This is a genomic window from Pseudomonas sp. 13B_2.1_Bac1 (assembly GCF_025466155.1).
In the GTDB taxonomy this organism is placed as follows: domain Bacteria; phylum Pseudomonadota; class Gammaproteobacteria; order Pseudomonadales; family Pseudomonadaceae; genus Aquipseudomonas; species Aquipseudomonas aylmerensis.
This window is the reverse complement of record NZ_JANLOH010000057.1, coordinates 115,344-173,014: the sequence shown is the minus strand read 5'-3', so window position 1 is coordinate 173,014 and position 57,671 is coordinate 115,344. Positions and strand designations below refer to the sequence as shown.

The window sequence follows — 57,671 nt, the reverse complement described above, 5'->3', positions numbered from 1 at the left end:
CGGGCCATGCACTGGAAGCGGTGGTGCAGGCGGCGCGCCTGCTGGAGCAGGACTGGAACATCAGCGCACAGCTCTGGAGTTGCCCCAGCTACACACGCCTGGCCCGCGAGGCAGCGGCCGCTGAACGCTGGAATCGTCTGCATCCGGGCTCGCCCAAACGCAGCTGTCACTTGCGTGATTGCCTGGCGGGAAGTCGCGCACCGGTGGTTGCCGTCACCGGCTATCCGCAAGCGATCGTCGATCAGTTAAGGGCGCATGTGGATGCACGCTTCGTGGCGTTGGGCGCGGGGTCGGTGCAGGCGGCGGCGCCGAGTCAGTATTGGATAGTGGTATCGGCGCTGAGGGCGTTGGCGGATGAGGGGCGGATCGACGCGCTGCACGTACAGGCCGCGATGAACCGCTATGCATTGAAATGCGCTTGACGGCAGGCCGGCACCTACACGGTTTCTTCGTGGGGCTTCAGGTTTTGCGGCGACTGCGGGTCTGGACGCCCGCGTCCATCGCCAGCCCGGCAGTGCGTTCCAGTGCGTCGGCGAAGGCCTGGCGCTGCTCCGGCTCGATCTGCGACAGGAATAACTCGTCCACCGTGCTTTCGTAGATCGTCCACATTTTTTTGCGCAGCACCCGGCCGGCGTCGGTGATCGAGGCAAACGCCGCGCGGCCATCACCGTCGGAGCGCGAACGCAGCACCAGGCCGTCCTTTTCCAGGCGGTCCACCAGGCGAGTGAGGTTGTAGCGCTCGATGGCCAGCACGTCGGCCAATTCGTGCATGCGGCGGGTACCGTCGGGGCCGCTTTCCAGGCCCCACAGCGCGTCGTACCAGGCATAGGGCGGCAGGTCGGCCGCGGCCAGGCGGCGCTCGATTTCACGGATGACCGTCCTGTGGGCCCTGACAAAGCGGAACCAGACATCAGGCTCTTTCGACGACATGCAACACCATCCGGGGAATTTCAAGAAGGTTGCAATAGTAGCTCATCCCGCGCTAGATTCGGTCATGTAGTTGCAATTGCAATTACTTTTGACGGCACTCCCACAAGGAGACCGCCACTTGAAATCCGCCTACCCTGGAGCCTCCCATGACCCCGAACAACGCAGTCCGCCGCGATGACGATCCACAGGAAACCCGCGAGTGGCTGGAGTCCATCGAATCGGTGCTGTCCACCGAAGGCCGCCCGCGCGCCCACTACCTGATCGATCAATTGCTGGATTTCGACGTGGCGCGGCATGGCGACTTCTACGGGCGCGTTACCACGCCCTACGTCAACACCATCCCGGTGGACCGCCAGTTGCCCTACCCCGGCAACCTCGCCATTGAGCGACGCACCAATGCGTTTATCCGCTGGAACGCCATGGCCATGGTGTTGCGTGCAGGCAAACACTCAGGTGTGGGTGGGCATATCGCAACTTATGCGTCAGCCGCCGTGCTGTACGACGTAGGCTTTGACCACTTCTTCCGTGGCCGTACCGACACCTTCGACGGCGACCTCGTGTATATCCAGGGCCATTCCTCACCGGGCATCTACGGGCGCGCTTACCTCGAAGGCCGTATCAGCGAAGCCCAGCTGGACAATTTCCGCCGCGAGGCCGGTGGCGACGGTATTTCGTCCTACCCTCACCCGCGGCTGATGCCGGACTTCTGGCAATTCCCCACCGTGTCCATGGGCCTTGGGCCGATCACTTCGGCCTACCAGGCGCGCTTCATGCGCTACCTGGAACTGCGTGGCCTCAAGCAGCACCAGGGCCGCAAGGTGTGGGCATTCCTCGGTGATGGCGAAATGGACCAGCCGGAATCCCTGGCCGCCATCTCCCTGGCCGGTCGCGAGAAACTCGACAACCTGATCTTCGTGGTCAACTGCAACCTGCAGCGCCTCGACGGCCCCGTGCGTGGCAATGCCAAGGTGATCCAGGAGTTCGAAAGCCTGTACCGCGCCGCCGGCTGGAACGTGATCAAGGTGATCTGGGGCGGCGGCTGGGACGCGCTGCTGGAAAAAGACCAGAGCGGCCTGCTGCGCCAACGCATGATGGAATGCGTGGACGGCGACTATCAGAACTACAAGTCGCAGAACGGTGCCTACGTGCGCGAACACTTCTTCGGCAAATACCCGGAGTTGCTCGCACTGGTTGCGGATATGTCCGACGACGAAATCTGGAAACTCTCACGCGGCGGCCATGACCCGGACAAGGTCTACAACGCCTATGCGGCAGCCGTTCGCCACACGGGACGCCCGACGGTGATCCTGGCGAAAACCGTCAAGGGCTTCGGTATGGGCGAAGCCGGCGAAGGCCAGAACATCAACCACCAGCTGAAAAAAATGGGCGCAGACGCCGTCAAGGCTTTCCGTGACCGTTTCGACCTGGACGTGGCTGACGATCAACTCGACGCAATCCCCTACCTCAAGCCTGCCGCCGACAGCGAGGAAGCACGCTACTTCGCGGCACGGCGCCAGGCGTTGGGCGGCTACGTGCCAGCGCGGCACGCGGCGGTCCAAGCGTTGCAGATCCCCGAACTGAGCGCCTTCGCCACCCAACTCAAGGACACCGGTGACCGCGCGATCTCCACCACCATGGCTTTCGTGCGCATCCTCGGCACCCTGCTCAAGGACCCGCACCTGGGCAAGCTGGTCGTGCCCATCGTGCCGGACGAGTCACGGACCTTTGGCATGGAAAGCCTGTTCCGCCAGATCGGCATCCACTCGGCCGTCGGCCAGCTCTACACGCCACAGGACGCCGGGCAACTGAGCTACTACAAGGAGAGCAAGGACGGACAGATCATGCAGGAAGGCCTGAATGAATCCGGCGCTATTTCCTCATGGATCGCGGCGAGTACGTCCTACAGCAACCACGGCCTGATGACCGTGCCGTTCTATATTTTCTATTCGATGTTCGGCTTCCAGCGCGTCGGTGACCTGGCGTGGGCTGCTGGCGATGCACGGGCACGCGGCTTCCTGCTCGGCGCCACGGCCGGGCGCACCACGCTGATGGGTGAAGGCTTGCAGCATGACGATGGCCACAGCCACATCCTGTCCTCGGTGATTCCGTGCTGCGTGTCCTACGACCCGACCTTTGCCTACGAGCTGGCGGTGATTATTCGCGAAGGCATGCGGCGCATGTACGTCGAACAGGAGGACATTTACTACTACATCACCCTGCTCAACGAAAACTACCCGCACCCGGCGATGCCGGACGGAGTGGAAGACGGCATTCTAAAAGGCATGTACCGCCTCAGCGGTGACCCCAAAGCCCAGGTGCAACTGATGGGCAGTGGTTCGATCCTGCGCGAGGTCATCGCCGCCGCCGCCCTGCTCGCCGAGGATTTCGGCGTGCAGAGCGCCGTGTGGAGCGTGACCAGCCTCACCGAATTGCGCCGTGACGGGCACGCGGTTGAACGCTGGAACCTGCTGCATCCGGACAGTGAGCCGCGCGTGAGTTACGTCGAGCAATGCCTGCAAGCGCACACGGGGCCCGTGGTGGTCGCAACGGACTACATGAAGTTGTTCGCCGATCAGATCCGCCCGTTCGTACCCGCTCGACGCTTTGTCGCGCTGGGCACCGATGGCTTCGGACAATCGGACACCCGGGAAACGTTGCGCGCATTCTTTGAGGTGGACCGGCACTTCATCGCGCTGGCGGCCCTCAAGGCGCTGGCGGATGACGGCGTGATCGGTCGGGACAAGGTCAGTGAAGCGATCAAACGCTACGGGATCAACGTCGACAAGGTCGATCCCGTAGCCGTTTGAGTTACTGCGCGGGCGTCGGCAGAGGGGGAATCGCCTCTGTCGGCGGCGGCAGGTCGGGGGTAGTCGCTGCGGGTGCAGGTTCGGCCTGCGGCGCAATCGGTGCAGCCTCGGGAGCCGGCACCACCGGCTCAGAGGCCGCTGGCGCAGCCGGTTCTTCCTTCGGCGCCTCGACCTTTTCGGCGGCTGGCGGTGTCTTGGGTTCCGGCACTCCGAGGTCAGCCTTGGGCTTCTCGGGAATATGCTCGGCCTTCTTCACTTCCTGCGGCAGGAACACGTCCACCAGCGCAAAGTAACGGTCGTAGAACTTCGGCGCAGAGACTGTCTCGCTCGCGACCTTGACCATCGAGTCATCGGTGGAGCCAATTGGCATCGACACCGACCCCAACACTCCCACACCCAGGCTCGCGGAGTTGTTGACCTTCTTCAGCGCATAGCGATCCTGCAAGGCATTGGCGAACATCGTCGAGTGGTTGTTGCCTTTGCCATCATCGGCGCACACCACGTTGAAGCTGATCTGCAGATGGGTCTCACCGGTCTGCTGGAAGCTCTTGTTGCCGACCACCAGTTTCGGATCGTTGCTGGTGATGATGTAGCCCTGGCTCAGCAAGGCCCGGCGTGCGGCTTCGCAAGCCGCTACATCGGTGACCGGATAATCCCGGGAAAACGTACCGGAGTCGTCGAAATTCTCATGTTCATAAATAGCGGTCTTGGGTGACGAGCAGCCCGCGGCGCCCGCCAACACCAGCGCCAACCCGAGGCTACGCAAGTGAAATGATGTCGACATTGAAAATCCTGAGGAAAACAGTCCGGGCGGTATTGTGCAACAGAACGCGTGCTTGGCGCGCGCATTCCTGTCGGTAAAACGTCACAGGCCTACACGACAGCTGCCGTGGGAAAAAGCCCGGCGCACATATGATCAATAAACACGCGTAATTTCGCCGAGGCATGGCGACTTGATGGCCATAGCATCCAGAAACTGCCCCGGTGTTCGAGGTAGTCATCCAGCACCCGTTGTAAACGTCCCTGCGCCACGGCCTGGTTGACCATGTAGTCCGGCAGGCAGGCTATGCCCAGGCCCTCGTGCACCACATGGTTGAGCGACTCGATGGTGGTGCTGACCAACGGTGTACGCAAGGTCGGCTCTCCAGTGCCCGGCGCAAGGCGCAGCGGCCAGTGCTCGAGTTTACCGGTGGCGCAGAACTTGTGGCGCAGGCAAGCATGTTCGCTCAGGTGGTGGGGCTGCAGCGGCGTGCCATGCTGCTGGAAGTAAGCCGGGGTGCCCACCAGCACCAATTGGTAATGCCCCAGGTGGCGCGCCATCAAGCGCGAATCTTCCGGCTTGCCGGTGCGAATCACCGCATCGAACCCTTCCTCGATCACGTCCACCATGCGGTCGGAAAAATCCACATCCAGCTCTATGTCCGGATAAGCGCGCATGAAGTCGCTGAGCACCGGCATCAGCAGGCCCCGCACTTGCGGCACGCTGATGCGCAGCTTGCCGCGGGGCGTTGCGCTGACCTCGGTCAGCTCGCGCTCGGCGGCCTCCACCTCGGCAAGAATGCGCCGTGATCGCTCTAGAAACAGCGAGCCTTCGCTGGTCAAGGTGATACTGCGGGTGCTGCGATGAAACAGCCGCACGCCGAGGCGTTCCTCCATGCGTGCAATGCTTTTGCCCACCGCTGAAGAGGACACCCCCAGCACGCGACCGGCGGCGGTGAAACTGCGCGTTTCCGCCACCTGCACGAAAACCGAGAGGCTGCCCAAGCTGTCCATGATCACGCCCTTTTTGATTACGGACGCCTGAGTCCGATAAGTTCGGAACCTTAGCCTGTTTTTCCGACGTGCACAGCCCCCTACTCTGGCGCCTTGCCCTTTTGCATGGATAGAGTTTGATGACCGCACTCACCGATTCCCCACCCGTTACCCAGCGTGACGCACTGCCGCTCGGCGGTTTGCTCGCATTGGCCTCGGCAGGCTTTATCACCATCCTCACCGAAGCCATGCCCGCCGGGCTCCTGCCGCAGATGGGCGAAGGCCTCGGCGTGTCGCCCGCGCTGGTCGGCCAATTGGTCACGCTCTACGCCTTGGGCTCGTTGCTGGCGGCCATCCCGCTCACGCTGCTGACTCGCGGCTGGCGGCGACGGCCATTGCTGCTGATTGCCATCGGCGGCTTTGCCCTGGTCAACAGCGTGACCGCGCTCTCCAGCCATTACGGACTGACGCTGGTAGCGCGTTTTTTTGCCGGGGTCTTCGCCGGGCTGCTCTGGGCACTGCTGGCCGGTTATGCCAGCCGGATGGTTGCCCCGCACCTGCAAGGCCGAGCGATCGCGATCGCGATGCTCGGCGCACCGTTGGCCCTGTCCCTGGGCGTACCGGCCGGTACCCTGCTCGGCACGCTGGTCGGCTGGCGTCTGAGTTTTGCGATCATGACCGGGCTGACACTGGTGTTGCTGGTCTGGGCGCGCTGGCAGCTTCCGGACTTTGCCGGCCAACCCGCACAGCAGCGCCTGGGTCTGCGCCAGGTACTCAGGTTACCCGGCATTCGTCCGGTGCTGTGGGTGACCTTTACCTACGTGCTGGCCCACAACATTCTCTACACCTACATCGCCCCACTGTTGGTGCCGGCCGGGATTACCGCCGACGTCGACCGCGTGCTGCTGGTGTTTGGCTTGGCCGCATTGCTGAGCATCTGGCTGGCTGGGGTGCTGATTGACCAGTGGTTGCGCACACTGCTGCTGATCAGTTGTGCGCTGTTTGGCCTGCTCGCCGTGGCCCTGGCATTCTGGATCAACGTCCCCGCCGTCATCTATGTCGCAGTGGCCTTATGGGGCCTGGCGTTCGGCGGACTGCCGGCCTTGCTGCAGACCGCACTCGCGAAGTCAGCGGGAGCGTCGGCGGACGCTGCGCAATCGATGCTGGTGACCGTGTGGAACCTCGGCATAGCCGGCGGCGGCCTGGCCGGCGGCGTATTGCTGCAGGGCTGGGGCGTCTCGGCCTTTGCCTGGGCGGTGGTACTGCTGATGCTGCTGGCCCTGGCCGGCGCCTTAAAGGCTGCGCCCCAGCAACTGGCCCGGCCAACCCTCCAGGTTGAAGGTTGAGATTCGCGTATAGCCGCACGACTCATAAAAACCCACCAGGTCACCTGTGCCGCCGGCGTAGCAGTCCACCCGCAGGCGCGTGACACCGGCTGCGCGCGCCTGGTCATCGGCGAATGCCAACAGGCGCCGCCCCAGGCCGCGTACACGGGGGTCGCGCGCGGCGATCAACAATCGCACATACACCTCCGGCTCGGTCGCCGCTGGCACATAAGGCATCGGCTCGCCCAGCACCAGTGCAGCCAGGATCTGCCCCGTCGGGGCCTCTACCACCCAGGCACCCGGCAGTGCGCAGGCTTGCGACACTTGCGCGACTCGACGGGGCGAGGCCGACCAGGGCTCAGTGCCCCATTGATGGTTATTGCCCAGGCGTGCAAACCACTCAATCACCTCGTCAAACACCTGCAGCACCGCGGGAACATCCGCCTCAGTGGCGCGACGGATCACCCAGCCTTCCTGTTCCTGAATCAACACGCGTGAACCTCCTTGCTCGACGATTGCGAACCCCCAGTCTAGCGCACATAAAAAAGCCCCCGGTCATTGCTGGCCGGGGGCTTTCTTATTCAAACCGCCATCAGTACTTCTTGATGTCGGCCTTGGTTTCCAACTGCTTGCGGTACGCCGCGAAGTCCTGCTGGCCGACACGGGAAGCGAGGAAGCGGCGGTATTGCGCTTTTTCTTCGTCCGATGGGGCTGCGGCTTCATTGACGCCGTTCAAGCGCACGATCACCAGGCTACCGTCAGCCAGGGTCACGGTGGTAAAGGTCGGCTTGTCCTTGGCCGCAGGCTTGGGCATGCGGAACAGGGCTTGCAGCACGGCCGGGTCAATCGCTTCCTGGCTACGGGTAGCCGCTTCAGTGACTTTCCAGGCCTGACCATCGATCGGTTGGTTCAACGGGGTCTTGCCATCACGCAGGCTGGCGATCAACTCGTCGGCATGCGTCTTGGCAGCGGCGCTGGCGCGCTCCTTGATCATCTGTGCACGGATCGGCGCAGCAACGCTTTCCAGCGGCAGTTGCGCAGGTTTGCGGTGCTCTTTGGCACGCAGCACGATGATGGTTTCCGGGTCGAGTTCGATGGCGCTGCTGTTGGCACCTTCATCCAGGACTTCCGGGCTGAACGCAGCGGTGACCACGGCACGGTTGGCCGCAACGCCTTCGCCACCTTCACGGCCAAACGGCGCGGAGGTGTGCACGGTCAGCTTCAGGTCGGACGCTGGCTGGGCCAGGTCAGAGGCTTCGAATGCCGCATCTTCCAATTGCTTGGTCGCTTCGACAAAACGCTGCTCGACCTGCTGGGTCTTGAGCTCGCGGGTCAGCTTGTCCTTCAGGCTGGCGAACGTCGGTACTTGCGGTGCTTCAACGCCCAACAACTTGATCAAGTGCCAACCGAAGGTGCTGCGCACCGGCGCCGAGACCTGGTCCTTGTTCAACGCGTACAAGGCGGTTTCGAAGTCCGGGTCGTAGACGCCGGGGCCGGCAAAGCCGAGGTCGCCGCCATTGTTGGCCGAACCTGGATCCTGGGAGTACTCCTTTGCCAGGGCTTCGAACGACTCGCCCTTGGCCAGGCGCGCCTGGATTTCCTCGATCTTGGCCTTGGCTTGCGCGTCGGTGACCTTGTCGTTGACTTCAATCAGGATGTGCGCCGCACGACGCTGTTCAGCGAGGTTGGCGGTTTCTTTCTGATAGGCCGCCTGCAACTCCTCGTCCTTGACCGCAACCTGGTCGAAGAAGGACGACTTCTTCAACTCCAGATAGTCGATGACCACCTGGTCCGGGGTCATGAACTCCTTGGCGTGCTGGTCGTAGTAAGCCTTGACCTCGTCGTCGGTGAGTTTCACCGCGCCAGGGTTGGCCTTGATGTTGACGGTGGCGAAATCGCGGGTCTGCTTCTCCAGACGGGCAAAAGCGTTCACCTCGGCGTCGGTCACGAAACCGCTGCCGGCGATGCCTGCGCGAACCTGGCCGATGAGCATTTCCTGGGTCAGCATCTGACGGAACTGCAGTCGGCTATAGCCCAGTTGACGAATCACCTGGTCAAAGCGTTCGGCACTGAACTTGCCGTCCACCTGGAATTCCGGTGTCTGCAGGATGACCTGGTCCAGTGCTGCTTCAGAGAAGCCGAACTTGGAATCAGCCGCGCCTTGCAGCAGCAGCTTGCGATCGATCAGACCCTTGAGGGCGGCGTCGCGCAGCAGTTTTTCGTCGAGCAGCGAAGCATCGAAATCCTTGCCCAGCTGTTGCATCAGTTGGCGACGTTGCATGTCGACAGCCTGGCTCAGTTCGGTCTGGGTGATTTCTTCACCGTTGACCTTGGCCACGTCCTGCTTGGTGTTGGTCGAAGCCTGAAAAATAGCCTCGATACCGGTGAACGCCATCAAAGCGACGATGATCCCGATAATGGTCTTGGCAATCCAGCCTTGTGAATTGTCCCTGATATTTTGCAGCATGCGTCCCCCAGAAACGGTTGAACTTCAAAAATTGGCAACCGTGGAGCGTGGGTAGAGTCCGGATAGAAGAAAGGCGCATCCGAGGATGCGCCTTCTCGTAACTGGCGGAGCGGACGGGGGTTTGAACCCACACCCCCGGCGTGGCGACCCGATGGATACGTGGGTCAGCTGCCGCTCCGCTGCCAGGCCAGACCTGCGTCCGACCCGGGTAGGCAAAGGCTTGATCGAAGCTTAGTTAACGGCTTCTTTCAGGGCTTTACCGGCTTTGAAACCTGGTTTCTTGGCAGCAGCGATTTGCAGTGCTTTGCCAGTCTGTGGGTTACGGCCAGTGCGAGCTGGGCGGTCAGTCACAGAGAAAGTACCGAAGCCTACCAGTACTACGGAGTCGCCGGCCTTCAGAGCGCCAGTGACGGATTCGATTACTGCATCCAGCGCACGGCCAGCAGCAGCTTTCGGGATATCAGCGGATGCAGCGATAGCATCAATCAGTTCCGACTTGTTCACTCTAAGTCCCCTTATATATCTATTGAGTATGATTCTAAGTTTTTTGGTGAAAGCAAAAACCAGTGCTGAATGGCCTACAGACACTTAAGAGCCGCTTTATAACAAGGGCTCTAAAAAGCTGTCAAGGAAGCCCCCAGGCTTCAACACATTAATGCGTGCTAATTCTTTCCTTGGAATCAGACTCGCGCTTTTCGTCCTTAGCGACTATCTCCGGAGCCACATCCGGCAAGGGCTCCGGCGCGTATTGCAGCGCAATTTGCAGGACCTCGTCAATCCATTTAACCGGTTTAATCTGAAGATCCTGCTTGATGTTGTCAGGAATTTCCTTCAGATCGCGAACATTCTCTTCAGGAATGATCACGGTCTTGATTCCACCCCGGTGCGCAGCGAGTAATTTCTCTTTCAAACCACCGATAGCCAATACCTGGCCACGCAGGGTAATTTCCCCGGTCATGGCGACATCGGCGCGCACCGGAATACCGGTCAATGCCGACACCAGGGCCGTGCACATGCCTACGCCTGCGCTAGGGCCGTCTTTGGGCGTAGCCCCTTCCGGCATGTGGATGTGGGTGTCGTGCTTCTCGTGGAAGTCCAGGGGGATCCCCAGGCTCCTTGCGCGGCTGCGCACCACGGTCTGCGCGGCGGTAATCGATTCGACCATCACATCACCCAGCGAACCGGTCTTGATCAACTGGCCCTTGCCCGGGATCACTGCAGCTTCGATGGTCAGCAATTCGCCGCCCACCTGGGTCCACGCCAGGCCAGTCACCTGCCCTACCTGGTCCTGCTGCTCGGCCAGGCCGTAGCGGAATTTACGCACGCCCAGGAAGTGCTCCAGGGAGTCGGCCGTGACCTTCACCGAGAAGCGTTTTTCCAGCGCATGTTCCTTGACTGCCTTGCGGCAGATCTTCGCGATCTGGCGCTCAAGGCCGCGCACACCGGCCTCGCGAGTGTAGTAACGAACGATGTCGCGGATCGTCTCGACCTCGAATTCGATCTCGCCCTTCTTCAGGCCGTTGGCCGAAATCTGCTTGGGCGCGAGGTATTTGACGGCGATGTTGATCTTCTCGTCTTCGGTGTAACCCGGCAGACGAATCACCTCCATCCGGTCCAGCAGCGCTGGCGGGATATTCATCGAGTTGGAGGTGCACAGGAACATCACGTCGGAGAGGTCGTAGTCGACTTCCAGGTAATGGTCGTTGAAATTGTGGTTCTGCTCGGGGTCGAGCACTTCGAGCAATGCCGAGGCCGGATCGCCGCGCATGTCGCTGCCCATCTTGTCGATTTCATCGAGCAGGAACAGCGGGTTGCGCACGCCCACTTTCGTCATCTTTTGAATCAATCTTCCTGGCATCGAACCGATGTAGGTACGGCGATGACCACGGATTTCCGCTTCGTCACGCACGCCACCGAGGGCCATGCGCACGAATTTACGGTTGGTGGCATTGGCAATGGACTCGGCCAGGGAGGTTTTACCCACACCAGGCGGCCCTACCAGGCACAGCACCGGGCCACGAATCTTCTTCACGCGCTTTTGCACGGCGAGGTATTCGAGGATGCGCTCTTTGACTTCTTCGAGGCCGTAGTGGTCGGCATCCAGGATGTCCTCGGCGCGCGCCAGGTCCAGGCGTACCTTGGTCTGAGCCTTCCACGGCACTTGCACCAGCCAGTCGATGTAGGAGCGAACCACAGTGGCTTCGGCGGACATCGGCGACATTTGCTTGAGCTTGTTCAGCTCGGCATTGGCCTTGGTCAGCGCGTCTTTCGGCAGGCCGGCGGCATCGATACGCTTTTTCAGCTCTTCGATTTCGTTGTGGCCTTCCTCACTGTCGCCGAGCTCCTTCTGAATGGCCTTCATCTGCTCATTCAGGTAGTACTCGCGCTGGCTGCGCTCCATTTGTTTCTTCACGCGACCGCGGATGCGCTTCTCAACCTGCAGCAGGTCGATTTCGGCATCCAGCAGCGCCAGCACGTGTTCGACACGGGCCGGCAGGTCGATGATTTCGAGGATGTCCTGCTTCTGCTCGATCTTCAGCGCCATGTGCGCAGCCATGGTGTCGACCAGGCGGCTTGGCTCATCGATGCTGTTAAGCGAAGACAGCACTTCAGCCGGGACTTTCTTGCCCAGCTGCACATACTGCTCGAACTGCGAGAGCAGGCTGCGGACAAAGACTTCGGATTCGCGCTCAGGGGCTTCGACTTCGTCGATCAGCGCCACTTCGGCGCGCAGGTGGCCGTCCACCTCCATGAAGCGCTCGACCGCACCGCGCTGCTCGCCTTCGACCAGCACTTTGACGGTGCCATCGGGCAGTTTGAGCAGTTGCAGTACGGTGGCAATGGTACCGACGCGATACAGGGCATCTTCGCCTGGATCATCATCGGCAGGATTTCTCTGGGCCAACAGCAGGATCTGCTTGTCGCCCGTCATCGCGGCCTCGAGGGCTTCGATAGACTTCTCGCGCCCCACGAACAGCGGGATAACCATGTGCGGATAGACGACGACATCACGCAACGGCAGGAGAGGCAATTCGATGGTTGTCTTCATGATTTCGCCTCTATGACAGTTGAAAAGTAAGCTTGAAACCAAGATGGGGGCTGCGTGTAAAAAAAACAAGCTCAATGCTGGCAGTTACACGCAGTAAAAATCTTCATGAAAAACAAAGGGGCCCCTAAAGGCCCCTTGTTTGTACCGAAACTGCGAAACGCTTACGCGTCTGGCGCAGCCTTGGCAGCCGGCTCACTGTTTTCGTAGATATACAGTGGCTTGGACTTGCCTTCTATAACGCTTTCATCGATCACCACTTTACTCACCTCGGACTGCGAGGGGATTTCGTACATGGTGTCGAGCAACACGCCTTCGAGAATCGAGCGCAGGCCACGTGCACCGGTCTTGCGCTCCAGTGCCCGCTTGGCCACCGATTTGAGCGCGTCGGTACGGAACTCGAGGTCTACACCTTCCATTTCGAACAGCTTCGCGTATTGCTTGGTCAGGGCGTTCTTCGGCTCGGTGAGGATCTGAATCAGGGCAGCCTCATCCAGCTCGTCCAACGTGGCCAGGACCGGCAGACGGCCGACGAATTCCGGGATCAGACCGAACTTGACCAGATCGTCAGGCTCGACTTCACGCAGGGACTCGCCGACTTTCTTGCCTTCTTCCTTGCTGCGCACTTCTGCACTGAAACCGATACCGCCACGGGTGGAACGCTGCTGGATAACTTTCTCCAGACCCGAGAACGCACCGCCACAGATGAACAGGATGTTGCGCGTATCAACCTGAAGGAATTCCTGCTGCGGATGCTTGCGGCCGCCTTGTGGCGGTACGGAAGCGACCGTGCCTTCAATCAGTTTCAACAGGGCCTGCTGCACGCCTTCACCGGAAACATCCCGGGTGATCGACGGGTTGTCGGACTTGCGCGAGATCTTGTCGATTTCGTCGATGTAGACAATACCCATCTGGGCTTTCTCTACGTCGTAGTCACATTTCTGCAGCAGTTTCTGAATGATGTTCTCGACGTCCTCACCCACGTAGCCAGCCTCGGTGAGGGTGGTTGCGTCGGCGATGGTGAACGGAACGTTCAGCAGGCGAGCGAGGGTTTCTGCAAGCAGGGTCTTACCCGAGCCTGTAGGACCGATCAGCAAGATGTTGCTCTTGCCGAGTTCGACTTCGTCGCCTTTCTTGTCACGCTGGTTCAAGCGCTTGTAGTGGTTGTACACCGCTACGGCCAAAACCTTCTTTGCACGCTCTTGACCGATGACATACTGGTCAAGGATGCCGCTGATTTCTTTAGGCGAAGGCAATTTATGCGCGCTGCTTTCGGCCTGTGCTTCCTGCACCTCCTCACGGATGATGTCATTGCACAGGTCGACGCACTCGTCGCAGATAAAGACCGAGGGGCCGGCAATCAATTTGCGTACTTCATGCTGGCTTTTGCCACAGAAGGAGCAATAGAGCAGCTTGCCGTTGTCCTCGCCGTTGCGGGTGTCAGTCATTCGTTCGATCCAAATCCGATAGGCTTGCAACACAAGATGAAGGCTTATGCGGGCTTTTTCAAGCCCGCCGATGATCGGACATGCCGACCAGCCCTATTTTGAGCGGCTTATATTAAGCGGGGCGCTTTTCGATCACTGCGTCGATCAACCCGTAATCACGCGCGACTTCGGCGCTCATGAAGTTGTCGCGGTTGGTGTCGCGCTCGATTTCTTCCAGGGTGCGCCCGCTGTGCTTGGCCATCAGCGTGTTGAGACGCTCGCGGATGAAGAGGATTTCCTTGGCGTGGATTTCGATGTCCGACGCCTGGCCCTGGAAACCGCCCAGTGGCTGGTGAATCATCACGCGCGAGTTCGGCAGGCAGAAACGCTTGCCGTGGGCCCCTGCGGTGAGCAGGAACGCGCCCATGCTGCAGGCCTGGCCGATGCAAGTGGTCGATACATTCGGCTTGATGAACTGCATGGTGTCGTAGATCGACATGCCCGCCGTCACCGAACCGCCAGGTGAGTTGATGTAGAGATGGATGTCCTTGTCCGGGTTTTCCGCTTCAAGGAACAGCAGTTGCGCACAGATCAGGTTGGCCATGTAGTCCTCTACCGGGCCCACCAGAAAGATCACTCGCTCCTTGAGCAGGCGCGAGTAGATGTCGTAGGCGCGTTCGCCACGAGCGGACTGCTCGACAACCATCGGGACCAGGCCGCCTGCGGCCTGGATATCAGAGTTCTGCTGAATATAGGAATTACGGAACATGCTCTGCAGTTACTCCCAAATAGTCATGTCTTGAAAACGCATAAGCCAGCGCGAGGCTGGCTTATGGTTGAATTTCCAACGAGTTGGACAATCAGTCGGCTTGTGCTGCTTCCGCCGGTTTGACTGCTTCTTCGTAAGAGACCGCTTTGTCGGTCACCTTAGCCTTCTGCAGAACAGTATCCACAACTTGTTCTTCCAGCACAACCGAACGTACTTCGTTCAGCTGCTGGTCGTTCTTGTAGTACCAAGCCACGACCTGCTCAGGTTCCTGGTAGGCCGAAGCCATTTCCTGGATCATTTCACGAACGCGATCTTCGTCAGGCTTGAGGTCGAACTGCTTGACCACTTCAGCCACGATCAGGCCCAGCACGACGCGGCGCTTGGCTTGTTCTTCGAACAGCTCGGCCGGCAGTTGGTCAGGCTTGATGTTGCCACCGAACTGCTGCACAGCTTGCACGCGCAGGCGGTCCACTTCGTTGGACAGCAGGGCCTTAGGCACTTCGATCGGGTTGGCGGCCAGCAGACCGTCCATGACCTGGTTCTTAACCTTGGACTTGATGGCCTGGCGCAGCTCGCGCTCCATGTTCTTGCGAACTTCGGTGCGGAAGCCTTCGATGCCGGTTTCCTTGATACCGAATTGAGCGAAGAATTCTTCGTTCAGTTCTGGCAGCTTAGGCTCGGAAACGCTGTTGACGGTCACGGTGAACTCGGCGGCTTTGCCAGCCAGGTCCAGGTTCTGGTAGTCAGCCGGGAAAGTCAGGTTCAGAACGCGCTCTTCGCCCGCCTTCGCGCCAACCAGGCCGTCTTCGAAGCCAGGGATCATGCGGTTGGAACCCAGCACCAGCTGAGTACCCTTGGCGGAGCCGCCAGCGAACACTTCGCCGTCAACCTTGCCAACGAAATCGATGTTCAACTGGTCTTCGTTCTGGGCGGCACGGTCGACCACTTCGAAACGGGTGTTCTGCTTGCGCAGGATTTCCAGCATGTTGTCCAGGTCGGAATCAGCTACTTCAGCGCTCAGGCGCTCGATAGCGATACCTTCGAAACCTGCCACTTCAAACTCTGGGAACACTTCGAATACGGCAACGTATTCCAGGTCCTTGCCCGCTTCCAGGGACTTCGGCTCGATCGAAGGCGAGCCAGCCGGGTTCAGCTTTTGCTCGACAACTGCTTCATAGAAGGAAGCCTGGATCACGTCGCCTACCGCTTCCTGACGCGCATCAGCACCAAAACGGCGCTTGATTTCGCTCATTGGCACTTTGCCTGGACGGAAACCAGCGATCTTGGCCTTTTGGGCAGTCTGCTGCAGACGCTTGTTGACCGCAGTCTCGATACGCTCTGCCGGCACGGTGATGCTCAGGCGGCGCTCGAGAGCAGTAGTATTTTCAACAGAAACTTGCATGGATATTCCTCGTTGCACAGACGTTAGCCGGCCATTTCCGACCCCAATCAAGGGCATGCATTCTAGTGGGTCAAACTCAAGAAGTCACCCTACTGAGAATACGCCCGGAAACAGCCGGCAATTTATCGGTACGAAGGCACTGATGTACCTCGCCCCGGTGACAAATACAGCCCATCACGCCAGGGCTCTGCGCCGCCCCTTCTATATATAGAAGAAGTCGTCATCCATCTCCCTGACGGCCAACCCTCAAACAGGGCCAGCAGGCAGCGCGGCATCATCGAGACACATAAATACGACGAAACGCCTGCCCTTGCGACCCACTACCTGCAGCCGCCGAATATTCGAACCGCTAAAACCAAAAAAGGCGCCAGACTGTTAAATCTGGCGCCTTTCGAATATGGGGTGGACGAAGGGGATCGAACCCTCGACAACGGGAGTCACAATCCCGTGCTCTACCAACTGAGCTACGCCCACCATATTGCGTTAACAAAGAAACCAAACCACTTCTTTGTCGAGCCTTACCCACCTGACGGAGGGACAAAGCTTTTATTGGTGCGGATGAAGAGACTCGAACTCTTACGCCTCGCGGCGCTGGAACCTAAATCCAGTGTGTCTACCAATTCCACCACATCCGCGCTTGAAGCTCTTAAAGCAAAGGCGCCAGATGATTAATCTGGCGCCTTTCAAAATATGGGGTGGACGAAGGGGATCGAACCCTCGACAACGGGAGTCACAATCCCGTGCTCTACCAACTGAGCTACGCCCACCATATAGCGCTACTTGTGCCAAAGCTGCCTAATGGCGCACCCGGCAGGACTCGAACCTGCGACCATCCGCTTAGAAGGCGGATGCTCTATCCAGCTGAGCTACGGGCGCCTGATTAATCTGTACTCTTTAAGGATTACAAACTAAGTGCTTCCAGCCTTGCAGAACAACAATCCTGCTCGACCTTCTTAACCAGTGCTAGGCTGTGCCCGACAAGTGCGACGAATAGTATAGAGGGTCCTGAAACCCGTCAAATCTTTTTTGAAAAAAATTCATTTTATTTAAGGGGTTAGGCCAATTTGCAGACCAAGCGCCTTTGCCCTCACGGCTTGGCATGCGAGAATGCGCGCACTTTTCTTCCCCCTCTCGATGGTTAATCACGCGTAATGACTGCACAACTTATCGACGGCAAATCAATCGCCGCCAGCCTGCGCCAGCAGATCGCCAAACGAGTCACCGAGCGTAGCCAGCAAGGCCTGCGCACGCCTGGCCTCGCGGTGATCCTGGTCGGCAGCGATCCTGCCTCTCAGGTTTATGTCTCGCACAAGCGTAAAGACTGTGAAGAGGTCGGCTTTATCTCCAAGGCCTACGACCTGCCTGCCGACACCACCCAGCAGGCGCTCACCGACCTGATCGACGGTCTCAACGATGACCCGAGCATCGACGGCATCCTGCTGCAACTGCCGCTGCCTGAGCACCTGGACGCCTCCAAGCTGCTCGAGCGCATTCGCCCGGACAAGGACGTCGACGGTTTCCACCCGTATAACGTCGGCCGCCTGGCCCAGCGCATCCCGTTGCTGCGCCCGTGCACCCCCAAAGGCATCATGACCCTGCTGGAAAGCACCGGTGTCGACCTCTATGGTCTCGACGCCGTCATCGTCGGCGCCTCCAACATCGTTGGCCGCCCAATGGCGATGGAACTGCTGCTGGCCGGCTGCACCGTCACCGTCACCCACCGTTTCACCAAGGACCTTGCCGGCCACGTCGGCCGCGCGGACCTGGTCGTGGTCGCTGCCGGCAAGCCGGGCCTGGTCAAGGGCGAGTGGATCAAGGAAGGCGCGATCGTCATCGACGTCGGCATCAACCGCCAGGAAGACGGCAAGCTGGTCGGCGACGTAGTCTACGAGACTGCCCTGCCCCGCGCCGGCTGGATTACGCCGGTACCCGGCGGCGTTGGCCCGATGACCCGTGCCTGCCTGCTGGAAAACACCCTGTACGCGGCAGAGTCGCTGCACGACTAATAACCAGCCGTGCTGAAAAAGCCCTGTGTTATCGCAGGGCTTTTTATTGCCCGCAATAAAACCTGTTTTTTCTTTGTTTTTAAGTACTTTCGTCTGGTTTTAGAAGAACATTCGACAGTCTCTCGTCCATACTCCTAAAATGTAACGGCATTTGTCATATAACCCGTTCCAGAACGGTATTTCCTTACTTTTTTAGCGAGTTCATCCGCGTGAAAATTCGTCTTTCTATTGTCAGCCTATTGTTTGCGTTCACAGGCACCTTCGCGCACGCCGCCGAAACCACCCAGGCCCCGCGTGATACGTCCAAACTGCAAATTGCTTCCGGCAGCGCCATGCTGGTGGATCTGCAGACCAACAAGGTCATTTATTCCAGCAACCCCGACGTGGTGGTGCCCATCGCCTCGGTGAGCAAGCTGATGACCGGCCTGATCGTGCTTGAAGCCAAGCAGAACATGGATGAATACATCGACATCAACATCACCGACACCCCGGAGATGAAAGGTGTATTCTCGCGCGTGAAGATCGGCAGCCAGATGCCGCGCAAGGAAATGCTGCTGATTGCCCTGATGTCCTCGGAAAACCGCGCAGCCGCGAGCCTGGCGCATCACTATCCGGGCGGTTACGCGGCCTTTATTGCCGCCATGAACGCCAAGGCCAAGGCCCTGGGCATGACCAGCACCCACTACGTCGAGCCGACGGGCCTGTCGATTCATAACGTGTCGACCGCCCGCGACCTCAGCAAGCTGTTGGCGTATGCGCGTAAATTCCCGATGCTCAGCCAGCTGAGCACTACCAAGGAAAAGACCGTAGCGTTCCGCAAGCCCAACTACACCCTCGGTTTCTCCAACACCGACCACCTGATCAACCGCGCCAACTGGGACATCAAGCTGACCAAGACCGGCTTCACCAACCAGGCCGGCCACTGCCTTGTGCTGGTGACCAGCATGGGTAACCGCCCGGTATCGCTGGTGATCCTGGATGCCTTCGGCAAATTCACCCACTTCGCCGATGCCAGCCGTATCCGCAATTGGGTCGAGACCGGCAAGAGCGGCTCGGTGCCGGACGTGGCATTGCGCTACAAGGCGGACAAAAACCTCAAGAACCGTCCGAACGCGGCAGAAGCCAGTCGTTGACCGCACCTTGATGTGAGCGCTGGCTTGTGTGGGCTGGTTTGTGTGGGAGCTGGCTTGCCTGCGACAGCATCACCGCAGTGTCACTGCTCCCCCTCAGTGCCTGCATCGCGGGCACGCCCGACTCCCACGCAAGCCGGTTCTCACTGAATATCTGCGGTTACTTTTTTTCCGCCAGCACCTTGAGCGCCTGCGCCGCCGCCTGCTCCTGCCCGGCCTGGGCCGTGGCGTTGGCAGCATCTCGCCAGCGTTTAGCGTCGACATTCGCCGGTAACTGGCTTGGGCGCTGGGTGAGGATTGCCCAATGCCCGGCGCTGCTCCACTTCGATTCAAAATCGCTGAAGCTCATCAACAGCCGCCGGTCCATGCCTGAGCGCAGCAGTATCGTGCTCTTCTGCTGGTTGAACCCGACCACGACCACGTAGTGCGCGTCAGACCACAGCCCGCCGCCAATGCGCGCCATCACCGGGTAACCCGCCGCCACCTGCGCCAGCACCGCCGTCAGCTTGGCATCCAACGGGTACACCATCAGGCCGTACTCACGTGCCAGCACCTGCATGTTGCGTTCAAGGTCGGCTTCACCGCCCGGCAAGTGCAGCGGCTTATCCAGCAAGCCTGGTGTCATGACAATGCCTTGTTGCGACAGCATGCTGGCTAATGCCGTAGGACCGCTCTGATAAGCCTCGCTGCGAAATGTCGGCACGCCATTGAGTTCGACACGCTCGGGCAGGCCCGGCAATTTCGAGGGATGGCTGGAACAGGCCGCAAGCCCTATGGCAACAGCCAGCAACAAAGAGGTTTTAACGTTCGAGCGTAACCGCAATTTTTTACTCTCTTGATCAATGGCCGGTGAAGGCCCTGATCATAGGACGCTCTGCCACACGGGTATAGCCCACAGGCGCAGTAAAGGGTCAGTGATAGAGCAAAGAAGTTGGTTGGACACGACCATTGGTCAATAGCAGGCAACCGCCAGGTAGCTAGACTGTCCATTGAGAAGACTGTGTGTGCCCCCTGAGGGGCGAAAGGAGGCCCGAATGAGCCTTGCAACGACGATTTTCCTGTTGATCTGCGGTTGGCTGGCGGTAGCCGGCGCCATGTTGTGGGGGGTGCTGCGCATCACCCGTCGGCACCATCACCCCCACGTCAAACCCGCGGCGCCCGCCAAGCCTCACAAGGCCGCGGTGCGCCACGCCTAGCCAGGCATGCAGTTGAAGTCCTGAGTGGCGGCAACTTCCTTGCCGTGACCATCCTTGAGCGAGGCGCGCACGGTAGTGCCCAGACTCGACTCGACCAGGGTGTAATGCTCACCGGCCTTGAAGTTTTTATATTCGACACGCCCCTGGCAATCCTGCTGATTGTCGTCGCCTGGCTCCTCCTCGAATAACGTCACATCCAGCCGATGATCCCCCGGGGTCACCTCGAAGAAGCGTCCGTCACCCACACGCTTGCCGTCCACGCGCTCGGCCATCAGGTCGTTCGGCGCTTCCTCCTTCAAACCAATCCAGGCTTCGCTCGGGTCAGCCTTGGGGATCGGGCCGGCACACGCCGACAACAACAGTACGGCACCAAGTGCAGGAATCAACAACAGTGGTTTAAGTGACATGGCAGGGCTCCAAAGGACATCAGTAAAAATACGCGGCGAAAGGTGTCGCCTCCGATGGGCTACAAGCTTGGGGAGCCATCCTTTGTAGAACAAATGAATACATATGAAACGATCTTCAGCCCTTAACTAAATGTTCCTTCACCTGGCTGAAAGGTGCGTGTTAGGTGGGTCGGGCAAGACTGCCGGGGTTTGCAATCCTGCTCCTCTGGAGGTTCACGCATGCTCGGGCTGGTAAAGACCGCACTGCAAAAGCCGTACACGTTTATCGTGTTGGCCATATTCATCTGCATCATCGGGCCGATGGCGGCCCTGCGTACCCCCACTGATGTTTTCCCCGATATCGGCATCCCCGTGGTCGCCGTGGTGTGGCAGTACAACGGCCTGTCGCCGGACGCCATGGCGGGCCGGGTGATCTACACCTACGAACGCTCCCTGAGCACCACCGTCAACGACATCGAACACATCGAATCGCAATCGCTGCCCGGCATGGGCATCGTCAAGATTTTCTTCCAACCGGGCGTCGACATCCGCACGGCCAACGCGCAAGTGACGGCGGTTTCACAAACCGTGCTGAAGCAGATGCCACCGGGCATCACGCCGCCGCTGATCCTCAACTACAGCGCCTCCACGGTGCCGATCCTGCAAATGGCGTTCTCCAGCCCCAGCCTCTCGGAAGCCAAGATCCGCGACCTGGTGCAGAACAACATCCGCCTGCCCTTGAGCGCCCTGCCCGGCCTCGCCATGCCCACGCCAATGGGCGGCAAGCAACGCCAGATCACCCTCGACCTCGACCCCCAGGCGCTGGCCGCCAAAGGCTTGTCGGCACAGGACGTGGGCAATGCCCTGGCCCTGCAGAACCAGATCATCCCGGTGGGCACCGCCAAGCTCGGTCCCAACGAGTACACGATCCTGCTCAACAACAGTCCCAAGGCGATCGACGAGCTCAACGACCTGCCGATCAAGACTGTCGACGGCGCGCTGATCACCATCGGCCAAGTGGCCCATGTGCGTGACGGTTCGCCGCCGCAGACCAACATAGTGCGCGTCGACGGCCACCGTGCGGTGCTGATGCCGGCGTTGAAAAACGGCAGCATCTCGACCCTGTCGATCATCGACGGTATCCGCCAGATGCTGCCGCGCATCAACGAAACCCTGCCGCCGTCGCTGAAGACTTCGCTGCTCGGTGACGCCTCGGTATTCGTCAAGCAATCGGTAGGCAGCGTGGCCCAGGAAGGCATCATCGCCGCGCTGCTGACCAGTGCGATGATCCTGCTGTTTCTCGGCAGCTGGCGCTCGACGCTGATCATCGCCGCGTCGATTCCGCTGGCGGTGCTGTCGGCCATCGCGCTGCTGGCGGTCAGCGGGCAGACCCTCAACGTGATGACCCTCGGCGGGCTGGCGTTGGCCGTGGGGATCCTGGTGGACGATGCCACCGTGACCATCGAAAACATCAACTGGCACCTGGAGCAAGGCAAGGCGGTGAAGACCGCGATTCTCGACGGCGCCGCGCAGATCGTCGGCCCGGCGTTTGTCTCGCTGCTGTGCATCTGCATCGTGTTCGTGCCGATGTTCCTGCTGCAAGGCATCGCCGGCTACCTGTTCCGGCCAATGGCGCTGGCGGTGATCTTCGCCATGGCCAGTTCGTTCATCCTCTCGCGTACCCTGGTGCCGACCCTGGCGATGTTCCTGCTCAAGCCGCACGTGCCGGAGCAAGGCGCAGGGCATCATCCGGAAGACCAATTCATCAACCACCACGAAGGTGAGCAGCACCGCAAACCACGCAATCGCGCGCTGCAAGCGGTGTTGAATTTCCAGCAGGGATTCGAGCGTCACTTCTCGAATATCCGCGACACCTACCACGGCCTGCTGTTGTTGGCGCTGGGCAATCGCAAGCGCTTTATCGTCGGCTTCCTGGCCTGTGTGCTCGCCTCGTTCCTGTTGCTGCCAAGCCTCGGCCAGGACTTCTTCCCGGCCACCGACGCCGGCGCCCTGGCGCTGCATGTGCGCTTGCCTCTGGGCACGCGCATCGAAGAAAGCGCGGCGGCCTTCGACCGGATTGAAGCGCGGATTCGTGAAGTGATCCCCGCTGAGCAACTGGACACCATCGTCGACAACATCGGCATTCCGCTGAGCGGCATCGACATGGCCTACAGCAGCAGCGGCACCATCGGCCCGCAGGATGGTGATATCCAGGTCACCCTGAAAAAGGATCACGCGCCGACCGCCGACTTCGTGAAGAAACTGCGCGAAGCCTTGCCGCAAAGTTTCCCCGGCAGCCACTTCGCGTTCCTGCCGGCGGATATCAGCAGCCAGATTCTCAACTTCGGTGCGCCGGCGCCGCTGGACGTGAAGATCTCCGGGCGCAGCGATGAAGAAAACCGCGCCTACGCCGTGGAGCTTGAGCGTCGTCTGCAGCATGTACCGGGCATCGCCGACCTGCGCATCCAGCAGTCCACCGGTTACCCGTCGCTGCAGGTGAATGTTGATCGCATGCGGGCCAATGGCCTGGGCATCACCGAGCGCGACGTAACCAACAGCATGGTCGCCTCCCTCGCCGGCAGTTCGCAGACCGCGCCGACCTTCTGGCTGAACCCGGCCAATGGCGTGTCGTATTCGATCGTCGCCGCGACCCCGCAGTACCGTCTCGACAGCCTGCCGTCGCTGGAAGCCTTGCCGGTTACCGGTGCCGATGGCCAGTCGCAGATCCTCGGCGGCGTGGCGAGCATATCGCGCGTGCAAAGCCCTGCAGTGGTGACCCACTACAACATCGAACCGACCCTGGATTTGTACGCCAACGTCCAGGGCCGCGACCTCGGCGGTGTCGCCCGCGACGTGCAGAAAGTGTTGGATGACACCGCGTCCATGCGCCCCAAGGGAGCGGTGATCAGCCTGCACGGGCAGATCGACGCGCTGCATGAGGCCTTCAGCGGCCTGAGCTTCGGCCTGCTCGGCGCGGTGGTGCTGATCTACCTGCTGATCGTGGTCAACTTCCAGTCCTGGGCCGACCCGTTCGTGATCATCACCGCGTTGCCGGCGGCGCTGGCAGGGATCGTGTGGATGCTGTTCCTCAGTGGCACCTCGCTGTCGGTACCGGCCCTCACCGGCGCCATCCTGTGCATGGGCGTGGCCACCGCCAACTCGATCCTGGTGGTGAGTTTCTGCCGCGAACGCCTGGCCGAACATGGCGACGCCCTGAAGGCGGCCATGGAGGCCGGTTACACGCGCTTCAGGCCGGTGTGCATGACCGCCCTGGCGATGATCATCGGCATGTTGCCGCTGGCCATTTCCGAGGAGCAGAACGCCCCGCTCGGCCGGGCCGTGATCGGTGGCTTGATCTTCGCCACCATTGCCACTTTGTTGTTTGTTCCCGTGGTCTTCAGCCTGGTCCACGGTCGTCACTCTACTCGCGCAGCTGCTGGAGAAACCCCACATGTCGTCTGATCACAAACCCTCGCGCAAGCGTCTGATGCTCATGGGTGTCGGCGGCCTGACACTGGCCGCCCTGTTGGTCGCCAACGGCCTGCATGCCCGCACGATGCACGAACAATCGGTGACCGCGTGGACCGAAACCGCCGCCATCCCGCAAGTGATGGTGTTCCAGCCGCAGCAGAACGCGGCCGGTGACACCCTGCGCCTGCCCGCCCACCTCGACGCCTGGAGCAAGGCGCCGATCCACGCCCGGGTCAGCGGCTACTTGAAGGACTGGAAAGTCGACATCGGCAGCCAGGTCAAGGCCGGGCAAGTCCTCGCCGAAATCGACAGCCCCGACCTCGATCAGCAATTGGCCCAGACTCACGCCCGCCTGATCCAGGAACAAGCCAACGCACGCCTGGCAGAAACCACCGCCACGCGCTGGCGAAACCTGTTGGCGAGCCACTCGGTGTCGCGCCAGGAGGCCGATGAAAAATCCTCCAACGCCGCGGCGGCCAAAGCCAACGCCGAGGCGGCTGCGGCCGATTACGCTCGGCTGTCGGCCCTGGAAAGCTACAAGACCATCCGCGCGCCGTTTGCCGGCACCATCACCGCCCGCAATACCGATATCGGCCAATTGATCAAGGCCGATACCGACAGCGATCCGGAGCTGTTCAACATCGCCGACACCCACCAATTGCGCCTCTACGTGCCGGTGCCGCAGAACTACGCGGCGGTCATCCACCCCGGACTCGAAGCCGAACTGACGGTGCCCGAGCACCCTGGCGAGCACTTCAAGGCGCGCCTGATCGGTGACTCCACCGCCATCGACCGCCGCTCCGGCACGCTGCTCGCGCAGTTCGTCGCCGACAACCCCAACGGCGAATTGCTGCCCGGTGACTACGCCGAAGCGACCTTGCCGATTCCAGCGGATACCCATGGCGTGAGCATCCCGGCCAGCGCGCTGATCTTCCGCGCCCAAGGCACCCAGGTGGCGGTGCTGGACGCACAGAACCACGTGCACTTGCAGGACATCCATATCGGCCTCGACCTCGGCGAGCGCCTGGTGATCGATCAAGGCCTGAAACCCGCCGACCGTATCGTCGACAACCCGCCCGACGCCCTGAGCGAAGGCGACCCGGTGCAACTCGCCGATGCCTCCGGAGGTGCGCATGCGCCCAAGGCTTAAGCCCCTCGCGGCCCTGATACTGCTGGCGTTGCAAGGTTGCTCGATGGCGCCCACCTACACAGTGCCCACGGTGGACCTGCCGGCCGGCTACCGCGAACAGACCAGCGACGGCCCGTGGCACAGCGCGCAACCGTCCGATCAATTGGCCCCCGAATGGTGGAAGCTCTACAACGATGCACGCCTGGATGGCCTGCAACAGCAGCTGCTCAAGGCCAACCCGGACCTGGCGGCAGCGCTGGCGCACTTCGATGCTTCCCAGGCGTATGCCAGCCAATTGCATGCGGGGCTGTTCCCGCAGATCACCGCCAGTGCGCAGCCGTTGCGCCAGCGCCAATCCGACTCACGACCGCTGCGCGGCGACACGCAGCCCTCGGTGTACAACAGCAACACGGCAGGATTTTCCCTGAGCTACGACCTCGACCTGTGGGGCAAGATCCGCAACCAGGTCGCGGCCGGTGATGCCCAGGCGCAAGCCTCCGGCGATGACCTCGCGGTGGCGCGGCTGAGCCTGCAACATCAACTCGCGAGCCTGTATGTGCAGCTCAACGGGCTGGATGCACAGAGCCGGATTCTCAACAGCTCGCTGGAGGATTTCAGCCAGGCCCTGCAATTGACGCGCAGTCGTTATGAGGGGCAGATCGCCTCCGAGCTGGACCTGACCCGCGCGCAGAATCAACTGGCCGAAGCCAAGGCGCAACTGGATGAAGTGCGCGGGCAACGCAACCTCACCGAGCATGCCATCGGGGAGTTGGTGGGGGTGGCGGCCAGTAACTTCACGTTGCCGCCCAGCCAGCAGTTGATTGCCCTGCCGGGGATCCCGTCGCAGCTGCCGAGCCACCTGCTGCAACGGCGTCCGGATATCGCGGCGGCAGAACGCCGGGTGTTTGCCGCCAACGCGAATATCGGCGTGGCCAAGGCGGCGTGGTACCCGGATTTCAGTTTGACCGGGCTGATCGGCGGCCAGACGCAAGGGGTTGGCAACCTGCTGTCCGCTGGCAATCGGTATTGGGCGCTGGGGCCGCTGGTGAATCTGCCGATCTTTGATGGCGGACGCCTGAGCGCCAATGAACGCCAGGCCAAGGCCGAGTTTGAAGAGGCCTCGGCGCAGTACCGCAGCCATGTATTGAAAGCCGTGCGCGAGGTGGAGGACAACCTCGCGCAACTGCGGGATTTGCAGCAGGAAGCACAGGATGAGCAAGCAGCGGCAGATGCGGCGCAGCATACCCAGGCCCTGGCGATGAACAGCTATCAGGCGGGGGCGGTGAGCTACCTGGATGTGGTGACCGCGCAGACGGCGGCGTTGCAGGCACAGCGGACATTGCAGGCGGTGCAGACGCGGCAGTTACAGGCGAGCGTGGGATTGGTAACGGCGTTAGGCGGCGGCTGGCAACCCGACGCCTGAGCCCTGAGCGCTCCCCTGTGGTGAGCAGACCCGCCCTGTGTTGCCCGTGGTGAGCAGGCTTGCCCTGCGTTGGGCTGCGAAGCGGCCCCCAATCCAGACATGAGTTCTTTCAGGAAGAACCTCAGCGTCTTCACTGGGGCTGCTTCGCAGCCCAACGCAGGGCAAGCCTGCTCACCACAACAGCCGACTTCGAGTTCGGCGACGAAGATTGCGTCGTGCCCTGCTCCGCTGTTGCAGGCGAGTGTGGGGTTGGTGACGGTGTTAGGCGGCTGGCAATCCGGCGCCTGAGCCCTGATCGCTTCCCTGTGGTGAGCAGGCTTGCCCTGCGTTGGGCTGCGAAGCGGCCCCCAATCCGGACATGAGTTCTTTCAGCAAGAACCTCAGCGTCTTGACTGGGGCTGCTTCGCAACCCAACGCAGGGCAAGCCTGCTCACCACAACAGCCGACTTTCAGGCAGCGAGTCTGCCGCTGGCAATCGCCGCCGACGCCGCCACCATCGCCCGCAACAACACCGCACAGCCCGCCGCCAGGTCATCCGGCGCGGCGTTCTCGATTTCGTTGTGGCTGATCCCGCCTTCGCACGGTACGAAGATCATCCCCGCCGGGCCGAGTTCGGCGACGAAGATTGCGTCGTGCCCTGCCCCGCTGACGATGTCCATGTTCGACAGGCCCAGGCCATTAGCGGCGTCGCGCACAGCGTCCACGCAGCCCTTGTCGAAGTACAGCGGGGGGAAGTCGGCGGTGGGTTCCATCTCGAAACTCAGGCCGTGCTTGGCACAGGTCTCATCGATCACTTTACGCACCTGGGTAATCATCGAATCCAGGCGCGCCGGTTCCAGGTGACGAAAATCCAGGGTCATGCGCACTTCACCGGGAATGACATTGCGTGAGCCCGGATAGGCCTGCAGGCAACCGACGGTCCCGCAGGCATGCGGCTGATGCCCCAGCGCCGCCGCATTCACTGCCGCCACCACTGCCGCCGCGCCGACCAGGGCATCCTTGCGCAGGTGCATCGGCGTTGGCCCCGCATGCGCTTCGACACCGCGCAGTTTCAGGTCAAACCACTTTTGCCCGAGGGCGCCGAGCACCACGCCGATGGTCTTTTTCTCATCCTCGAGAATCGGCCCTTGTTCGATGTGCGCTTCGAAATACGCGCCGACCTTGTGGCCGCTGACCTCCCGCGTGCCGGCATAGCCAATCGCGTTCAGCGCATCGCCAACGCTGACGCCGTCCACGTCGACCTTGGCCAGGGTGTCCGCCAGGCTGAATTTCTCGGCGAACACCCCGGAGCCCATCATGCACGGCGGGAAGCGCGAGCCTTCCTCGTTGGTCCACACCACCACTTCAAGCGGCGCCTCGGTTTCCACCTTGAGATCGTTGAGGGTACGCAGCACTTCCACGCCCGCCAGCACGCCGAAGCAACCATCGAACTTGCCGCCGGTGGGTTGGGTATCGATATGGCTGCCGGTCATCACCGGTGGCAGGTTGGGATTGCGTCCGGGGCGGCGGGCGAAGATATTGCCGATACCGTCGATGGTCACCGTGCAGCCGGCATCTTCGCACCACTGCACGAAGAGGTCGCGGGCCTTGCGGTCGAGGTCGGTGAGGGCCAGGCGGCACACACCGCCCTTGGGGGTGGCGCCGAGCTTGGCCAGGTCCATCAGCGACTGCCACAAGCGATCGCGGTTGATGTGCTGATGGGTCGATTGCAGAACGTCGAGGGCAGCGTTCATGGGGATCTCCTCAGGCTGTATTTGTTATGAATAGACTCGATTCCAACCATGGAATGGGGTCAAACATGTGGAAGCGGGCCTCTCGCGAAGAGGCCGTGACAGTCGCCGCATATGTCGCCTGCAAGACCGCATTCGCGAGCACGCCCGCTGCCACATTTGGATTGCATTTCAACGCCTTTACAGTGGGGATTTGGCCGTAACCGGACTGATGCCACGCTTGGCATTCAGGCCGTAATACAGCAAACCGCCCAACGCCGAGCCGGTGAACCAGCCGTAGCTGTAGAACCAGCTGAATGCATCGCTGCCCAGCGACAGCAAGGTCAGCACCACCGGCACGCCGAAAGCGATAAAGCCACTCCAGTTCCACGCCGGGTACACGTCGTCGCGGTACAGGCCGGCCAGGTCCAGCTGCTGCCGCCGGGTGATGAAGTAGTCCACCACCATGATCCCGGCGATGGGGCCCAGCAGGCTCGAGTAGCCCAGCAGCCAGTTGGAATACACGGTTTCCAGGCTGACGTCGGAGACAATCAGGCCGAGCTTTTTCAGCAGTTCATGGCCCATCAGTGCCAACCCGACCAGCCCGGTGAGGATCACCGCCGTGGTGCGGTTGATCAGCTTGGGGGCGATGTTCTGGAAGTCGTTGGTGGGCGAGACGATGTTCGCCGCCGTGTTGGTGGACAGCGTGGCGATGATGATCAGCGCCATGGCGATGGCCACCCACACCGGGCTCTGGATATGGCCGATCAGGGTCACCGGGTCGGACACGCTGACGCCCACCAGTTTCACCGAGGCGGCGGTCATGATCACGCCGAGGGCGGCGAACAGGAACATGGTCAGCGGCAGGCCGAAAATCTGCCCGAGGATCTGGTCCTTCTGGCTCTTGGCATAGCGGCTGAAGTCGGGAATATTCAACGACAACGTGGCCCAGAAACCCACCATCGCAGTGAGGCCGGCCATGAAGTAACCGGTGAGGCTCGCCCCTTCAGGCCGCTTGGGTGGAATCGCCATCAGCTCGCTGATCGACACGTTCGGCATCGCCCACACCAGCAGGCCGATCCCCACCGCCACCAGCAACGGCGCCGACAGGGTTTCCAGGCGCTTGATCGACTCGGCGCCGCGCAGCACCACCCACAGGTTGAGGGTCCAGAAGATCATGAAGCCGATCACTTCACCGGTGCCGCCGAGGGATTTCCAACCCTCGAAAATCGAGCCGAGAAACAGGTGGATTGCCAGCCCGCCAAACATCGTCTGGATACCGAACCAACCGCAGGCCACCAGCGCGCGAATCAGACACGGCACATTGGAGCCGAGGATACCGAAGGACGACCGCAGCAGCACCGGGAACGGAATACCGTATTTGGTACCAGGGAACGCATTGAGGGTCAGCGGGACCAGCACCACGATATTGGCCAGCAGGATCGCCATCAGCGCCTCGCCCACCGACAAGCCGAAATACGCGGTGAGCACGCCGCCCAGGGTGTAGGTCGGCACGCAGATCGACATGCCCACCCACAGCGCGGTGATGTGCCACTTGTTCCAGGTGCGCTCATGCACCTTGGTCGGTGCCATGTCGTGGTTGTAGCGGGGGCTGTCGAGGACGTCGGGGCCGGCGTCGAGTTCGTACAGGCCGTTGCGTTCAATGACTTGCGATCTGTTCTGTTGCATGGCCGCTCCACGGTTTTTTCGAATTATTGTTGCTCGCCTGCACTTCAATGCAGGCGGCCGGAGTACCTCGTGAACAACATGACATCACGGGTCCGGCCAGCCGCCACTGCACTCAATAACCGTGCCGACAACCGTAACCGAACCCACACCGCTTATATAACGTGCTGATGTTAATCAGCTTTCCGATTGCGCCTTCGGTACTTGCCGCGTTACTCAGGCTAAATAACGTGGAAGTTGCCCGAACGATCAGGACTCAATCTGGTGCACCACAATTATTTTTATTTCCCACCGCCGTCAAGCGGCATATCTCAAGCGTCTGATTTGCAATAAGAAATGTTGCTCAATTTACGAACCTGTCAAGTGCGTCAAAATGGTGAGACGCCGCTACATTTTGGTGAATTTGATATTTTATCGTTATAAATCAGTTACTTATTTAAGTTATAAGCTTAAGAAAAATCTTCTTGCTCAATCGAAAAACTCGGGCTAGTTTCTATTCCTGTCACCGATGACAGGAATTAACCGACCATCGGCAAGCAGCATTACAACACTTAGAACTGGCACAAGCCGGTCAAGCCTGTGAGGAACTCGACATGTCGCTGTTGATCCGTGGCGCCACCGTAATTACCCATGATGAAAGTTATAGAGCCGACGTGTTATGCGCAGGCGGTCTAATCCGCGCTATTGGCACTGATCTGGATATTCCCGCCGGCACCGAGATACTCGATGGCAGCGGCCAATACTTGATGCCCGGCGGCATCGATCCCCACACCCATATGCAACTGCCCTTCATGGGCACCGTGGCCAGTGAAGACTTTTTCAGTGGCACGGCGGCGGGTCTGGCGGGGGGCACCACGTCGATCATCGACTTTGTGATTCCCAACCCGCAGCAGTCCTTGCTGGAAGCCTTTCACCAGTGGCGCGGCTGGGCAGAAAAGTCGGCGGCCGACTACGGTTTTCACGTCGCGATCACCTGGTGGAGCGAGCAGGTGCGCGAGGAAATGGCCGAGTTGGTCAGCCACCACGGCATCAACAGCTTCAAGCACTTCATGGCCTACAAGAACGCGATCATGGCGGCCGATGACACCCTGGTCGCCAGCTTCGAACGCTGCCTGGAACTCGGCGCGGTGCCCACCGTGCATGCGGAAAACGGCGAGCTGGTGTACCACCTGCAGCGCAAGCTGATGGCCCAGGGCATCACCGGTCCGGAAGCGCATCCGCTGTCGCGGCCGTCCCAGGTGGAAGGCGAGGCAGCCAGCCGCGCCATCCGCATCGCCGAGACCATCGGCACGCCGCTGTACCTGGTGCATGTGTCCACCCAGGAAGCGCTGGATGAAATCACCTACGCCCGTGGCAAGGGCCAGGCGGTGTACGGCGAAGTGCTCGCCGGCCACCTGCTGCTGGACGACAGCGTCTACCAGCACCCCGACTGGCAGACCGCCGCCGGCTACGTGATGAGCCCGCCCTTCCGCCCGCGCGGGCATCAGGAAGCCCTATGGCGCGGCCTGCAGTCGGGCAACCTGCACACCACCGCCACCGACCACTGCTGCTTCTGCGCCGAGCAGAAAGCGGCTGGCCGTGACGACTTCAGCAAGATCCCCAACGGCACCGCCGGTATCGAAGACCGCATGGCGCTGCTGTGGGACGAAGGGGTCAACACCGGGCGCCTGTCGATGCAGGATTTCGTCGCGCTGACCTCTACCAACACCGCAAAGATCTTCAACCTCTACCCGCGCAAAGGCGCGATCCGTGTAGGCGCCGATGCTGACCTGGTGCTGTGGGACCCGGAGGGCACCCGGACCATTTCGGCAAAGACCCATCACCAGCAGGTCGACTTCAACATCTTCGAAGGCAAGACCGTGCGCGGTGTGCCGAGCCACACCATCAGCCAGGGCAAGCTGGTCTGGGCCGATGGCGACCTGCGCGCCGAGCGCGGTGCCGGGCGCTATGTCGAGCGGCCGGCGTATCCGGCGGTGTTCGAGCAACTGAGCAAGCGGGCCGAGCGTTCCAGGCCCACTGCTGTGAAACGCTGAAAGCGGCCTTCGGCCGATCGCGGGCAAGCCCGGCTCCCACATTTCCTGAAGTGTGAACACATTCAAATGTGGGAGCTGGCTTGCCTGCGAAGAGGCCGGCACAGGCAACAAAAAAACGATTGCCCATCAGAGGCAGCACCTCAATAACCGTGAGGCCACTACCGTGATCCAGACCCTGACCCACCTCCCCCATCCTCATGAAGATGGGCCGACACTCGCCAGCCATTTCACCGACCTGGCGCCGCCGCTCAACGCCCGCCAGGCCCAGCTGGAAGCCTCGCGCTGCCTGTATTGCTACGACGCGCCGTGCGTGAATGCGTGTCCCAGCGAGATCGATATCCCGTCGTTCATCCGCAATATCCACACCGAAAACGTGCAAGGCGCGGCCCAGAAGATTCTCTCGGCGAATATCCTCGGCGGCAGCTGTGCGCGGGTCTGCCCCACGGAGATCCTGTGCCAGCAGGCCTGCGTGCGTAACAACGCCGAAGAGTGCGCCCCGGTGCTGATCGGCCTGCTGCAACGCTACGCCATCGACAATGCGCACTTCAGTGAACACCCGTTCCAGCGCGCCGCACCGACCGGCAAGCGCATCGCCGTGGTGGGCGCAGGGCCTGCCGGTCTGGCCTGCGCCCATCGCGCGGCGCTGCACGGCCATGACGTGGTGATTTTCGAAGCCCGCGAAAAAGCCGGCGGCTTGAATGAATACGGCATCGCCAAATACAAACTGGTGGATGACTTCGCCCAGCAGGAACTGGATTTCCTCCTGCAGATCGGCGGTATCGAAATTCGTCACGGCCAACGCCTGGGCGACAACCTGACCTTGAGCGAACTGCACCAGCAATTCGACTCGGTGTTCCTCGGCCTCGGCCTGGCGGCAAGCAAGCAGCTGGGCCTGCCGCATGAGGACGCCCCCGGGCTGCTCGCCGCCACCGACTACATCCGCGAACTGCGCCAGGCCGATGACCTCACTCAACTGCCACTGGCCGATCGTTGCATCGTGCTTGGCGCCGGCAATACCGCGATCGACATGGCCGTGCAAATGGCCCGCCTCGGTGCCCGCGATGTCAACCTGGTGTACCGCCGTGGCCTCACTGACATGGGCGCCACTCACCACGAGCAAGACATCGCCAAGGCCAATCAGGTACGCCTGCTGACCTGGGCGCAGCCCGAAGCCGTCTTGCTGGACGATCAGGGCCAGGTACGCGGCATGCGTTTTTTGCGCACGCGCATGGAAAACGGTCGACTGCAGCCTACCGGCGAAACCTTCGAGCTGGCCGCCGATGCCATCTTCAAGGCCATCGGCCAGGGCTTCGACAACGGTGCGCTGCAGGATCCACTGGCCCAGCAACTGCATCGCGTGGGCGAGCGGATCTTTGTCGATGAACAGCTGCAAACCAGCATTCCCGGGGTCTATGCCGGCGGCGACTGCGTCAGCCTCGGCCAGGACCTCACCGTGCAGGCGGTGCAACACGGCAAGCTGGCCGCCGAAGCCATGCACGCCCAACTCATGCTGAATGTGGAGGCTGCGTAATGGCCGATCTCTCGATTGTGTTCGCCGGTATCAAGGCCCCCAACCCATTCTGGCTGGCTTCCGCGCCGCCCACCGACAAGGCCTACAACGTGGTCCGCGCCTTCGAAGCGGGCTGGGGCGGCGTGGTGTGGAAGACCCTGGGTGAAGACCCGGCGGCGGTCAATGTGTCGTCACGCTACTCGGCGCACTTCGGCGCCAACCGCGAAGTGCTGGGTATCAACAATATCGAACTGATCACCGACCGCTCGCTGGAGATCAACCTGCGGGAAATCACCCAGGTGAAAAAGGACTGGCCCGACCGCGCGCTGATCGTGTCGCTGATGGTGCCGTGTGTTGAAGAGTCCTGGAAAAACATCCTGCCGCTGGTGGAAGCCACCGGATGCGACGGCATCGAGCTGAACTTCGGCTGCCCGCACGGCATGCCCGAACGCGGCATGGGCGCGGCGGTGGGCCAGGTGCCGGAGTATGTGGAACAGGTGACCCGCTGGTGCAAGACCTATTGCTCGCTGCCGGTGATCGTCAAACTCACGCCGAACATCACCGACATCCGTGTGGCGGCGCGTGCGGCGTATCGCGGGGGTGCGGACGCGGTGTCGCTGATCAACACCATCAATTCCATCACCAGCGTCGACCTGGAGCGCATGGTCGCGCTGCCGGTGGTCGGCACCCAGAGCACCCACGGCGGCTACTGCGGTTCAGCCGTGAAGCCGATTGCGCTGAACATGGTCGCCGAAATCGCCCGCGACCCGCAGACCCAGGGCCTGCCGATCTGCGGCATTGGCGGCATCGGCAACTGGCGCGATGCAGCAGAATTTGTCGCCCTCGGCTGCGGCGCGGTGCAGGTGTGCACAGCGGCGATGCTGCACGGGTTCCGCATTGTTGAAGAGATGAAGGATGGGCTGTCGCGGTGGATGGACAGTCAGGGTTACCAGAGCCTGCAGGAGTTTTCCGGGCGAGCGGTGGGCAACACCACGGACTGGAAGTACCTGGACATCAACTATCAGGTCATCGCCAAGATCGACCAGGCCGCCTGTATCGGCTGCGGGCGTTGCCATATTGCCTGTGAGGACACTTCGCACCAGGCCATCGCGAGCTTGAAGTTGGCCGATGGCACGCACCAATACGAGGTGATCGACGATGAGTGCGTGGGCTGCAACCTGTGCCAGATCACCTGCCCGGTGGCGGACTGCATCGAGATGGTGCCGATCGAGACGGGCAAGCCGTTCCTGAATTGGACGCAGGATCCGCGCAACCCCTACCGGGAGGCGGTGTAGCCCTTTATATGATCGTTCCCACGCTCCGCGTGGGAATGCCTCACTGGACGCTCTGCGTCCGCGCTTGGAACGCGCAGCGTAGGAACGAGCATCACGGCTCCAACCCGATCCCACGCAAAATCACACTGGTCACCGTCTGAATCGCCTTTTCGAACTGCATGTCCGACAGCGGCTGGTGATCATTCAGAATCTTCACCTGATGATCGAAGTCGGCGTAGTGCTGGGTCGACGCCCAGATCATGTACAGCAGGCTCGACGGTTCCACTGGCAGGATGCGTTTGTCCTCCACCCATTGGCGAATTTTCGCTTCCTTCATCTTGGCCCAGTCGTACAGGCTTTCATCCAGCGCCTCACCCAGTGTCGGCGCGCCGTGGATGATTTCGTTGGCCCAGACTTTCGAGCCATACGGCCGCGTGCGCGAGCGTTGCATCTTGGCGCGGATGTAGCTGCTGAGCACGACGCGAGGATCATCGAAGGTCTCGAAGCTCAGTGCATCCTGCTTCCACACTTCCAACAGGTCGAACAGCACCGCGCTGTACAGCTCGCTTTTGGTGGTGAAGTAGTAATGCAGGTTGGAGCGCGGCAGTTGCACTTCTTCGGCGATGTCGGCCATGGCGGTGCTGCCATAGCCCTTTTCGGCGAAGATTTTCTCCGCCGCCAGCAGGATTTTTTCGACGTTGACCCGACGAATTCCACTCTTGTGATTGCCCATAAGGGCTCCCTGACAACAACTTGGCTTAAAGACTACCATCGGCTCTAGATCGCGGCGACAGGCCACAATGAAACTTCTTACGCGAAGCTTTCGCGCATAAATAGGATTGGTTAGGATCGCGATCCCTATGAAGGATCATTGCCATGAGTATTCGACCTCGCCTGGCCACCGACGACCCCGTGCTGGGCGCACTGTGGGAGCGTTCGGTGCGGGCTACCCATGACTTCCTCCCCGAGGATGACATCCAGCGTTTGCTGCCGCTGGTGCGCGACACTTACCTGCCGATGCCGGCACTCGACACGTGGGTGTTCGAGGATGACGCCGGCATCGCCGGCTTCATCGCCACAGGCGGACACAATGTGGAGATGTTGTTTATCGACCCCGACCGCCGTGGCCAGGGCATCGGCCGCCAACTGCTGGACCACGCCCGCGCCCGTCACGATACCCTCACGGTGGACGTGAACGAACAGAATCCGCAGGCCGTGGGCTTCTACCTGCACTATGGTTTCATCCAGGTCGCGCGCTCGCCGCTGGATGGCGAAGGCAAGCCCTTTCCCTTGCTGCACATGGCTCTACCGACTCCTCAACCCTGAAGGTACTGAACAATGCTGATCAAGAACACGTTGACCGCCGTCGCCCTGCTCGCCTCGCTGCTGGGCGCCTCGGCGGCGTTCGCGCATGCCCACCTCAAGAGTGCGACGCCAGCGGCTGACAGCACCGTTGCCGCGCCTGCCGACCTGCGCCTGAGCTTCAGCGAAGGTGTCGAAGCCACGTTTACCAAAGTCTCCCTGAGCAAGGACGGCACCGAAGTCGCGATCAAGGGCCTGGAAACTCCCGACGCCGACAAGAAGACCCTGGTAGTCACCCCTGCCGCCCCGCTGGCAGCCGGCAATTACAAAGTGGTGTGGAATGCCGTGTCGGTCGACACCCATAAGAGCAACGGTGAATACAGCTTCAAGGTCGGCCAATAACCCATGGCAACGCTGCTGGTGCTGTGCCGTTTTTTGCATTTCATCGTCGTGCTGCTGATGTTCGGGGCCTGTGCATTCAGGCCCTGGCTATTAGGCTCTGGAGCGCAACCGACACTGGACCGGCAACTATTGCGCATCACACGCGCCCTCGCCTGGCTGGGCCTGGGCTCCGGCGTGGCGTGGTTGCTGTTGATCACCGCGAGCATGGCCGGCAGTTGGCAGGCAGCTCTGCAACCGGCCACCGTGCAATTGGTGCTGGGCAAGACCTTCTTTGGCCAGGTGTGGATCTGGCACCTGTTGCTGAACCTGTTGCTGGTGATTGCGCTGCTCAAACCCTGGCCCGCCCTGCGCCTGCCGTTGACCGCCCTGCTGCTGGCGACCCTCGCCCCGGTCGGCCATGGCGCCATGCTCGATGGGCTCAGCGGCCAATTGCTGATCCTCAACCAGGTGGTGCATCTGGTCTGCGTGGGCGCCTGGCTCGGTGGATTGTTGCTGCTGGTGTTGATCCTCAGGCAACCGCAACGGCCCAGCCTGGAACCGATCCTCAGGCGTTTCAGCGGCGTCGGTTATGGCCTGGTCGCCGGTTTGCTGGTGACGGGCTTGATCAACGTGCGCGTGCTCACCGGGCAACTGTGGCCCACGCCGTTGTTCAATGGCTTCGCGCTGATCCTGTTGATCAAGGTGATGCTGGTCCTGGGCATGTTGGCGCTGGCCTTGCTGAACCGATTGCGCCTTGATCGCGGCGAACAGCACCTGGGCAGCTTGAAAGCCAGCGTGATGCTGGAATGGTTACTGGGTGTTTCAGCAGTAGCCGCCGTTTCCCTGCTGGGCACCCTTCCGCCAATGGTCATGGCCAACTGAATCCAGGGCGGGCTCGTGTCTTACTCGATCAAATGTGGGGGCTTGCCCGGGGTATGGCCGGGCCTTGCGCGGCCGGTGTGGGCTCCGCATTCCCCAAGGAGGGAGCGGGCTTGCCCGCGAAAGCGCTGGTTCAGTCGATATTTCCGGTGACTGATACACCGCCTTCGCGGGCAAGCCCGCTCCCACATTTTTTGATCGGTGTGGGGCTCGGGGTGTGGTTGCGCGGTTGAAATCGCCAAGCCTTGCGCCGCATCCCCCCTGTGGGAGCGGGCTTGCTCGCGAAAGCGCTGGTTCAGTCGATATTTCCGGTGACTGATACACCGCCTTCGCGGGCAAGCCCGCTCCCACATTTTTGATCGGTGTGAAGCCTGGGGTTTGGTTGCGCGGTTGAAATCGCCAAGCCTTGCGCCGTAAGCATGGACGACCCATTCCCCAATGTGGGAGCGGGCTTGCCCGCGAAAGCGCTGGTTCAGTCGATAATTCCGGTGACTGATACACCGCCTTCGCGGGCTTGCCCGCGAAAGCGCTGGTTCAGTCGATATTTCCGGTGACTGATACACCGCCTTCGCGAGCAAGCCCGCTCCCACATTTTTTGATCGGTGTGGGGCTCGGGGTTTGGTTGCGCGATTGAAATCGCCAAGCCTTGCGCCGCAAGCATGGACGACCTATTCCCCAATGTGGGAGCGGGCTTGCCCGCGAAAGCGCTGGTTCAGTCGCTATTTCCGGTGACTGACACACCTCCTCCGCGAGCAAGCCCTCTCCCACCCGGCCAGTGTACGTCTCGGCATAATCACGCAGTCATCGTATAACTTCTGCTTGACACCCCTCGAAAACCTCGCAAATATTCGCTCCAATGTTGTACGACGACGTACGACAAATAATAAAAACAACAAAAAGGGAGCTTCACTGTGAGTCAATTCGCCCGCAATTCCTCCGCGCGTATCGGCCTGATCGGTCTTGGCAGCCTGGCATTGACCCTGCCCCTCGGTGCCCAGGCAGAAGGTTTTCTCGACGACGCCAAGGCCACGCTCAACCTGCGCAACGCCTACTTCAACCGCAACTTCACCAACCCGACCAACCCCCAGGCCAAGGCCGAAGAGTGGACGCAGAACTTCATTCTCGACGCCAAGTCCGGCTACACCCAGGGCGCTGTCGGCTTCGGGATCGACGTGCTGGGCCTGTACTCGCAGAAGCTCGATGGCGGTAAAGGCACCGCCGGCACCCAACTGTTGCCAACGCACGACGATGGCCGCCCCGCCGACAACTTCGGGCGCCTGGGCGTAGCGCTGAAAACCAAGCTGTCGAAGACCGAATTGAAAGTCGGCGAATGGATGCCGGTGCTGCCGATCCTGCGCTCCGACGACGGCCGCTCGCTGCCCCAGACCTTTCGTGGCGGCCAGGTCACCTCGAATGAAATAGCCGGCCTGACTCTCTACGGCGGGCAATTTCGCGGCAACAGCCCGCGCAACGACGCGAGCATGGAAGACATGTTCATGAACGGCAAAGCGGCGTTCACCTCGGACCGCTTCAACTTCGGCGGCGGCGAATACACCTTCAATGACAAACGCACCCAGGTCGGGGTTTGGTACGCCGAACTCAGCGATATCTACCAGCAGCAGTACATCAACCTGACCCACAGCCAGCCGGTCGGCGACTGGACCCTGGGCGCCAACCTCGGCTTCTTCAACGGCAAGGAAGACGGCAGCGCCCTCGCCGGCGACCTCGACAACAAGACCGCCTTCGCCCTGCTCTCGGCCAAGTACCTGGGCAACACCTTCTACGTGGGCCTGCAGAAGCTCACCGGCGACAGTGTGTGGATGAAGGTCAACGGCACCAGCGGCGGCACCCTGGCCAACGACAGCTACAACGCGAGCTACGACAACGTGAAGGAAAAATCCTGGCAGGTGCGCCATGATTTCAACTTCGTGGTCCTCGGCAGTCCCGGGCTGACCATGATGAACCGCTACATCAGCGGCAGTAACGTGCACACCGGGGCGATCACCGACGGCAAGGAATGGGGCCGCGAATCGGAACTGGCCTACACCGTGCAAAGCGGCGCGCTGAAGGACCTGAATCTGCGGTGGCGCAATGCGACCATGCGTCGGGACTTCAGCAACAACGAGTTCGATGAAAACCGGATCTTCATCAGCTACCCGATCTCCCTGTTGTAACCCGCGGATACACTTTAGGTAGGCGCGCGCTTGCCGGCGATGGCAGCTCAATATTCACCACCGACCGTGGGGCCACCCTCGCTGGCAAGCCAGCACCGGCAAGGAAGGCGTGTGTTGACAAGCCAGGGAATCAATCACGATACTTCCACCTAGTCATACGACAACCTACAACAACAATGGAACCCCCATGACCACGACCACCTCCACACCCGTTCCATTCAACCGCCTGCTGCTCACCGGTGCCGCCGGCGGCCTGGGCAAAGTCTTGCGCGAACGCCTGCGTCCGTACGCCAAGGTGCTGCGCCTGTCGGACATCGCCGAGATGGCTCCGGCCGCGGATGCTAGCGAAGAAGTGCAACCTTGTGACCTCTCCGACAAACAAGCGGTGCACCACCTGGTGGAAGGCGTCGATGCCATCCTGCATTTTGGCGGGGTGTCGGTAGAGCGCTCGTTCGAGGAAGTGCTCGGGGCGAATATCAGCGGGATTTTCCATGTCTACGAAGCCGCGCGTCGCCACGGCGTGAAGCGCGTGATCTTCGCCAGTTCCAACCATGTGATCGGCTTCTACAAGCAGGGCGAAAAAATCGACGCACATTCCCCGCGTCGCCCGGACAGCTACTACGGCTTGTCCAAGTCCTACGGCGAAGACATGGCCAGTTTCTACTTCGACCGCTACGGCATCGAGACCGTGAGCATCCGCATCGGCTCCTCGTTTCCGGAACCGCAGAACCGCCGAATGATGCACACCTGGCTGAGTTTCGATGACCTGACCCAACTCCTCGAACGCGCGCTGTATACACCGAATGTCGGCCACACCGTGGTCTACGGCATGTCGGATAACCTCGACACCTGGTGGGACAATCGCTACGCCGCGCACCTGAGTTTCGCTCCCAAGGACAACTCCGAAGTGTTTCGCGCCCAGGTCGAAGCCCAGCCACCGGTAGCCGCCGATGACCCGGCCAAGGTCTACCAGGGCGGCGCGTTCTGCGCGGCGGGGCCGTTCGGTGACTGACGCCAGACCAACCCAAGGGAATGAGTGGCCATGACTGCAGAATTGATTGTCGACGCCCGCAGTGCCGTGGGCGAATGCCCGGTGTGGGTGCCTGAAGAAAACGCCCTGTACTGGGTGGATATCCCCAATGGCGGCCTGCAGCGCTGGAGCGCCGCGACCGGGCATATCGCCGCGTGGAAAGCCCCGCAGGCACTCGCCTGCATCGCGCGCACCAGCGCCGGCAACTGGGTCGCCGGCCTGCAAAGCGGCTTCTTCCAGCTCACCCCGCACAACGACGGCAGCCTCGACACCACGCCCCTGGCCGGTGTCGAGCACCCGCGTGCGGACATGCGCCTCAACGATGGCCGCTGTGATCGCCAGGGCCGCTTCTGGGCCGGCAGCATGGTGCTGGACATGAGCCTGAACGCGGCCGAGGGCATCCTCTACCGCTTCGCCACCGGCAGCGCACCGCAGGCGCTGCTGGATGGGTTCATCACCCTCAACGGCCTGGCCTTCAGCCCCGATGGCCGCACGATGTACGCCTCGGACTCGCACCCGCTGGTGCAGCAGATCTGGGCCTTCGACTACGACACCGAGACCGGCACGCCGTCCAATCGCCGCGTATTCGTCGACATGCACCAGCACCCCGGCCGCCCCGACGGCGCGGCAGTGGATGCCGAGGGCTGCTACTGGATCTGCGCCAACGACGCCGGGCTGGTTCACCGCTTTACCCCCGACGGTCGCCTGGACCGCTCCCTGAGCGTGCCGGTGAAAAAACCCACCATGTGCGCCTTCGGCGGCAGTCGCCTGGACACCCTGTTCGTCACCTCGATCCGCGACGACCAGAGTGAGCAGTCACTGTCAGGCGGCGTGTTCGCCCTCAACCCCGGCGTTACCGGATTGCCGGAGCCCACCTTCATCCTATAGCTGCATTGCTGTGCCTTGAATACAACAATAACAAGACGGAGACACACCCCATGGACTTCAAACGCACTTTGCTCGTCGCTGCACTTCCCCTGACGTTCCTCTTCACCGGCGCGGCCCACGCGCTGGAAATCAAATTCGCCGACATCCACCCCGCCGGCTACCCCACCGTGGTTGCCGAAGAAAACATGGGCAAGGCCCTGACCAAGGAAAGCAACGGCGAACTGACCTTCAAGTACTTTCCGGGCGGCGTCCTGGGTTCCGAGAAGGAAGTGGTCGAACAGGCCCAGGTCGGGGCGATCCAGATGACCCGCGTCAGCCTCGGCATCGTCGGCCCGGTGGTGCCGGACGTGAACGTGTTCAACCTGCCGTTCGTGTTCCGCGACCAGGCGCACATGCGCAAGGTCATCGATGGCGAGATTGGCGACGAAATCCTTGCCAAGATCACCGACTCCGAATTCGGCCTGGTGGCCCTGGCCTGGATGGACGGCGGCACGCGCAACCTCTACACCAAGAAACCGGTGCGCAAGATCGAAGACCTCAAGGGCATGAAGATTCGCGTGCAGGGCAACCCGCTGTTCATCGACGCCTTCAATGAAATGGGGGCCAACGGCATCGCCATGGACACCGGCGAGATTTTCAGTGCCCTGCAGACCGGGGTGATCGACGGCGCGGAAAACAACCCGCCGACCCTGCTGGAACACAACCACTACCAGAACGCCAAGTACTACACCCTCACCGAACACCTGATTTTGCCCGAGCCCATCGTGATGTCGAAAATCACCTGGAACAAGCTCACCCCCGCGCAGCAGGTCATGGTGAAAAACGCCGCCAAGGTCGCCCAGGCCGACGAGCGCGTGCTGTGGGACAAGAAGTCCGCCAGCAGTGAGGAGAAACTCAAGGCCGCCGGCGTCGAGTTCATCACCGTCGACAAAAAACCGTTCTATGACGCGACCGCTCCCGTGCGCGCCAAGTACGGCCAGGCGTACGCCGACATCATCAAGCGCATCGACGCCGTCGAGTAATCACCCTCCTCCTCCAGCAAGGCCAGGCGCGGTCGGCATCGACGCGCCCGGTTACGGTGAACGCCATGAAGAATTTGCTGCTGCGCATCAACGATCGCCTCTACATGACCTGCATCTGGGTCGCCGGCCTCTCGGTACTGGGAGTGGCATTGATCATTCCCTGGGGCATTTTCGCCCGCTACATCCTCGGCACCGGCTCCAGCTGGCCGGAACCCACCGCCATCCTGTTGATGCTGGTGTTCACCTTCATCGGCGCCGCTGCCAGCTACCGCGCCGGCGCGCACATGTCGGTGGCGATGATCACCGACCGCCTGCCGCCGCGCCAACGCCAGGTAGTCGGCATCGTCTCGCAACTGTTGATGGCGACGATCTGCCTGTTCATGACGATCTGGGGCAGCAAGCTGTGCCTGTCCACCTGGAACCAGTTCATGAGCGCCATCCCGACCCTGCGCGTGGGCATCACCTATATGCCGATCCCGATTGGCGGGCTGCTGACCCTGGTGTTCGTGCTGGAAAAACTCCTGTTGGGCGACCAGAGCCAGCGGCGCGTGGTGCGCTTTGACCTGGTAGAAGAAAGCGAAGGGGCAGTTTGATATGGATGCGTTGATTCTGTTGGGCAGCTTTATCGCCTTGATCCTGATCGGCATGCCGGTGGCCTACGCCCTCGGGCTGTCGGCGCTGATTGGCGCGTGGTGGATCGACATTCCGTTCCAGGCCCTGATGATCCAGGTGGCGGGCGGGGTGAATAAATTCTCGCTGATGGCGATCCCTTTCTTCGTCCTGGCCGGGGCGATCATGGCCGAGGGCGGCATGTCGCGGCGGCTGGTGGCGTTTGCCGGTGTGCTGGTGGGATTTGTGCGCGGTGGCCTGTCGCTGGTGAACATCATGGCCTCGACGTTCTTCGGCGCGATCTCCGGTTCGTCGGTGGCCGACACGGCCTCGGTCGGCTCGGTGCTGATCCCGGAAATGGAGCGCCGTGGCTATCCACGCGAATTCGCCACCGCGGTGACCATCAGCGGCTCGGTACAAGCGCTGCTGACCCCGCCCAGCCATAACTCGGTGCTCTACTCGCTGGCCGCCGGCGGCACCGTTTCCATCGCCTCGCTGTTCATGGCCGGCGTGGTCCCGGGCTTGCTGATGAGCGCGTGCCTGATGGTGCTGTGCCTGATCTTCGCGAAGAAACGCGATTACCCCAAGGGCGAAGTCATTCCCTTGAAGCAGGCATTGAAAATCTGCGCCGATGCACTGTGGGGCCTGATGGCCATGGTGATCATCCTCGGCGGCATCCTCTCGGGTATTTTCACTGCCACCGAGTCCGCCGCAATCGCGGTGCTGTGGGCGTTCTTCGTGACCATGTTCATCTACCGCGACTACAAATGGAGCGAGCTACCGAAGCTGATGCACCGTACGGTGCGCACCATTTCCATCGTGATGATCCTGATCGCCTTCGCCGCCAGCTTCGGCTACATCATGACCCTGATGCAGATCCCGGCGAAGATCACCACGATGTTCCTGACCCTGTCGGACAACCGCTACGTGATCCTGATGTGCATCAACATGATGCTGCTGTTGCTCGGCACGGTGATGGACATGGCGCCGCTGATCCTGATCCTCACGCCGATCCTGTTGCCGGTGATCCTCGGCATCGGTGTCGACCCGGTGCACTTTGGCATGATCATGCTGGTCAACCTCGGCATCGGCCTGATCACCCCGCCGGTGGGTGCGGTGCTGTTCGTGGGTGCGGCGGTGGGCAAGGTCAGCATCGAGAAAACCGTGAAGGCGCTGCTGCCGTTCTATGCCGTACTGTTCCTGGTGTTGATGGCGGTGACCTACATTCCGGCGTTGTCGCTGTGGCTGCCAAGCGTGGTGCTATAACGCTCTGCGTAGGAATACAGCCTGTGACGCCCACCCCAGCAGGCGCCGGCAAGCCAGCGCCTGCAGGCAGCTTTCATTTCAAGGTGAACCTGTGATGCTGGAACTCAGAGATGACCTGACCGTGCTGACCCTGGCGCCCGCCGTGGGGGGCAGCATCGTCAACTGGAGCGTGCGCGCCAGCGGGCAGCCGCTGCTGCGGCATAGCGATGAGCAGGCGATCGCTACCGGGTTGCCGGGCAAGCTGGGGTGCTATCCGTTGGCGCCCTGGTCCAATCGGATTGCCGAAGGCGGTTTCGACACCCCGGATGGCTGGCTGGCGCTGACACCGAACAGCCCGCTCGACCCGCTGCCGATTCATGGTTCGGCCTGGCAGCAGGTGTGGCAGGTGGTCAGCCAGTCGGCGGATGAGGTGGTGCTGGCGGTGGAGTGCGACACACCGTTTGCCTATCGCGCCGAGCAGCGGTTTCGCCTGAGTGGCGGCGAGTTGAGGATCGAACTGCGCGTCACGCATCTGGCCGACAAGGCCGCGTGGCATGGGTTGGGCTTGCATCCCTACTTACCGCGCCGGCCGGCCACGCGCTTGCAGGCCAACGCCGAGCAGGTGTGGATGAGTGATGCATCCAAGCTGCCGACGGGGCTCGCTCCGCTGCCGGCGGACTGGGATTTCCGCCAGCTCAAGGCGCTGCCGGAGCGCCTGGTGGACAATGGCTTTTGCCAGTGGGACGGGCAGTGCCGGATCGAGCAGCCGGAGCTGGGCTATGCGCTGGAATGCCGAGCCACCGGCGCCGACTACTTCCTGCTGTTCTGCCCACCGGGGCTGGGATTTTTCTGCATCGAACCGGTGAGCCATCCGGTAAATGCGCATCACCTGCCGGGACGGCCCGGGTTGAAACTGTTGGAACAAGGCCAATCGACTCAACTCGATTTCAGCCTGAAATACCTTCCCCTGTAGGCGCCCGGCTTGCCGGCTCCTACAGGGTGGCTGGGGTGGTCAGGGCGGGCTGTTTTTCAGGCGCCCTGCCGTGTCGATACTCACCACCACCGACAACCCCGGCCGTAGCCGCTCGCTCTCGGCCTGATCCGGGTCCACGGTAATCCGCACCGGTACACGCTGGGCGATCTTCACGAAGTTGCCGGTGGCGTTGTCCGCCTGCAACAGGCTGAACTCCGAGCCGGTCGCCGGGGAAATATGCTGCACCGTGCCGCGAAACTTACGGTGGTTGAGCGCATCCACGGTGAAGGTCACCGGCTGGCCGACCTGCACATTGTCCATCTGGGTTTCTTTCATATTGGCGATCACCCACAACTGGTGGGGCACCAGCGCCATCAACTGCGCGCCGGAATTGACGAAGGCGCCTAGGCGCACGCCAATCTGCCCCAGCTGGCCGTCACGCGGCGCGGTGATGCGGGTGTTGGACAAATCAATCCGCGCCAGCTCCACGGCCGCCTCGGCACTGGCCACCGCCGCCTCCAGGGAGCCGCGATTGACGATCACCGTCTGCAGGTCCTGCCGCGCGATCTCCAGGCTGGCCTGGGCCTGGGCCACGGCGGCGATGGTCTGCGCATTCGCGGCACGGGTCACGTCCAGCTCGCGCTTGGACACCGAACCGTCGCTGATCAGTTCTTCATTGCGGCGCAAGTCGGCGGTGCTCTTGCGCGCCTGGGCCTGGCTGTCCACCAAGGCGGCCTGGCGCAGCTTGATGGTGGCTTCGGCACTGTTGCGTTGCTGCACCACATTGGCCAGCGAAGCCTTCTGCACCGCCAGTTGCGCCAGCGCCTGGTCGAGGCGCTGCTTGTAGATGCGGTCATCGAGGCGCACCAGCAGGTCGCCCGCCTTGACGTACTGGAAGTCCTGCACCGGCACTTCGAACACATAACCGCTGAGCTGCGGGCCGATGATCGTCACCTGGCCGCGCACCAGGGCGTTCTCGGTGGTTTCCACGGCGCTGCTGAACGGCGGCAATTGCCAGGCATACAACACGATCAGTACGCCGACGATGGCAATCGCGGCGAAGCCCAGCGACGAGATGATGCGCACCCGCAGCGAGCGCGGCTCAGTCACGCTCGCGCCGGGCGGCGCGGTGCCTTCCGGGGTGGAGGCAATGGCATTGGTGGTCGTGGTAGTGGTCGTTTCGGTCATGAAGTGGCGCCGCTGGGTTGAACGGAAGGGGCTGCTGCCTTGGTGGTGCTCATCAGCCACAGACTGCGGATAAAGATCCAGATCATGGTGAGGATAGCGATGATCGCGATCAGCATGAACACATCGTTGTAAGCCATCACATTCGCCTCACGCGTGGCCGCCGTGGCCAGGCTGCGAATGCCCATGAGGTTGCGCAATTCCGGGTCGGCGATCACCCCGCCGTAGGCCGAGCCACCGCTCTGCACCCGCGCAGCCACACGCGGGTCGAGCAGGGTCAGGTGCTCGACGATCATGCTCGAGTGAAACTTCTCGCGCACGATCTGGAAGGTGCCGAGCAACGCTGCGCCAATCAGGCCGCCGAGGTTCTGGCAGATCCCGAACATCACCGAGAAACTCACCAGGTTGCGCGGGTTGGTCAGCACGTTGCGGGTGCCCAGCACCATGGTCGGGCCCAGGAAGAACGTGCCGCCAAAGCCTAGCAGGAACTGGCTGATGTACATGTTCTGCGGCCGGGTCAGGTTGCTGGAGAAACTGTCCATCACCGACCCCACGGCCATCAGCGCCAGCGAAATGATCAGCGGCATCAGCAGGTGCGCCGGGTTGATCGTCAGCGCACTGACCACCAGCCCGGCAATCGCCCCGGCCAGCATCACCACGTACAGGGTGTGCATCTGCTCGTAGCTCATGTTCAACATCTGCATGAACCCCACGGCGCCGGTGGACTGCTCCGACAGCACCATGCGAATCAACACCACGGCCAGCGCCAGGCGGATCATCACCCCACTGCCGAGCCAACGGGTCATCAGCAACGGGTTGGCGCGATTATGTTCGATCGCCAGGCCGGCCATGATCAGCACCAGCGAACAGGCCGAGGCGACGCCGATCCACGGTGCTTCCAGCCACCAGTCGATGCGCCCCAGCGACAACACGGCGCAGAGCAAGGCGACCCCGGTGGCGAGGATGCCGAAGGTCAGGAAGTCGAGTTTTTCAAAGGTCTTGAAGCGGTCGCCAGGCGGCAACTTGAGCAGGAACACGCACCCCAGGCAGATCAGGGCCATGCCCAGTTCGAACAGGTACAGGCCACGCCACTCGGCGATTTGCAGCAAATCCTCGGAGAACAGCCGCGCCAACGGCAGCGCCAGTTGCGCGGTGCCCAACCCCAGCACCAGGGCTTTCATCCGCCATTTGGCCGGGAACGCCTGGATCATGTAGTACAACCCCAGCGAACTGAGCGCCGCGCCGACCATCCCGTGCGCCGCCCGCACCGCGATGGCCGAGCTGAGGTCATTGACGAACAAATGGCCGAAGGTCACCAGCGCATACAGTACCAGGAACACCTCGGTGAACGCGCGCAGGCCGAACTGCTGGCGAAACTTCACCAGCAGCAGGTTCATGCACACGTTGGTCATCACATAGGCGGCGGGCAGCCAGGCCATTTCCGCCGTTGTCGCGCCCAGGGCACCTTGCAGGTATTGCAGGTTGGCGATGACCAGCGCATTGCCGAGCCCGCCGGTAATCGCCACCAGCACGCCGACCAGCGCAAACAGCCAGCGTTTGTGCGTGGGGTGCAGCGGCGTCGACGGCGAGCCAGGCAGGCTCGGTCGCTCGTGGGGCTGCCAGGTGTGGGGGGTGTATTTGTCCATTCGGTGACCTAGATGACCCGGCGGGGGACGCCGGTAAAACCATTACTCAGGGAGTAGTAAACCTGAGCGGAGTTCATCTTGCCATCTCGAGGGTGCAATTGATCCCGGCAGCGCGCCCGCCAGACAAATGCAGGCGCAGATTCCAGCTCAGATCCAGCCGAGCCAACTCCAGTACGTGGCGGCGAAGATCAGCATGAGGCCATAGCCGAGCAGCGTCACCAGAATCCCCACCTTGGCAAACTGGCGCGCCGTGAACGTGCCGGTCCCCAGGCACACCATGTTCTGCGGCGCATTGATCGGCAGGATAAACCCGTAGCTCATCACAAACCCGAGCAGCATGGTCATCCCCAGGCGGCTGAACTCACCCGGCAAGGTCTGCAACACCGCGATCAGGATCGGCAACAACGCCGAGGTCAAGGCCGTGGCACTGGCAAAGCCCAGGTGGATCACAATCAGGAAGGCCCCGAGGATGGCAAATACGCCCAGCGGCCCGAGCTGATCCAACCCGGTGTGCGTCACCACCTGCGCGCCCAGCCACTGCCCGGCCTGGGTGGTCAGCAGCGCCGTACCGAGGCTGATGCCGACACCAAACACAATCACCGTGCCCCACGGAATACGCGACTGCACATCCTTCCAGGTCATCACGCCCAGCCCCGGCAACAGCAGGAACACCAGGCCTGCGTAGGTGGTCGAGGTGGTGTCGAAACTGTGCAACCGGCCCTCGGTGGCCCACGCCAGCAACAGCAGCACCGAGACACTCAACAGGCGCTTCTGCGGCCCGGTCATCGGCCCGATGTCCACCAGCGACTGCGCCACGGCCTCCTGGCCGCCGGGGATGCTGTCGGTTTCCGGCGGCAGCAACTTGAGCACCAAAAACAGCAGCACCGCCGACATGATCACCGCCCACGGCGCGCCGGCGATCAGCCAGTCGAGCCACGACACGCGCTGGCCGAGCATCTTGTCCATGAAGCCGACCGTCAGCAGGTTCTGTGCCGCGGCGGTCTGGATGCCGACGTTCCAGATGCTGGTGCCCTGCGCGACCACGATCATGATCCCGGCGGCAATGTTCGAACGCTTGTCGACGCCAAAGGCGGCAATCACGCCCATCATGATCGGCACCACGCAGGCACTGCGCGCGGTGGCGCTGGGCACCACCAGGCTGAGCAAAATGGTCACCGCAATCGCCCCCAACAGGATGCGCCGGGTACTGGTGCCGATGCGGCTGAGGGTGACCAGCGCGATACGCCGATCCAGGCCGGTGTGGGTCATCGCTGCGGCAATGAACAGCGCCCCCGCCACCAGCGCCAGCGCCGGGTTGGAGAAGCCGGTCAGCGCCATGCTGATCGCCGGGCTGGAGCCGATCAGGTGCGCAGGGTCCTGCAGCGACGGCGCGGTGCCGAGCAAAAACGCCATCAGCGAAGTGATCATGATCGCGCTGGCTTCATAGGACACCGCCTCGGTGATCCACACCACCACGGCAAAGGCGAGGATCGCCAGCATCCGGTGCCCGGCCACCGGCAAGTCCGCCGGCAGCGGCAACAGCAGCACGCCGACCATCACCAGCACGGCGACCACCAGGCCCAGGGGCAACTTGAAGGATGCAGCGGTTGTTGCGGGGGCGTTCATGCGGTACTCCGTAGGCCTTCCATTCAGGCCGGGAGCATGGCGCATAAGGTCGCAGGGTGTGTTGACGGGTATCAACGCGCCGGGCGTCAGGCGAGTAATTGGCTCAATACCGCGCGCAACTTGCCGGGCTTGACCGGTTTGTTCAGCAGCGGCGCTTCCAGGCGGCGCAGCGCGCGTCGGCACTGGTCGGTGCGATCGGCGGTGATGATCACCGCCGGGATCTTCTGCTCGAAGTGCTCACGCAGATGCTTGACCACCGTACAGCCGACCACCCCATGGTCAAGGTGATAGTCGGCCAGGATCAACTCCGGCGCCCTGCCCTGCAGCGCCAGCAAAGCGCCCGCCTGATCAGTTGCGGTGACCACCTCGCAGCCCCACTGGCCGAGCAGCGCGCGCATGCTTTCGAGGATGCTCACTTCGTTGTCGATCACCAGCAAGCGCCGCCCCGGCAGCGGATTACCGGTGGTAGGCGCGACGGGCAATTGGCTGATCGCCAGTGGCATTTCGTCGCTCAGCGGCACCTCGATACTGAACATCGAACCGCGCCCCGGCCAGGACCGCACCGCCACCGGGTAGCCGAGAATATCGGCGATACGCTCGACAATCGCCAGGCCCAGCCCTACCCCCTTGCGGTCCGACGCACGACCGACGTCGAGCTGGTTGAATTCCAGAAAGATCGAACCCAACCGATCCGCCGCAATCCCGCGCCCGGTGTCCCACACCTCCAGGCGCAGGCGATCACCGCGCCGGCGCGCGCCAAGGAGGATGCAGCCCTCATCGGTATAGCGGCAGGCATTGCTGAGGAAGTTGCGCAAAATCCGCGTCAACAGCCGCAAGTCGGTACGGATCGCGTACCCGCCGGTACGCGCGCGCAGGTTGAGGCCGGCCGCCTGGGCCACCGACTGGAACTCCGAGACCAGCGGCGCAAACAATTCATCCAGGCGATACAGCGCCACGTCCGGCTTGACCGCTGCCTGGTCGAGCCGCGAGATATCCAGCAGGTCGGTGAGCAAGTCCTCGGCGCCCTCCAGGGCCTGGTGGGTGCGTTCCACCAGTACCTGCTCGACGCTCGGCAAGTTGCGCTCGCGCAAGGTCGAGATCAGCAGCCGCGCGGCGTTCAGCGGTTGCAGCAGGTCATGGCTGGCGGCGGCGAGGTATTTGTCCTTGCTGCGATTGGCGGCCTGGGCGGCGTCACGGGCGTCGCGCAGGTCCTGTTCGATCTGCTCGCGCTGGGCGATCTGCTGTTGCAGGTTGAGGTTGGCCTCCAGCAGCTCGTCGGTGCGCGCGGCGACCCGTTGCTCCAGTTCGTCGTTGAGGCGGATGTAGCGATTGCGCTCGGCCTCCAGCTCGTCGAGCCGCGCGGTGAGTTCCGGGTAATGGCTCTTGCGCGCCGACTGGTCGCCCAGCCCCAGCAGCCCGGCCAGGGCGCGCTGTTGCGCGTCAGAGAGCTTCGCCATAGACGACCTCGACATCACGCTGGCTGGACTCGCGCGGGTTGGTGAGGATGCACGGGTCATGCATCGCATGCTGGGACAGAAACGGGATGTCGGCCACGCGCACGCCGTGCAGGCCGAGCGTCTCGTTGAAACCGATCGCGTGCTTGAGCGCAATCAGGTGCTCTACCAGCCGCGCGCAGATCTGCCGATGGTTGAGGCCACGGCAGTCGATGCCGAAGGTCTCGGCAATCACCTTGAACCGCTCCGGCGCCGAGCTGTAGTTGAACGCAACGACGTGCTCTACCAATACCGCGTTGCATAGGCCGTGGGGCAAGTCGAGGAAGCCGCCCAGGCTGTGGGACATGGCGTGCACCGCCCCGAGGATCGCATTCGAAAACGCCAGCCCGGCCTGCATGCTGCCGAGCATGATTTTCTCGCGCAGGGCAATATCGCCGGGGTTGGCGATCATCTGCACCAGGTTGCCGTTGATCAGGCGCATGGCCTCGAGCGCGTGAGGGTCGGTAAGCGGGCCATGCCCGGTGGACACGAACGCCTCGATGGCATGCACCAGCGCGTCGATGCCGGTACAGGCGGACAGGAACGGGTCCATGCTCGCGGTGGTTTCCGGGTCGATCAGCGACACGTCCGGCACCACCGCCTTGCTGACGATGGAGAACTTCATGCGTTCCTGTTGGTTGGAGATGATCACGAACTGCGACACGTCCGCCGAGGTGCCGGCCGTGGTCGGGATCAGGATCAAGGGCGGGCTGGGCACGCGAATGGTGTCCACGCCTTCGAACTCGAGGATGCTGCGCCCATGGGCGACCACAATGCCGATGGCCTTGCCGCAGTCCATCGGGCTGCCGCCGCCGATGGCCACGATCACGTCGCAATGATTTTCGCGGTACACCTCGGCGCCGAGCATCACTTCTTCGACGCGCGGGTTGGGCGATACGGCGGTGTACAGGCAGTAGTCGATACCGAGGGCTTGCAGGCTGGCTTCGACATCGGCGACCCAGCCGGCGGCAATCACGCCGGGGTCGCTGACCACCAGCACCTTGCGCGCGCCGAAGGTCTTGGCGTAATTGCCGACGTTATGCCGGCAGCCGGCGCCGAAGATGATTTCAGGCGAGACGAATTTACGCAGGAGGCTCAGGTTTGGGCTCATTGGAAAGCCTGTTGTTATTATTTTTGGGAGGTGCGCTTCACACTAACCCATTCGGGAGCGAATGCAATCAGACCAAAGGGTCATTCCCCATACGACCATCGCGCTGGTGCGAACGCCAACATAGACGTCGTCTTCGTAAACCGCCCCACATCCGGAACATAAAAATCGAAACGTGTTGTAGTGCAGCCCCCTCTTCCGATCCAGATACTGCCCCTGAAACTACAGGTTCCGTTCTCCAATGTAGCGAGGCTCACGCACCTCCTCCAGCGTGTTGCCCCATGGCATAAAGGAGACAGCTCTATTTGAATTAACAATATTTTAATAAAAGCTGTCGCCGTTATTCTTCCCCTTGGTCTTCTTTGGCTAGCGTTTTTCAATACAGCCTACGCCAGAATTTCCACTGTAGTTTGGCCCTCAAACGTTCGAACGACGGTGCGATATATATCAGTCCAAGTATCCTCTGCCGGCCTTTTGAGACGATGTTTTGCGCCAAACACGTAAACGGTATCGCCAAGAGAGATTTTTTCTTTGATGTGCTGTGCTGAAAGTAAAACTGAAAATTGATGTAAAAAAACCATAGGTTGACCCTGATGGTACAACCATGCCGGCTCCCCCACCCATACGGGGCTCTCTTTTAAACAGAGAAATTCATTTTCCAACCGTTCCGCTAGCCATTTCTTTTTATTCTTTGGCGCGCCCTGCTCAACGTATTCATCGTAAAGCCGTTGGGCGAAATCCTCGGCTCCATCGGCGTCCATCGAGGCGGATTTCTTTTCAGCAACAGCCATAGCCGCGCCCCAGAAAACGTGAAAATCAGTCAACTCACTCATGTTCTCTCCTCTGAGTATTAGTTTTCGGGTGGCTTGGAACATATCGTTGAGCGGGTCATGAGCGATTCTCACTCTCTGTTCTGGCTGTCGATCATTCGGCGGAGACGGTGGTAGCGGTAAAGCTTAGTCTTTGCCGGGGGCATCGAATTACCCAGCTAAATTACGCGATTGGGTTGTAGAAGGGCGCCAGAACGAAAAATCAACATACGTGGAATCAAATAAAAATTCAGGTATTTTTTTGGCCTTTCTTTGAAAGCTCTTTCTTTTCCGATGGAATAAGCCGCATCAAAATGTTGAAAAGCCTCGTCCTCCTCGTAAAGTTCGAGACAAACCATACCCAAATCCATCAATGGCCCGGTATTCCGTTGGGAACTTCTGCCAGCGAGTGCAGCTTGAGCCCAATACTTAGATTTTTGAAATCACCGTTATCAAAGTAGAAGTTGTAAAGCGAGCCCGCAATCCATCCGGTCAATAGCTTCCAGCCCAATTTGGGCTCTGGGAGTAGCTCCCACGCTTGAATATAAGCAGCAAGCGCCTGAGTTTTTTTGCCCTCGTCGTCCAGCTCGTTTCCACCCTCTACGATGGAACAAATTTTCGCATCTAGATCTGGACTTTCTTCAGATAGGTCTTCCATAGGTAACGCCCTCAGTATCTATTTACTACGAGGCGGATATCGACAAGCGCTACGACGGCCCGACGACGTTGCGTTGGTCAATCGATATTCAGTAGTTCATTGGGCGCAATGACATTCACGTCAGGTCTAACCATTAAGATAAGGTGATAGAAACGCCTCAAAAAAAAGTTTGCTTCTTTCCTTTGGAAAGCAGAGAGCTGCATCAGTTTCCGAGATTAGATACATGTAATAGTCATAGCCAAAGTGAAATTCACAGCTGGCAGACTTCAGCTTGCACCAGATTTTTTCTCTCAAAATAGCTTTGAGGACTGGAGCTAGTTGATCGACCTCAATGCTCTGCCCTTCCGCGTAAGGTTCACCCTCTGAATTAATTTCAAGATTGCTAATTATCAAAATTGAAACACCCAAGCATTGGCAAATTGCAATGACCGTTTCTACATAGTTAGTTTCGGTGAGTAGGTACTCTTCTTCCGACACGCTTTTTCCAATGTCAAAGAAGCTCGTCCACTCGCTATTTAAGCACTCGTTACCCTGGGGATCGTACTTCGTTATCCGGTAAGAATATTTCATCGTTCTAATCACCTACCCGATTGAGATTTTCGTCAAATGTACCCGACCGAGTCCTCTTAGACCCCAAATTTTTGACGCTGTCGGCTGCTTTCCAAAAGCCGCCGTTATGTTTATCTACGTCTGGAGTAATGTACTTAAGCTTGATCGGGGCCTTGCTGTTCAAATATACCGGCTGGCCGTGCGACCGCTCATTGGTTTTTTTATATCTAAGCCGCCTTGCCCTCTCGGCGTGTATGCAACTCAGGCCCTTTGGGTCCACCCACCCTATCGGGTTAGGCCCATATTGATAGAGGTTCAGCCCCCCTGCTAACCCAACCGGATCCGGCGTCGTAAACCGCCCCACCTCCGGATCATAAAACCGGAACGTGTTGTAGTGCAGCCCCGTCTCCCGATCCAGATACTGCCCCTGAAACCGCAGGTTCTGTTCTTCAATGTAGTAGGGCTCGCGCACCTCCTCCAGCATGTTGCCCCACACCCGATAAGTCGCGTGCCAGACGTTGTGCCCGTCGGCTTCGGTCAGTTGCTCCGGCAGCCCATTCAGATCGTTGTGGTAATAGCGCACGCGCTGGTGTTCGCCCTTTCCGTCGACTCGGGCAAGCGGCGCGTAGCCTTCATCCTCATAGAGGTAGAGGCTGGTCTGGCTATGCCGATGTTCCTGCAACAGGCGCAGGCCGTCCCAGTCGAAGCGGGTTTCGCCCTGCGGATAACCGTAGCTGTCGTATTCGGTTTTACTGATGCGTCGGCCGAGTGGGTCATAGCGCATTTTTACCCGCGTTTCTCGCCCGTTTTTCTGGCTATGCACTTCGATCAGGCGGTGTTCAGCGTCGTAGGCGAAGCGTTGCAAGCCTCTGAGGGTGCTACGTTTTTCGATCATCCGACCAAAGCCGTCATAGCGGTAGCGCTTGTCCTGGTAGGTCAGCAACTGGTTGTGCCTCACTAATCCGGCGCCAGGCTGGAGCCCATTCAGCAAGTTGGCGGCTGCATCGTAGGCGAAGGTTTCCTGCTGGCCTTGCGTACTGTCCTGGGTAGCGATAATCCGACCGGTCGCGTCGTAGTGCAGCAGGTGGCGTCGGCCCTCTTCCAGGCGGCCGATCAGGTTGTCGGCCGGGTCGTATTCGAAGGTTTTTTGTTGGGTGGGCGGCAGCTGCCGGGGTTGGCCTGTTGGGCTACGTTTACGCGAGCGCAATCGGCCGCAGCGGTCGAACTCGCTGCGGGTGGTGATCTGCCCTTGGGTGCGCAGCACTTCGCGGTGCAGGCGGTCGCGTTCGACGTCGCTGATGACGTGGCCGTCGAGGTTGAGCTGGTGCAGGTGGCCGCTGCCGTAGTACAGGCGATTGAGCCAGCGACCGTCGGGCAGTTGCGTCTGGATCAGGTTGCCGAGTTCGTCGTAGTGGTGGTTCAGGCTGCCCGCAGCGCTGTGTTCGGTGAGCAGTTGGCCAAGTGGATCGTGGACGAAGGCCAAGGTCTGGGTAGTCTGGTCGTTGCCGGTGAAGGTGACGCTGGTGAGTTGGTCCAGGGGGTCGTAGGTGTAGTCGGTGCGACCATCATCGGTCACTTTCGCCCGCAAGCGCCCGGCTGCATCGCGCTCCAGGCGATGCACGATAGAAGAGCCCTCGTTCACGGGCACGTATTCGATCGCTGCCAGGTTATCCAGCGCATCGTAGGCATAGCGCTGTGCGCTGCCATCGAGGCCTCGCTGTTGGGTGAGTCGGTCGCCGTGATCCCAGGCAAAGCGGTAGCGCTCACCGTTTTCATTGGTCAGGATTTGCAGGCGGCCGTAGGCGTCGTGGCACAATTCGATCTGTCGGCCTTGGGCATCGACGCGCTGGCGGACCTGCCCACGGCGGTCGTATTGGTAGCGGGTGATATGGCCGGCAGCATCGGTGTAGGCGATCAACTGGCCGCTGGTGTCGCGCAGATAATGCTCGATATGCCCATAGGGCCTTTCGGTTTGCAGCAGGCGGCCCTGGCTGTCGTGTTGATAGCGCTGCCGCTCACCCGCCGCATCGATCACGACGTGCAAATGGCCCCGACGGTCGTACTCGAAGCGCGTGGGATAGCCCGAACAATCGACGTACTTAATCAACTGCCCGGTTTCGTTCCAGCGCAGGGTTTTGCGCTTTTCTGCGGCGTCGATGATTTCTACCACTTGGCCAAACCCGTCATAGCGATAGCGGGTGACCTGCCCCAGCGGATCGGTGTCGCTGACACAGTTGCCACGCGGGTCGTATTGATACTGCCAGGCGTGGCCGGCGGCATCGGTCTCCACCAGCGGCAGCGACCAATGCCCCAACCACACCGTGGATTCGGCGCGCCCCAACGGATCTTGCGTCTCGCACAGGTTGCCGGAGGCGTCGTAACCGAACGTCCACTGACCGCCCTGAGGATCGGTGGCACCGAGCAACTGGCGCTCGTCATTCCATTCAAATTGCCAGGTTTGGCCGAGGCTGTCGGTATACGCGGTGATCTGGTACTGCGGGTTCCATCTGCGGATGCTGACCCGCTGCAAGCCATCGGTAATCCGCGTGGTTCCGGCGTGTGGGTCATAGTCGAACTGGTAGTCGTCGCCCTCGTCGGTCCAGTGTCGGACCACGCGCCATTCCGCGCCCTCCACACACGCCCATTGGTAAAAACAACGTAGCCCGGTGGGCCGTTGGTGCTCGACCATGCGCTGGCCGTTGTCGTAGGCGAAACGGCGCTGTACATGCCCGGCAGCGTCGCGAACTTCAGCCAGATTGCCATCAGCGTCATAGCCATAGCTGGCGAGGATTTCGCGGCTGTGATCAGGGAACAGGCGTTCAATCTGCTCGACCCGACCGGACCATTGCTGGCTGTAGCCCAGTTCGATTCGCACATCGTTCAAGGGATCGCGTAACTGGCTCAGGCGGCCTTGGGCGTCATAGTCGAGGAGGATACGGTTGTCATTGCGATCCCCCAACTGGCTCAGACGCAGGTGCGACGGATTGCCTGGCGTTGGTTCGAACAACCGATAGCGCCCGTCGACACTTTCAATCAGCAACTGGCCGTTGCTATGGCGCCGCACGCTCAACCCCTCTCCGGCGCTGAACACCGCACCACCCAGCGGGATCACGCCCATGTCGATCTGGCGAGCCTGCTCATCGGTATAGACCAGTCGTTCACCACCTTCGGGATGCGCGCCAATGTCGACGCGGACTTCATAAACCACGCTCCAAC

At 61.2% G+C, this 57,671-nt stretch carries 46 protein-coding genes, 4 tRNA genes and 1 pseudogene (2 of these 51 cut by a window edge); 22 read left to right on the top strand and 29 right to left on the bottom strand.

The annotated features are described in order from the left end of the window. On the top strand, positions 1 to 422 hold the final stretch of the coding sequence (locus NTD80_RS15325) for a transketolase-like TK C-terminal-containing protein (protein ID WP_262134192.1). 586 nt of this gene lie to the left of the window's left edge; only the last 422 of its 1,008 coding nucleotides appear in the window; its start codon lies off the left edge, out of view; its stop codon occupies positions 420 to 422. Positions 423 to 459: 37 nt separating this feature from the next. Here the strand turns inward: NTD80_RS15325 and NTD80_RS15320 are convergent, their stop codons facing one another. Continuing rightward, entirely contained in the window at positions 460 to 930 is a 471-nt protein-coding gene (locus NTD80_RS15320; RefSeq protein ID WP_065901148.1) for a MarR family winged helix-turn-helix transcriptional regulator, read from the bottom strand. A gap of 146 nt (positions 931 to 1,076) precedes the next feature. Between NTD80_RS15320 and aceE the strand changes: the two genes are divergently transcribed. Next, positions 1,077 to 3,737 carry a pyruvate dehydrogenase (acetyl-transferring), homodimeric type gene (gene aceE, locus NTD80_RS15315; RefSeq protein ID WP_262134191.1) on the top strand — a complete coding sequence of 887 codons (2,661 nt, stop codon included), beginning with the start codon at positions 1,077 to 1,079 and terminating at the stop codon, positions 3,735 to 3,737. Position 3,738: 1 nt separating this feature from the next. On the opposite strand, the gene NTD80_RS15310 is transcribed toward aceE, so the two are convergent. Both NTD80_RS15310 and NTD80_RS15305 read right to left on the bottom strand, forming a co-directional pair. Then, positions 3,739 to 4,521 carry a DUF2242 domain-containing protein gene (locus NTD80_RS15310; protein ID WP_106803351.1) on the bottom strand — a complete coding sequence of 261 codons (783 nt, stop codon included), beginning with the start codon at positions 4,519 to 4,521 and terminating at the stop codon, positions 3,739 to 3,741. Positions 4,522 to 4,610: 89 nt separating this feature from the next. Then, positions 4,611 to 5,510, bottom strand: a complete 900-nt coding sequence (locus NTD80_RS15305; RefSeq protein ID WP_262134190.1) for a LysR substrate-binding domain-containing protein — start codon at positions 5,508 to 5,510, stop codon at positions 4,611 to 4,613. A 119-nt stretch (positions 5,511 to 5,629) separates the two neighbouring features. Here NTD80_RS15305 and NTD80_RS15300 point away from each other — a divergent pair, with 119 nt between their 5' ends. Beyond that, positions 5,630 to 6,835, top strand: coding sequence for an MFS transporter (locus NTD80_RS15300; protein WP_262134189.1), 1,206 nt, complete (start codon positions 5,630 to 5,632; stop codon positions 6,833 to 6,835). Here the strand turns inward: NTD80_RS15300 and NTD80_RS15295 are convergent. The 11 genes from NTD80_RS15295 to NTD80_RS15245 all read right to left on the bottom strand — a co-directional run bounded on the left by NTD80_RS15295 (position 6,782) and on the right by NTD80_RS15245 (position 16,801). Next, the gene (locus NTD80_RS15295; protein ID WP_262134188.1) at positions 6,782 to 7,306 is read right to left on the bottom strand and encodes a GNAT family N-acetyltransferase; all 525 of its coding nucleotides are present in this window, start codon (positions 7,304 to 7,306) and stop codon (positions 6,782 to 6,784) included. The genes NTD80_RS15300 and NTD80_RS15295 overlap by 54 nt on opposite strands. A 100-nt stretch (positions 7,307 to 7,406) precedes the next feature. Further along, on the bottom strand, positions 7,407 to 9,281 hold the full coding sequence (locus NTD80_RS15290) for a SurA N-terminal domain-containing protein (protein WP_262134187.1): 1,875 nt from the start codon (positions 9,279 to 9,281) through the stop codon (positions 7,407 to 7,409). Between the two features lie 231 nt (positions 9,282 to 9,512). Further along, complete coding sequence (locus NTD80_RS15285; protein ID WP_003174819.1) at positions 9,513 to 9,785, bottom strand: HU family DNA-binding protein; 273 nt, start codon at positions 9,783 to 9,785, stop codon at positions 9,513 to 9,515. A gap of 148 nt (positions 9,786 to 9,933) precedes the next feature. Further along, positions 9,934 to 12,330 carry an endopeptidase La gene (gene lon / locus NTD80_RS15280; protein ID WP_065901165.1) on the bottom strand — a complete coding sequence of 799 codons (2,397 nt, stop codon included), beginning with the start codon at positions 12,328 to 12,330 and terminating at the stop codon, positions 9,934 to 9,936. A gap of 161 nt (positions 12,331 to 12,491) precedes the next feature. Continuing rightward, complete coding sequence (clpX, locus tag NTD80_RS15275) at positions 12,492 to 13,775, bottom strand: ATP-dependent Clp protease ATP-binding subunit ClpX (protein WP_010209414.1); 1,284 nt, start codon at positions 13,773 to 13,775, stop codon at positions 12,492 to 12,494. A 112-nt stretch (positions 13,776 to 13,887) separates the two neighbouring features. Then, positions 13,888 to 14,523 carry an ATP-dependent Clp endopeptidase proteolytic subunit ClpP gene (gene clpP / locus NTD80_RS15270; RefSeq protein ID WP_065901167.1) on the bottom strand — a complete coding sequence of 212 codons (636 nt, stop codon included), beginning with the start codon at positions 14,521 to 14,523 and terminating at the stop codon, positions 13,888 to 13,890. 91 nt (positions 14,524 to 14,614) lie between these two features. Continuing rightward, positions 14,615 to 15,925: a trigger factor gene (gene tig / locus NTD80_RS15265; RefSeq protein ID WP_065901169.1), complete on the bottom strand. Its 1,311-nt coding sequence runs from the start codon at positions 15,923 to 15,925 to the stop codon at positions 14,615 to 14,617. A 398-nt stretch (positions 15,926 to 16,323) separates the two neighbouring features. Next, positions 16,324 to 16,399: transfer RNA gene (locus NTD80_RS15260), tRNA-His, on the bottom strand. Positions 16,400 to 16,475: 76 nt separating this feature from the next. After that, positions 16,476 to 16,560 (bottom strand) — tRNA-Leu (locus NTD80_RS15255). A 56-nt stretch (positions 16,561 to 16,616) separates the two neighbouring features. Then, positions 16,617 to 16,692: transfer RNA gene (locus NTD80_RS15250), tRNA-His, on the bottom strand. Positions 16,693 to 16,724: 32 nt separating this feature from the next. Next, positions 16,725 to 16,801 (bottom strand) — tRNA-Arg (locus NTD80_RS15245). A 275-nt stretch (positions 16,802 to 17,076) separates the two neighbouring features. Here NTD80_RS15245 and folD point away from each other — a divergent pair. Further along, complete coding sequence (folD, locus tag NTD80_RS15240; RefSeq protein ID WP_106803348.1) at positions 17,077 to 17,931, top strand: bifunctional methylenetetrahydrofolate dehydrogenase/methenyltetrahydrofolate cyclohydrolase FolD; 855 nt, start codon at positions 17,077 to 17,079, stop codon at positions 17,929 to 17,931. A 209-nt stretch (positions 17,932 to 18,140) separates the two neighbouring features. Continuing rightward, the gene (gene pbpG / locus NTD80_RS15235; protein ID WP_065901174.1) at positions 18,141 to 19,064 is read left to right on the top strand and encodes a D-alanyl-D-alanine endopeptidase; all 924 of its coding nucleotides are present in this window, start codon (positions 18,141 to 18,143) and stop codon (positions 19,062 to 19,064) included. A 157-nt stretch (positions 19,065 to 19,221) separates the two neighbouring features. Here the strand turns inward: pbpG and NTD80_RS15230 are convergent, their stop codons facing one another. After that, positions 19,222 to 19,884, bottom strand: coding sequence for a C39 family peptidase (locus tag NTD80_RS15230; RefSeq protein WP_262134186.1), 663 nt, complete (start codon positions 19,882 to 19,884; stop codon positions 19,222 to 19,224). 211 nt (positions 19,885 to 20,095) lie between these two features. Here NTD80_RS15230 and NTD80_RS15225 point away from each other — a divergent pair, with 211 nt between their 5' ends. Next, positions 20,096 to 20,257 (top strand): hypothetical protein, encoded by a 162-nt coding sequence (locus NTD80_RS15225; RefSeq protein ID WP_162946106.1) that lies wholly within the window; start codon positions 20,096 to 20,098, stop codon positions 20,255 to 20,257. Here the strand turns inward: NTD80_RS15225 and NTD80_RS15220 are convergent. Beyond that, positions 20,254 to 20,664 (bottom strand): hypothetical protein, encoded by a 411-nt coding sequence (locus tag NTD80_RS15220; RefSeq protein WP_262134185.1) that lies wholly within the window; start codon positions 20,662 to 20,664, stop codon positions 20,254 to 20,256. The genes NTD80_RS15225 and NTD80_RS15220 overlap by 4 nt on opposite strands. A 219-nt stretch (positions 20,665 to 20,883) precedes the next feature. On the opposite strand from NTD80_RS15220, the gene NTD80_RS15215 reads away from it, so the two are divergent. The 3 genes from NTD80_RS15215 to NTD80_RS15205 are packed head-to-tail and all read left to right on the top strand — an operon-like array spanning position 20,884 to position 26,666. After that, positions 20,884 to 24,105, top strand: coding sequence for an efflux RND transporter permease subunit (locus NTD80_RS15215; RefSeq protein WP_201145269.1), 3,222 nt, complete (start codon positions 20,884 to 20,886; stop codon positions 24,103 to 24,105). Next, positions 24,095 to 25,264 (top strand): efflux RND transporter periplasmic adaptor subunit, encoded by a 1,170-nt coding sequence (locus NTD80_RS15210; protein ID WP_262134184.1) that lies wholly within the window; start codon positions 24,095 to 24,097, stop codon positions 25,262 to 25,264. Before NTD80_RS15215 ends, NTD80_RS15210 begins: the two co-directional genes overlap by 11 nt. Next, on the top strand, positions 25,248 to 26,666 hold the full coding sequence (locus NTD80_RS15205) for an efflux transporter outer membrane subunit (protein WP_262134183.1): 1,419 nt from the start codon (positions 25,248 to 25,250) through the stop codon (positions 26,664 to 26,666). The genes NTD80_RS15210 and NTD80_RS15205 overlap by 17 nt, the downstream gene beginning before the upstream one ends. Positions 26,667 to 27,115: 449 nt before the next feature. Here NTD80_RS15205 and NTD80_RS15200 read toward each other — a convergent pair whose 3' ends face one another. Beyond that, a complete protein-coding gene (locus NTD80_RS15200; RefSeq protein ID WP_262134182.1) occupies positions 27,116 to 28,399 on the bottom strand; it encodes a Zn-dependent hydrolase in 1,284 nt (427 codons plus the stop codon). Between the two features lie 177 nt (positions 28,400 to 28,576). Continuing rightward, on the bottom strand, positions 28,577 to 30,064 hold the full coding sequence (locus NTD80_RS15195; RefSeq protein WP_065901195.1) for an NCS1 family nucleobase:cation symporter-1: 1,488 nt from the start codon (positions 30,062 to 30,064) through the stop codon (positions 28,577 to 28,579). A gap of 590 nt (positions 30,065 to 30,654) precedes the next feature. Between NTD80_RS15195 and hydA the strand changes: the two genes are divergently transcribed. The 3 genes from hydA to preA all read left to right on the top strand — a co-directional run bounded on the left by hydA (position 30,655) and on the right by preA (position 34,899). Next, the gene (hydA, locus tag NTD80_RS15190; protein ID WP_065901197.1) at positions 30,655 to 32,094 is read left to right on the top strand and encodes a dihydropyrimidinase; all 1,440 of its coding nucleotides are present in this window, start codon (positions 30,655 to 30,657) and stop codon (positions 32,092 to 32,094) included. Between the two features lie 163 nt (positions 32,095 to 32,257). Next, on the top strand, positions 32,258 to 33,625 hold the full coding sequence (locus tag NTD80_RS15185; RefSeq protein WP_065901201.1) for an NAD(P)-dependent oxidoreductase: 1,368 nt from the start codon (positions 32,258 to 32,260) through the stop codon (positions 33,623 to 33,625). Further along, on the top strand, positions 33,625 to 34,899 hold the full coding sequence (preA, locus tag NTD80_RS15180; RefSeq protein WP_065901202.1) for an NAD-dependent dihydropyrimidine dehydrogenase subunit PreA: 1,275 nt from the start codon (positions 33,625 to 33,627) through the stop codon (positions 34,897 to 34,899). Before NTD80_RS15185 ends, preA begins: the two co-directional genes overlap by 1 nt. Before the next feature lie 91 nt (positions 34,900 to 34,990). Here preA and NTD80_RS15175 read toward each other — a convergent pair whose 3' ends face one another. After that, positions 34,991 to 35,611: a TetR/AcrR family transcriptional regulator gene (locus tag NTD80_RS15175; RefSeq protein ID WP_027606227.1), complete on the bottom strand. Its 621-nt coding sequence runs from the start codon at positions 35,609 to 35,611 to the stop codon at positions 34,991 to 34,993. Positions 35,612 to 35,754: 143 nt separating this feature from the next. Here NTD80_RS15175 and NTD80_RS15170 point away from each other — a divergent pair, with 143 nt between their 5' ends. The 10 genes from NTD80_RS15170 (at position 35,755) to NTD80_RS15125 (ending at position 45,381) form a co-directional block, all read left to right on the top strand. Next, complete coding sequence (locus NTD80_RS15170; protein ID WP_065901203.1) at positions 35,755 to 36,204, top strand: GNAT family N-acetyltransferase; 450 nt, start codon at positions 35,755 to 35,757, stop codon at positions 36,202 to 36,204. A 12-nt stretch (positions 36,205 to 36,216) separates the two neighbouring features. Next, entirely contained in the window at positions 36,217 to 36,582 is a 366-nt protein-coding gene (copC, locus tag NTD80_RS15165) for a copper homeostasis periplasmic binding protein CopC (RefSeq protein WP_262134181.1), read from the top strand. Positions 36,583 to 36,585: 3 nt separating this feature from the next. Next, a complete protein-coding gene (gene copD / locus NTD80_RS15160; RefSeq protein WP_262134180.1) occupies positions 36,586 to 37,443 on the top strand; it encodes a copper homeostasis membrane protein CopD in 858 nt (285 codons plus the stop codon). Positions 37,444 to 38,351: 908 nt separating this feature from the next. Next, a complete protein-coding gene (locus tag NTD80_RS15155) occupies positions 38,352 to 39,614 on the top strand; it encodes an OprD family porin (protein ID WP_262134179.1) in 1,263 nt (420 codons plus the stop codon). 187 nt (positions 39,615 to 39,801) lie between these two features. After that, positions 39,802 to 40,626: an NAD-dependent epimerase/dehydratase family protein gene (locus NTD80_RS15150; RefSeq protein ID WP_262134178.1), complete on the top strand. Its 825-nt coding sequence runs from the start codon at positions 39,802 to 39,804 to the stop codon at positions 40,624 to 40,626. 30 nt (positions 40,627 to 40,656) lie between these two features. Then, positions 40,657 to 41,532 carry an SMP-30/gluconolactonase/LRE family protein gene (locus NTD80_RS15145; protein ID WP_262134177.1) on the top strand — a complete coding sequence of 292 codons (876 nt, stop codon included), beginning with the start codon at positions 40,657 to 40,659 and terminating at the stop codon, positions 41,530 to 41,532. Between the two features lie 50 nt (positions 41,533 to 41,582). Further along, complete coding sequence (locus NTD80_RS15140) at positions 41,583 to 42,554, top strand: TRAP transporter substrate-binding protein (RefSeq protein WP_106803336.1); 972 nt, start codon at positions 41,583 to 41,585, stop codon at positions 42,552 to 42,554. A gap of 65 nt (positions 42,555 to 42,619) precedes the next feature. After that, the gene (locus NTD80_RS15135; protein WP_262134176.1) at positions 42,620 to 43,147 is read left to right on the top strand and encodes a TRAP transporter small permease; all 528 of its coding nucleotides are present in this window, start codon (positions 42,620 to 42,622) and stop codon (positions 43,145 to 43,147) included. Position 43,148: 1 nt separating this feature from the next. Beyond that, positions 43,149 to 44,429: a TRAP transporter large permease gene (locus NTD80_RS15130; RefSeq protein ID WP_065903895.1), complete on the top strand. Its 1,281-nt coding sequence runs from the start codon at positions 43,149 to 43,151 to the stop codon at positions 44,427 to 44,429. 94 nt (positions 44,430 to 44,523) lie between these two features. Continuing rightward, positions 44,524 to 45,381: an aldose 1-epimerase gene (locus NTD80_RS15125; RefSeq protein WP_262134175.1), complete on the top strand. Its 858-nt coding sequence runs from the start codon at positions 44,524 to 44,526 to the stop codon at positions 45,379 to 45,381. Between the two features lie 39 nt (positions 45,382 to 45,420). Here NTD80_RS15125 and NTD80_RS15120 read toward each other — a convergent pair whose 3' ends face one another. From NTD80_RS15120 to NTD80_RS15080, 10 genes and pseudogenes are all read right to left on the bottom strand, one after another. Further along, positions 45,421 to 46,569 (bottom strand): HlyD family secretion protein, encoded by a 1,149-nt coding sequence (locus NTD80_RS15120; RefSeq protein WP_065903900.1) that lies wholly within the window; start codon positions 46,567 to 46,569, stop codon positions 45,421 to 45,423. Further along, the gene (locus NTD80_RS15115) at positions 46,566 to 48,212 is read right to left on the bottom strand and encodes an MFS transporter (protein WP_213551162.1); all 1,647 of its coding nucleotides are present in this window, start codon (positions 48,210 to 48,212) and stop codon (positions 46,566 to 46,568) included. The genes NTD80_RS15120 and NTD80_RS15115 overlap by 4 nt, the downstream gene beginning before the upstream one ends. Positions 48,213 to 48,359: 147 nt before the next feature. Further along, positions 48,360 to 49,838: an anion permease gene (locus NTD80_RS15110; RefSeq protein WP_262134174.1), complete on the bottom strand. Its 1,479-nt coding sequence runs from the start codon at positions 49,836 to 49,838 to the stop codon at positions 48,360 to 48,362. Between the two features lie 86 nt (positions 49,839 to 49,924). Then, positions 49,925 to 51,295 (bottom strand): hybrid sensor histidine kinase/response regulator, encoded by a 1,371-nt coding sequence (locus tag NTD80_RS15105; RefSeq protein ID WP_262134173.1) that lies wholly within the window; start codon positions 51,293 to 51,295, stop codon positions 49,925 to 49,927. After that, positions 51,279 to 52,442, bottom strand: a complete 1,164-nt coding sequence (ercA, locus tag NTD80_RS15100) for an alcohol dehydrogenase-like regulatory protein ErcA (RefSeq protein ID WP_213551159.1) — start codon at positions 52,440 to 52,442, stop codon at positions 51,279 to 51,281. The genes NTD80_RS15105 and ercA overlap by 17 nt, the downstream gene beginning before the upstream one ends. Positions 52,443 to 52,576: 134 nt before the next feature. Next, positions 52,577 to 52,733, bottom strand: a pseudogene (locus NTD80_RS31360) (RHS repeat-associated core domain-containing protein); the annotation flags it as partial. Between the two features lie 92 nt (positions 52,734 to 52,825). Continuing rightward, positions 52,826 to 53,272: a hypothetical protein gene (locus NTD80_RS15095; RefSeq protein ID WP_262134172.1), complete on the bottom strand. Its 447-nt coding sequence runs from the start codon at positions 53,270 to 53,272 to the stop codon at positions 52,826 to 52,828. A 346-nt stretch (positions 53,273 to 53,618) separates the two neighbouring features. Then, the gene (locus NTD80_RS15090) at positions 53,619 to 53,906 is read right to left on the bottom strand and encodes a hypothetical protein (protein ID WP_262134171.1); all 288 of its coding nucleotides are present in this window, start codon (positions 53,904 to 53,906) and stop codon (positions 53,619 to 53,621) included. A gap of 126 nt (positions 53,907 to 54,032) precedes the next feature. Further along, on the bottom strand, positions 54,033 to 54,476 hold the full coding sequence (locus NTD80_RS15085; RefSeq protein ID WP_262134170.1) for a hypothetical protein: 444 nt from the start codon (positions 54,474 to 54,476) through the stop codon (positions 54,033 to 54,035). Positions 54,477 to 54,480: 4 nt separating this feature from the next. Then, positions 54,481 to 57,671, bottom strand: partial view of an RHS repeat-associated core domain-containing protein gene (locus NTD80_RS15080; protein ID WP_262134169.1) — the 3' portion only. 1,000 nt of this gene lie beyond the right edge of the window; the window shows 3,191 of its 4,191 coding nt (coding positions 1,001-4,191); its start codon lies beyond the right edge, outside the window — the gene reads right to left on this strand; the stop codon is at positions 54,481 to 54,483.

What these genes read in the sequence shown, in the direction of transcription:
- NTD80_RS15320 (WP_065901148.1), bottom strand. Translation starts at nt 930, where the DNA reads ATGTCGTCGAAAGAGCCTGATGTCTGGTTCCGCTTTGTCAGGGCCCAC.
- aceE (WP_262134191.1), top strand. Translation starts at nt 1,077, where the DNA reads ATGACCCCGAACAACGCAGTCCGCCGCGATGACGATCCACAGGAAACC.
- NTD80_RS15310 (WP_106803351.1), bottom strand. Translation starts at nt 4,521, where the DNA reads ATGTCGACATCATTTCACTTGCGTAGCCTCGGGTTGGCGCTGGTGTTG.
- NTD80_RS15305 (WP_262134190.1), bottom strand. Translation starts at nt 5,510, where the DNA reads ATGGACAGCTTGGGCAGCCTCTCGGTTTTCGTGCAGGTGGCGGAAACG.
- NTD80_RS15300 (WP_262134189.1), top strand. Translation starts at nt 5,630, where the DNA reads ATGACCGCACTCACCGATTCCCCACCCGTTACCCAGCGTGACGCACTG.
- NTD80_RS15290 (WP_262134187.1), bottom strand. Translation starts at nt 9,281, where the DNA reads ATGCTGCAAAATATCAGGGACAATTCACAAGGCTGGATTGCCAAGACC.
- lon (WP_065901165.1), bottom strand. Translation starts at nt 12,330, where the DNA reads ATGAAGACAACCATCGAATTGCCTCTCCTGCCGTTGCGTGATGTCGTC.
- clpX (WP_010209414.1), bottom strand. Translation starts at nt 13,775, where the DNA reads ATGACTGACACCCGCAACGGCGAGGACAACGGCAAGCTGCTCTATTGC.
- clpP (WP_065901167.1), bottom strand. Translation starts at nt 14,523, where the DNA reads ATGTTCCGTAATTCCTATATTCAGCAGAACTCTGATATCCAGGCCGCA.
- tig (WP_065901169.1), bottom strand. Translation starts at nt 15,925, where the DNA reads ATGCAAGTTTCTGTTGAAAATACTACTGCTCTCGAGCGCCGCCTGAGC.
- folD (WP_106803348.1), top strand. Translation starts at nt 17,077, where the DNA reads ATGACTGCACAACTTATCGACGGCAAATCAATCGCCGCCAGCCTGCGC.
- NTD80_RS15225 (WP_162946106.1), top strand. Translation starts at nt 20,096, where the DNA reads ATGAGCCTTGCAACGACGATTTTCCTGTTGATCTGCGGTTGGCTGGCG.
- NTD80_RS15220 (WP_262134185.1), bottom strand. Translation starts at nt 20,664, where the DNA reads ATGTCACTTAAACCACTGTTGTTGATTCCTGCACTTGGTGCCGTACTG.
- NTD80_RS15215 (WP_201145269.1), top strand. Translation starts at nt 20,884, where the DNA reads ATGCTCGGGCTGGTAAAGACCGCACTGCAAAAGCCGTACACGTTTATC.
- NTD80_RS15210 (WP_262134184.1), top strand. Translation starts at nt 24,095, where the DNA reads ATGTCGTCTGATCACAAACCCTCGCGCAAGCGTCTGATGCTCATGGGT.
- NTD80_RS15205 (WP_262134183.1), top strand. Translation starts at nt 25,248, where the DNA reads ATGCGCCCAAGGCTTAAGCCCCTCGCGGCCCTGATACTGCTGGCGTTG.
- NTD80_RS15200 (WP_262134182.1), bottom strand. Translation starts at nt 28,399, where the DNA reads ATGAACGCTGCCCTCGACGTTCTGCAATCGACCCATCAGCACATCAAC.
- NTD80_RS15195 (WP_065901195.1), bottom strand. Translation starts at nt 30,064, where the DNA reads ATGCAACAGAACAGATCGCAAGTCATTGAACGCAACGGCCTGTACGAA.
- hydA (WP_065901197.1), top strand. Translation starts at nt 30,655, where the DNA reads ATGTCGCTGTTGATCCGTGGCGCCACCGTAATTACCCATGATGAAAGT.
- preA (WP_065901202.1), top strand. Translation starts at nt 33,625, where the DNA reads ATGGCCGATCTCTCGATTGTGTTCGCCGGTATCAAGGCCCCCAACCCA.
- NTD80_RS15175 (WP_027606227.1), bottom strand. Translation starts at nt 35,611, where the DNA reads ATGGGCAATCACAAGAGTGGAATTCGTCGGGTCAACGTCGAAAAAATC.
- NTD80_RS15170 (WP_065901203.1), top strand. Translation starts at nt 35,755, where the DNA reads ATGAGTATTCGACCTCGCCTGGCCACCGACGACCCCGTGCTGGGCGCA.
- copC (WP_262134181.1), top strand. Translation starts at nt 36,217, where the DNA reads ATGCTGATCAAGAACACGTTGACCGCCGTCGCCCTGCTCGCCTCGCTG.
- copD (WP_262134180.1), top strand. Translation starts at nt 36,586, where the DNA reads ATGGCAACGCTGCTGGTGCTGTGCCGTTTTTTGCATTTCATCGTCGTG.
- NTD80_RS15150 (WP_262134178.1), top strand. Translation starts at nt 39,802, where the DNA reads ATGACCACGACCACCTCCACACCCGTTCCATTCAACCGCCTGCTGCTC.
- NTD80_RS15145 (WP_262134177.1), top strand. Translation starts at nt 40,657, where the DNA reads ATGACTGCAGAATTGATTGTCGACGCCCGCAGTGCCGTGGGCGAATGC.
- NTD80_RS15140 (WP_106803336.1), top strand. Translation starts at nt 41,583, where the DNA reads ATGGACTTCAAACGCACTTTGCTCGTCGCTGCACTTCCCCTGACGTTC.
- NTD80_RS15135 (WP_262134176.1), top strand. Translation starts at nt 42,620, where the DNA reads ATGAAGAATTTGCTGCTGCGCATCAACGATCGCCTCTACATGACCTGC.
- NTD80_RS15130 (WP_065903895.1), top strand. Translation starts at nt 43,149, where the DNA reads ATGGATGCGTTGATTCTGTTGGGCAGCTTTATCGCCTTGATCCTGATC.
- NTD80_RS15125 (WP_262134175.1), top strand. Translation starts at nt 44,524, where the DNA reads ATGCTGGAACTCAGAGATGACCTGACCGTGCTGACCCTGGCGCCCGCC.
- NTD80_RS15120 (WP_065903900.1), bottom strand. Translation starts at nt 46,569, where the DNA reads ATGACCGAAACGACCACTACCACGACCACCAATGCCATTGCCTCCACC.
- NTD80_RS15115 (WP_213551162.1), bottom strand. Translation starts at nt 48,212, where the DNA reads ATGGACAAATACACCCCCCACACCTGGCAGCCCCACGAGCGACCGAGC.
- NTD80_RS15110 (WP_262134174.1), bottom strand. Translation starts at nt 49,838, where the DNA reads ATGAACGCCCCCGCAACAACCGCTGCATCCTTCAAGTTGCCCCTGGGC.
- NTD80_RS15105 (WP_262134173.1), bottom strand. Translation starts at nt 51,295, where the DNA reads ATGGCGAAGCTCTCTGACGCGCAACAGCGCGCCCTGGCCGGGCTGCTG.
- ercA (WP_213551159.1), bottom strand. Translation starts at nt 52,442, where the DNA reads ATGAGCCCAAACCTGAGCCTCCTGCGTAAATTCGTCTCGCCTGAAATC.
- NTD80_RS15095 (WP_262134172.1), bottom strand. Translation starts at nt 53,272, where the DNA reads ATGAGTGAGTTGACTGATTTTCACGTTTTCTGGGGCGCGGCTATGGCT.
- NTD80_RS15090 (WP_262134171.1), bottom strand. Translation starts at nt 53,906, where the DNA reads ATGGAAGACCTATCTGAAGAAAGTCCAGATCTAGATGCGAAAATTTGT.
- NTD80_RS15085 (WP_262134170.1), bottom strand. Translation starts at nt 54,476, where the DNA reads ATGAAATATTCTTACCGGATAACGAAGTACGATCCCCAGGGTAACGAG.